The sequence below is a fragment of the Nocardia sp. NPDC051570 genome (assembly GCF_044454005.1).
Taxonomy (GTDB): Bacteria; Actinomycetota; Actinomycetes; order Mycobacteriales; family Mycobacteriaceae; genus Nocardia.
The window spans coordinates 614,809-672,479 of sequence record NZ_JBITDI010000001.1 but is presented as its reverse complement, the minus strand read 5'-3'; the positions used below and the strand labels follow the sequence as shown (position 1 = coordinate 672,479).

Sequence of the window (57,671 nt, the reverse complement as noted above, 5' to 3'; positions counted from 1 at the left end):
GATGGCGCCGGTGGCCAGAACGGTGAGCATCGCCGCGATGGTGACGGCCCTGGCCGCCCGGGTATGTCGGCGGCGGGTATGCCGCATCAACTGGTGCATGAGAGCAATGGGTCTTTCTCGATTGTGTCGATGCACAAGGCAGACACGGATCACGTGTCAGGTTTGCCTGAATGCTGAACGCCTCACATCGATACCAGCAGCCAGCGTTTTGCAGAAATCGATGTTAGCCCCAACTAACCCCGTTGAAGAGGACCCTCGCCCATCGGGACGGGGAACTCCAAGCATCCGAGATCTCGATCCCGAAACGAGATCCTTTCCACCTCAAGGGGAATGGTCAACCGCGAGCTGGACGACCGACCATCTGGAGCGCTCTAATCGACACACCAAGAATTCAATCAAAGCTAGAACGCGTTCAAAATCGGCCTGCCGCACGCTGATATCACATTTGTCATGTGTTTGGTGCACTGCGGCTATCCGAAGCGCGCGGTTCGGCCTTACCGACCGGCTTCGAGCCCGGTAGCGGCGGCGTGGCCCGCGCTGCCATCAGTCTCGTGTGCCTTGGTGGTCAGCCCGCCACGGGAGCGGCCGATACCGTGATCGACAGGTTCATCGAGCAGATTGTTGTAATTCGGCAGAGCCCTAGAGCGGCGTCACATACGCACCGGAGATCCCGCCGTCCACCAGGAATTCGGATCCGGTGATGAACGAGGAATCGTCGCTGGCGAGAAATGCCACGGCGGCGGCGATCTCCTCCGGTTCGGCGAAGCGGCCGAGTGGGATGTGCACGAGTCGGCGTGCGGCGCGCTCGGGATCCTTGGCGAACAGCTCCTGCAGCAGGGGAGTGTTCACCGGTCCGGGGCACAGCGCGTTGACGCGAATTCCCTGGCGCGCGAACTGGACTCCGAGCTCGCGGCTCATCGACAGCACGCCCCCCTTGGAGGCGGTGTAGGAGATCTGGGAGGTCGCCGCGCCCATGACGGCGACGAAGGAGGCGGTGTTGATCACCGAACCCTTGCCGCGCGTGAGCATATGTTCGATGGCGTACTTGCTGCACAGGTAGACTGAGGTCAGGTTCACCTCCTGCACCCGCCGCCAGGCGTCGATGCCGGTGGTGAGGATCGAATCGTCCTCGGGCGGTGAGATTCCCGCATTGTTGAACGCGATATCGAGCCCGCCGTAGGTGTCGACCGTGGTCTGGAACATCGCCCGGACCTGGGTCTCGTCGGTGACGTCGACCTTGACGTACAGCCCGCCGACCTCGCCCGCCGCGGCCTCTCCGGAGGCGGCATCGATATCGGCCACAACGACTTTCGCCCCCTCCTGGGCGAAGCGCCGGGCGGTGGCCAGTCCGATGCCGCTGCCGCCGCCGGTGACGACCGCGACCCGATCCTGTAAGCGCTGCAACGTATCTCCTTCTATTCGGTGGCGATGAAAACGTTCTTGACCTCGGTGAAGGCCCGGGCGGCATCCGGCCCGAGCTCACGCCCGAGCCCGGACTGCTTGTACCCACCGAACGGCGTCCAATACCGCACGGAGGAATGGGAATTCACCGACAGATTCCCCGCCTCGACCCCGCGCGCGACGCGCAGTGCCCGGCCTACATCGGAGGTCCAGATGGAGCCGGACAGGCCGTATTCGGTGTCGTTGGCGATGCGCAGGGCATCGGCCTCGTCGTCGAACGGCAGCACCGCGACCACCGGGCCGAACACCTCCTCGGTCAGCACCCGGTCCGTGGGCCGCGAGGGCAGCACAACCGTTGGCGGGAACCAGAATCCGGGACCGTCCGGCCGGGTGCCGGTGAACGCCACCTTCGTCGAGGGCTCCAGGAATCCGGCGACCCGCTCGCGGTGCGCCGCGGAGATCAACGGTCCCATCTCGGTGGCCGCATCGGCGGGATCACCGACCCGCACACCCCGTACCGCCGGTTCCAGCAGCTCCAGGAAACGATCGAAGATGCTGCGCTGCAGGAGAATTCGCGAGCGGGCGCAGCAGTCCTGCCCGGCGTTGTCGAACACCCCGTAGGGCGCGGTGGCCGCGGCCCGTTCCACATCCGCGTCGGCGAACACGATATTGGCGCTCTTGCCGCCCAATTCGAGGGTGACCCGCTTGACCTGGTCGGCGCAGCCCGTCATGATCGTCTTGCCCACCTCGGTGGAGCCGGTGAACACCACCTTGCGCACCGCGGGATGGGTGACGAATCGCGCGCCGACCACCGACCCCCGGCCCGGGATCACCTGGAAAACATGCTGGGGCAGACCGGCTTCCAGCGCCAGCTCGCCCAGCCGCACGGCGGTGAGCGGTGTCAGTTCGGCCGGTTTCAGCACGACGGTGTTCCCGGCCGCGAGTGCGGGCCCGAAGCCCCAGGCCGCGATCGGCATCGGGAAGTTCCACGGCACGATGATGCCGACGACGCCGAGCGGTTCGTGGAAGGTGATATCGACACCCCCGGCGACCGGAATCTGATTGCCCAGCAGGCGTTCCGGCAGTCCGGCGCTGTAGTGCAGCACATCGCGGACATTGCCCGCCTCCCAGCGGGCGTTGCCGAGGGTATGGCCGGCGTTGCTCACCTCGAGCGCCGCGAGATTCTCGAGGTCGGCGTCGACGGCCTCGGCGAATCGGCGCAGCAGTCGCGCCCGGTCACCGGGTGCGATCGCACGCCAGCCCGGCAGCGCCCGTTGTGCGCGTTCGATGGCCGCGTCGGTGGCCGCCTCGTCGGCCGATTCGACTGTGGCCACGACCTTTTCGGTCGCGGGGTTGACGATCTCCGTCATTGTCACCGGGCGCGCTCCCTTCCATATGCCGTCGCCTGCTCGACCAATGCCCGCATGAGCCGGAGATCGGTCGCGTTCTCCTCCGGATGCCATTGCACGCCCACCAGGAACGGCCCGGTGCGCGCCTCGGCGGCCTCGATGGTGCCGTCCGCGGCGTGCGCGGTGGCGACCAAATCGGTTGCGAGCGTATCGATCGCCTGATGGTGGTGGCAGTGCGCGCTCACCTCGGGCCCGGCGATCGCGGCCACTCGGCTGCCCGGCAGTGTCCGCACGGTGGTGACGCCGAAGACGCCGGGTGTGCGCGCGTGGCCGGTATGCCCGAGGACGTCCGGAAGATGTTGGTGCAGTGTGCCACCCAGTGCGACGTTCACCAATTGCAGTCCGCGACAGACCGCGAGCACCGGCATATCCACCGCGCGCGCCAATGTGAAGAGGGTGAACTCGGATTCGTCTCGGTCCGGGCGGGTTCCGCTGGCGGGATGCGCCGGTGCGCCGTAGCGGGACGGGTCGATATCCGCGCCGCCGGTCAGCACCAGCCCGTCGAGCCGGTGCACGAGTTCGGGGCGCGCACTTCCGTTGGGCGGCAGCAATACCGGGATGCCGCCCGCGCGTTCGGTCATCTCGACGTAGGTGCGCGGCAGTACCGCGCTGTCGAGGTCCCAGTGCCCGAAGCGGGTGCGCTCGCAATAGGTGGGCAGCCCGATCAGCGGGCGCGGCTCAGAGTCGCTCGAAGCCACGGATCCGCTCCCAATCGGTCACCGCGGCGTCGTAGGCGTCGAGCTCGACCTGTGCCGCATGGCGGTAGTGCCGCACCACATCCTCGCCGAAGGCCGTCCGGGCGATCTTGCTCTCGCCGAACAGCTGGGCGGCCTCGCGCAGCGTGCGCGGCACCCGCGGCCGCTGGGACCGGTAGGCGTTGCCGTGGAACTCCGGTTCCAGCGGCAGCCGATGTTCGATGCCGTGCACTCCCGCCGCGATCGCCGCCGCCACGGCGAGATACGGATTCACATCGCCGCCCGGCACCCGGTTCTCCAGCCGCAGCGACGGTCCGTGACCGACCACCCGCAGCGCACAGGTCCGATTGTCGCGACCCCATGCCACCGCGGTGGGCGCGAAGCTGCCGTCCTGGAATCGTTTGTAGGAGTTGATATTCGGGGCGAGGAAGTAGGTCAGTTCGCGCAGCACGTCCAACTGCCCGGCGATGAAGTGCCGCATCAGCGCCGATTCACCGCCGGGTTCGTCACCCGCCATGACCGGCTCGCCCGCATCGTTGCGCAGGCTTATGTGGATGTGGCACGAATTGCCCTCTCGCTCATTGTATTTGGCCATGAACGTGAGGCTGCGCCCCTCCTGCGCGGCGATCTCCTTGGCGCCGGTCTTGTAGATGCTGTGGTTGTCACAGGTCACCAGCGCCTCGTCGTAGCGGAAGGCGATCTCGTGCTGACCGGGATTGCATTCGCCCTTCGCGGATTCGACATACATTCCCGCACCGGTCATGTCGTTGCGGATGCGGCGCAGCAGCGGTTCGATGCGCGCGGTGCCGAGCATGGAGTAGTCGACGTTGTACTGATTGGCCGGTGTCAGGCCGCGATAGCCGCCGCGGAACGCCGCCTCGTACGTATCGTCGAAGACCAGGAATTCGAGTTCGGTGCCGACATAGGCGTGCAGGCCGTGCGCGGCCAGGCGGTCGAGCTGGGCGCGCAGCACCTGCCGCGGCGAGGCCGCGACGGGTTCGCCCTGCGGCTGGACCTGTTCCACATCGCACAGCACCAGTGCGGTGCCCGGCCACCACGGCACCAGCCGCAGCGTGGTGAGATCCGGGCGCAGCACGAAATCCCCGTATCCGGTGTCCCACGAAGACATCTCGTATCCGCCGACGGTGGCCATCTCGACATCCACGGCGAGCAGATAGTCACACGCCTCGGTCGCGTGATCGAGCACCTCGTCCACGAAGTACCGTGCCGAACACCGCTTTCCCTGCAACCGGCCCTGCATATCGGTCATCGCGACCAGGACCGTATCCACCGCCCCCGCATCGACCTGCCGCACCAGCTCCGCAACACCCAGCATCCCGGCTCGCATCACGACCCCTTCCGACATCATCGTGATCACGCTAAGCGAATCGGAGGCCCGCGCGGGCGGGAATTGGCAATGACCCGATGGGCGGGCGGGTCATGCGCGGCTACGGAACCGGGACCATTTCCGGGTGCAGCAGGGTGACCGGAGCTTGGGGGAGATCGTCGTATCGACCGAGTGTCGTATCGAAGAAGGTGCGCAGGTAGCCGCGCTGCAGATCGAGTGAGTCGCGCGGATCGATGGTGCCGACCAGCTGGGCTGCGTTCTCGGAGGATGTGATGCCCGCGGCGGCGAGTGGGGGCACGATCAGTTGGTTGTCACAGAACGACAGGTGCTGAGCCCCGTCCAGCCGGAAATCGAGCTTCGGTCCGTGATCGTTGGCCCGGAACTGCTGCCAAGTCGGGTCGTTGTCACGGCCGTGGTTTTCAGCGCCCACGAGCATGAACGGGCGATCCAATCCGTCGATGACCACTGAACCCGACAGGACACCATCGAGATTCGCGCCCGCCAAGATCCTCCGGTCGTCGTGCATCGACTGGGCCGCGGTGGTGCCGCCCAAGGAATGTCCGAACATGGCGACCTTCGATACGTCGAGTATTCGGGCGAGGTTGTCCGGTAGCGGGTGCCGGTCGGCATCCGGGTTGTCGCCTGCGGCGATGTCGGCGAGCTTGTCGAGCACAAACCGTGTGTCGGCTACCCGGATCGGTAACGCGCTAGCGACCTGGGCCTTGGTCTGGTCGCGGTCGGTTGCCGGCGGCAGGACGCTTTTCTCGATCCGCCCGTCGGGGAATTGAGTCGCGAACGTTTCGTAGGTGTAGCTGGAGGTGACCACGATGAAACCGTGGCTGGCAAGATCTTCGGCCTGCGCGGTGCTCAGCTCACGCGGCATACTCAGGCCGGGGGAGAACAACATCACCGGACGACCTCCTCCGGCCACGTCCGCAGGCGCATCGACATGGCCGTGACTGGGAGCCAGTATCCATGGCACCGCCATCGGAATACCGTAGTGAATGAGGCCCTCGGCATACATTCGAGCAAGGTCGGGAGCGAGCCATGACCGCACAGGCACTCCCGCAACGTCGATGGCGGGATACCAGATGCTGATCATCAACTCGCGAAGGCGATCCGGGATATACGGATCGTGGCGGGAGGCATCGACCAGATGCAGATCCACCACGCCGATCCCCTCGGTGCCGGTCGGCTCCGGCAGGGCTATAACCATCGAGTTCTGGTGCGCTGGAACCGGTTCGGCCTGGGCAACGACGTCGACCGTGGCGAACGCCAGCATCAGCAGAACAGATAGACAACGAAATATCCTGCCCAACAAGATAATTCCCTCCCCTGTGCCGACGGTGCACGCCTTCGACCGCCACAGCTTAGCCCAAATCTGTGGTTGGACTGCCGCATGGGCGGCGGCCACGACGAGGCGATGACGTCGCCACGGCCAGGGAGACGTTCACGAACGGCCGTCGCGCGACGGCCGTTCGGTCATGCAGGAGGCTCGGTGTCTCAGGAGCGTTTCTGCACCCGGGACAATGCCGCTTCCACAGCGTCTTCCGGGGTCTTGGCGGCCACCGCCTCTTCGACCGGATTCCCGTCCGCGTCGAGGATCTGCCATCCACCGAGGGTGACGACCGGGATGCCGCCACGCCGGTGCGCCAGCGCTTGCTCCGATAAGGTGCCCCACGACCCGCCGATGACGATTACAGCATCGGCAGACCACACGATCACGGCATTGCGAGCCTCGCCCATATTGGTGTAGATCACTGCCGACAGGCCGTCGCAGATACCGGCTGGATCATCATCCGGGCGGATACCGATGACCAGACCGCCAACCGATGATGCGCCCTCGGCGACTGCGGCCATGACCCCAGTTCCCCCGCCGCACAGCACGGTCGCGCCTGCCTCAGCGAGGAGCCTCCCGACCTGCCGAGCGTTCTCCGCAACGGCGTCGGTGATGTCGCGTGGGCCACAGACGGCGACTTGTATTGCAGGCAATGTCGTCACTCCTTGGTTCTGGTCTCGGCGGTGTCGCTGATTTCGCGTGCCGCGCGAGTGCCGGCGGCCAGAGCAGCCAGCTCGCTGGCGGCCGTGTTGACCCGTTTGACGATGGGAGTAGTTCGTAGTTCGACCGGTAGGTTGAGGATTCCTGATATCCGTGCGCTGGCGGCATCAAGGTTACCGAGCCCGAGTTGTGTTCGGGCAGCGTCAAGTTCGCCCGCGGCTATGAATTCCGGTGGGTGGACGCCCCCGCACGCTCGACCAGGGCGACGCCACGGCTGTTCTCGCGCCACTGTGTACCGCTACCTCTCCGACATCGACTGACCCCTGAATGCGCAAAACCCCGGAGGGATAGACCTCCGGGGATCGTGCTTGTGACGCCTCTGGCAATCAGTCTTCAGTCCAATAGAGGGTGGGGACTACCGTCGGGTTGCTTTGATAAAGCAGCTCCATTACTTCATCATATCCAAATGCTCCATTCTTGAAGTTCGTGACTATCGCCTGCACATCGCCTGTGTACTTTGCTTGGGTGGGTTGAAAGTCCGTTCGCCACCATGCCTCATCCAGAATGAGCGGGCTATAGTTCCCTTCGATAACGGGATCGGTAACACCCTGAAAGAACTGTGATGCGCTCTGGTAATCTTTGTCGGGCAGCAGCCAGTACGCTAACTTCTGCTGCTCTTTGTGCAGTACGAGCGACTTGTAGTCCTCATCGAATTCCAAATACTTCACCGGCTGATTTCTGGCGTCGAGCATTTCCTCTCTATTTGTCGGAAACAGCCAGCTTCTTTTTGCCCCGAAGAATAATATACTATTCTCCAGCATGTCGGAGGGAATCGCTTTATATTGCTTCGAAAGAAACGATGCCGACAAGAACACATACCTGCGAGATCCCATTGCCCTGCTCCTTGCGATCGGACAGCGTGACGCATTGCTATTCAACTGTCTCACAAGATGTTTCGCGGCAGGTGACTATGCCCTGAGTGCCTACAGCCTGCCGACTCGGGCGCCCTTCTCCCGTCTCCGGCGGCCGAAAGCGAATGCCTTGCGCCACAGCAGGGTCCGTCGCCACGTGCGCGGATGACGAGTCAACAGCGCTGCGGCAGTGGCTGAATCGTTGATGAACAGGTTCGCGACCAGCCCGGCCGCGTCGAAGACGACGAGTCCGGTCCGCTCACCGCCCGCGAACGACAGCGGTACGGCGACCACGGTGGTCCTGTTCCAGTGTCGGACGGCCGCGGCCCCGGACCCTGTGTAGTCGCCGAGTTCGCCGACCAGCTGCGCCCAGAGGCCCGCGATCCCCTCGGCCGAGACCGATCCCGACAGGGCGGTGCCGAAGTCCGCCCACGCCTCCTCATGCCGCCCCGCCGCGAGATGGGCGAACACCGCGAGCGCCCGCGGTTCGGCATCGGCGACCGGCCCCGGCGACGACTCCTTCCATGCGTCGGCGACACCCGCGTCGGTCAGCAGCGCACGCGCCTGCTGGAGTTGGTTGTCCGCGACCATGATTCGCCGGGGAAGGAACCCGAGCGAGCCTTCCGTACTGCTCATATGTTCGTCGAGAAGTACGGCCCGGATACCGGCGTCCTGCAGCAGCGCTTGCGCGAACGAGAGGAGCACGGCGTCGTTGGTACGAAGCAGCTCAGCCATAGGAGAAGGGTCCCAGCCGGGGAGGTGGAATGTAAATGGCCGGTACTCCGCTGGGGCAGCGGACAGCGACGTGGATCGATGGCAAGAATCCTGCCCGGCTCTGTGTACGAGCCGAGGCGCGAGTGGGGTCGGCATCGACACACCACCGAAATCCGCTGTGGCCGTGACCCGTAGCCAGGGCGTGCAGTTTCATGATCGTGAGCGGCGAACTGATCTATGTGAGCGGGTAACTGGTCACGCGCGGCTGCCGACGAGACCTAACGGTCCGTACGAGCGGGCCGAATGACCGCTGTCGGCAGGGTGGGCTATGACGAATCGGTGATCGAACGGCTCGATGGATCGCACTGTCGCTGCTTTGGTGTCTATGGTCCGAGGATGAGAATCGATCGTTACCGTGATGCCGATCTGGATGTGCTCGCGGGTTTGCGCGCGCAGCTGTGGCCGGACGGAACGGTTGCCGAGCAGCGCGCTGATGTCGAAGAGACCTACGGTGGTGAGCGCCCTGCGGTGGCGTTCCTGGCTCGCAGCGAGGACGGCACGGTGATCGGATTCTGCGAAGCCACCCTCCGCAACGACTACGTCAACGGCTGCGACACCTCACCGGTGGTGTTCCTCGAAGGGATCTACGTCGAACCGGGTCAGCGGCGATCCGGCGCGGCACGAGCGCTGTGCGCCGCCGTCGAGGAATGGGGCCGCGAGTCGGGCTGCACCGAGCTGGGTTCCGATGCGCTGATAGACAATTCGCTCGGCCACGAGTTGCACCAGGGACTCGGCTTCGAGGAACGCGAACGAGTCGTCTGCTACCGCAAGCTTCTCTGACAGCGGTTCAGTGGCCGTATCCTATGCGGTGATGAGCGAGGTCGGTCACCTGGATGGCGGCGAGAGCCGTTCGCCGCGAGCTGTTTTCGTGGTCAGGTTGGCGGAGTTGTGGGAGGCTGCGGGGAATCCCACCCTGCAGCGAGTCGCGGATGCGGCGGATGCGCGGATGCGGGGCACACGGGCACGGGGGGACAGCCGGGGATCCTCGATGCAGCGCATCAGTGATTGGCGGGCCGGTCGTAATGTGCCCTCCCGGTTCGAGTCGTTCGATCCGGTGTTGGTGACATTGATTTCGCTGTCCCGGCAAGTGTCCGGTCCGGTCCCGCGGGTCTTGTCGAATCGTTCGGCCTGGCAACGGTTATGGAAGGCGGCGAGCGCGGAACCGTCACGGCCGACGGTGACGACCGCATTGCGCCGCGATATCGACACGTTCATCGGACGTGATGGCGAGTTGCATCGAATTCTGGATGCGGCGGGACCGGGCCGGGTGGTGTCCATCCATACCGTCGACGGCATGCCCGGTGTCGGGAAGACCGCTCTGGTCACCCGTGCGGCACATCTGTTGGCCGATCGGTTTCCCGATGGCCGGTTCTTCGTAGAGTTGAATACTCATACCCCCGGACAGGTTCCCGTCGATCCGATCGATGCGCTGGCCACGCTGCTCACCGATCTCGGAATCGCGCCGAGCCATATGCCGGACTCGCTCGATGCGCGTCGTGACCTGTGGCGGGATCGGTTGTCGGGCAAGCGGATACTGCTGGTGCTCGACGACGCTCGTGACCATGCCCAGATCGAACCGCTGCTCCCGGCCGGACCCGAATGTCTCACCTTGATCACCAGTCGTCGCCGACTCATCGCGTTGGACAACGCCCTTCCGTTGGCGCTGAATATCCTCGATCCTGGCAGCGCCGTTGATCTGTTCTGCCGGTTGGCGCACCGTCACCTGAGCGGTGGTGACGCAGCGGCGGTCGCCGAGATCGTCCGGTTGTGCGGGTATCTGCCGTTGGCGATCGTGCTGCTGGCCGGTCGCCTGGCCCACCATCCTGCGTGGACCCTGACCGGCCTGGCCGCAGAATTCGTCATGGCCCAGGATCGGCTCGGCGAACTCGATACCGGCGACCGCGCGGTCCGTGCCGCCTTCACCACCTCCTACGACAATCTGCCTCTCGGTCGGCAACAGGTGTTCCGCAGGCTGGGACTGCACCCCGGTCCCGACTTCGATGCCTACGCTGTCGCCGCGTTGAACGACATGCCACTCGCCACGGCACGCCGCGAACTCGACGCGCTCTACACCGACCACCTCGTCGACGAGACCGCGCCCGATCGCTACCGCTTGCATGATCTGCTGCGCGTCTACGCGCGCGATCTCGGTGCGACCGACCCGGCTGCCGCCCGGGAGGACGCCCTGGACCGGCTCCACTCCTACTATTGCCACGCAGCTGCGATGGCCAACCGATATCTCGGGCGCTTCGCCCGTCCCGGCAGCACACCGTCTCCGGGACCCGATCCCGCAGCGAGGGATCTGCACAGCGTTGCGGAAGCGATCGCGTGGATACGCCTGGAACGAGCCAACTTCCTGGCTTTCATCGACTATGCGGCGTCCCACCGTCAGCCGGCACAGGCGATAGCGCTGATCGATTCGCTCGCAAGCTTGCTCGATCGGGACGGGCCATGGCCGCAGGTGGCCGAACTCCACCAACGGGCTATCGCCTTAGCGCAACAGATCGGTGATCAACTTGCCGAGGCCGATGCTCGCGTCTACCTCGGTGCCGTATGCGACCGAAGCGGCGATCACCAGGTCGCTCCCGAGACATTCCGGCAGGCCCTCGCGATCTACCGTCGGCTCGGTAACCGCCTCGGACAGGCGCATGCCCTCAGCGGTCTCGGCTTGCTGCATCTGCGGACCAGCGCCTATCAAGACGCCACGGATCTGTTGCAGCAGGCCCTGACGATCTACCGCGACCTCGGTGACCGCGTAGGTCAAGCGGACGTTCTCACCAGTTTCGGTGTGGTGCACTGGCGATGTGGAGATTTTCCTGGCGCTGTCGACCTGCTACAGCAGGCTTTGGCCGTAATCCATGACCTCGGCCACCTTCATGAACTCCACGTCCTGGTGGGCTTGGGACTGGTGCTCGAGCAGAGCGGCGACCTCCCGGCCGCTGTCGACGTGGCCCAGCGCGCCCTGACCATGGCCCGTGCTCTCGGCGACCGGCACGTCGAAGGTATCGCTCTCGGCACTCTCGGGTTGGAACGCAAACGCAGCGGCGACATTCCGGCGGCCGTCGCCATGATGCGGCAGGCCGCAATGATGTTGCGCGACAGCGGTGACCGCGCCATCGAGGCGGAAGCCCTCAATCATCTCGGTAAGCTGCTGGCCGAGACCCATGAGCACGAGAGCGCATTGACCCAATTCGCCGCTACGCTGCGGTTGGCGCGCACGATCCAGAGCCCGCTGGAGGAGGCCCGCGCGCTGGAGGGTTCGGCCCGCAGCCGGGCGAGCCTGGGCGATACCGCCACCGCCATCACCGAACTGCGGGCCGCCATCGCGCTCTACCAACGCATCGGAGCACCCGAAACCGAACCCGCCACAACCTATCTCATGACTCTGCAACGCAATCCCGACAGCGGGTAACTCGTCTATGGACTATCGGCGGTCAGCAGTTCGCCGGAGTCGGAGTCGAACAGCAGGGTATGCCCGGGTTCGGGGACTGCGGTGAGTTCGTCGCCGATGGTGGGTTCGTCGGTCTCGGGGACGGTGACGCCGAGTTGGATGCCCTCGGCGCAGTCGAGGACGACAAGTGCTGTGGTGCCAAGGTTTTCGACGACCGAGACGGTACCGCGGATGCCGTTGCCGGGTCGAAGGGTCAGGTACTCGGGGCGGATGCCGATCGTGACCGTCGGGCCTTCCCGGTGATCGAGGCCGGTGGGTACGGGCAGCACGGTGCCTACCGCCTCGATGCCGCCGGCGACGAACCGTCCGGGGAACAGGTTCATCGGTGTCGAGCCGATGAAGTTCGCGATGAATGTGTCGGCGGGACGCTGGAAGATCTCCCGCGGCGTGCCGATCTGGCGGATGCGGCCGGCGTCCAGTACCGCGATGCGGTCGGCCACCGCGAGGGCCTCGGCCTGGTCGTGGGTGACGAAGACCGTGGTGACCGCGAGGTCGCGTTGGAGGCGCTTGAGGAATGTCCTTGCCTCCAAACGCAATCGGGCATCCAGATTCGACAGTGGTTCGTCGAGTAGCAGGACATCCGCGCCCATCGCGATCGCGCGCGCCAGGGCCACGCGTTGCTGCTGCCCGCCGGACAGTTGGGCGGGGCGGCGGTCGAGCAGGCCTGACAGGCTCAGTTCGGCGCCGGTGTCCTCGGCCACCTCGAGGCGGCGGGCTCGGGGAGCGTGGCGCACGCGCAGGGGATAAGCGATGTTCTCGGCGACGGTCATATGCGGGAACAGGGCATAGTCCTGGAACACCATGGCCACATTGCGCCGGGCGGGGTCGATCCCGGTCACGTCCCGGTCGCCGATGGTGATGCTGCCGCTGCTGGCCTGCTCCAGACCGGCGAGGGTGCGCAGCAGGGTGGTCTTGCCGCAGCCGGAAGGTCCCAGCAGTGCGAAGAACTCGCCGTCGGCGATGGACAGTGTGAGTTCGTCCACCGCCCGCACGCCGTTGGGATACACCACGGACAGGCCGTGGATGTCGATGCCTGCCATCAGCCCTTGATACCTCCGTGGAAGCGGAACCCGTAGCGCTTGTTCACCAGCAGGAACAGCACCACCACGGGGATCGAGTACAGCAGCGAGAAGACCGGCAGGGCACGCAGATCCGTGGCGCCGCCCTCGTTCTGCATGGTGTGGATGATGACCGCGGCCGGTTGTCTGCCGGTGTCCTGTAACAGCAGGAACGGCAGCAGGAAGTTGCCCCAGGCGTTGACGAACGACCAGACCAGGATGGTCGCCAGGCCGGGGCGGGCGATCGGCAGCACCACCTGGGTGAGCACCTGGCGCGGTGAGGCGCCGAAGACGCGGGCGGATTCCTCATAGGACGACGGCACCGAATCGATGAAATCCTTGAGCATGAAGATGGCCGCGGGCAGCAGTCCGCCGGACAGCACGACCGCGGTGCCCAGCCGCGAATTGATCAGTCCCAGTTCGTACATCATGAGGAAGATCGGCACCATCGCCGCGGTCCCGGTGACCACGCTCGACAGCAACAGCAGCAGATACAGCACCGCGCCGCGGCCCGGAATCCGCACGCGCGAGAGCACATACGCGGCGGCCGCCGCCAGCGCCACGGTGATCGCGGTGCTCACCGCGCACAGGATCAGCGAATTGACCAGGGAACCAACGACATTCGGATTGTGCAGCGTGGCGGCGATATTGGCGGTGGTCCAGCGCGGCCAGTGCACGGTGAGCCCGGGATCGCGATCGAACGGCTCGGACGCCAGCCACAGCATGGGCAGCGCGAAGAACACCATGACCACCGCGATCAGTGTGTAGAACCCGATCCGGCGCAGCATCCACCGCGGCGTCATGTCCGCCTCCTGAGCAGTCGCAGATACAGCACGGCGATCACCAGATTCACCACCAGCAGGATCGCGGACACCGCCGCGGCGTAGCCGAGCTGATCGCCGACGAGGGCCTGGTCGTAGATGAACACCGGCAGCACCTCCGAGGCATGGTTGGGGCCGCCCGCGGTGAGCAGATAGGGCGTGAAATCGTTGGCGGTCCACAGCGTGATCAGCAGCGTATTGGTCAGCACATGGCCCCGGATATGCGGGAACACCACGTCTTTGAGCAGTCGCGGGCCCCGGGCCCCGCACAGCCGCGCCATCTCCACCTGCGCGGGCGGCACCGTGGTCAACGCGGAGCTGTAGAGCACCATCGAGAACGCCGCGCCGCGCCAGGTGTTGAAGACGATCAGCGTGAGCATGGGGTATTGGATCAGCCATGCGGTGGAATGGTTGTCCAGCAACGCGTTCAGCGTGCCGGACTGTTGATCCAGCAGCGCGAACCACAGAAAGGCCACGACGGTGCTCGGCAGGATCCACGCCAGCAGGACCAGCCCCTGGGCGCTGGCGCGCAAGGCCTTCGGCGCGCGGGGCAGTGCCCACGCCAGCAGGAATCCGAGCAGGTTCTGCCCGATCACCGCCGAGCCCGCGACGTAGATCACGGTCAGCCACAGCGCATGACGGAAATCCGAATCGCCCAGCGCCTTGGTGACATTGCCGAGGCCGACATTGTCCGGACGTACCGAATTCGGCCCGGCGAGTTCGTAATTCGTCGAGCCGATGTACAGCGTCCACAGCGCCGGGAAGATCAGGAATACGGCGATGACGAGCACCGCGGGCGCGAGGAGGGCCAGCGCCCGCGGCGCGCCCAGCCCGGCCACATCTCGTGGCTCAGTTGTCGACAACGTTATCCCTGCCCACGATATCGGCGAGTTTGTGGGAATAGGTGGCCGCCGCGGTGTCGGGGGAGCGGCCGCTGATCACATCGGCGGTCGCCTGCTGGATCAGCGCCGACACCCGTGCGTAGGCGCCCTCCGACGGCCGGAAGTAGGTGTGCGGCAGGGCATTGCGGGCGATGTAGTTCATCAGCGGATCGCGTGCCAGCAGCGCGTCGTTGACATCGGTGCGCGGCATGAGCTGCGACGCGCCGAGGTAGTCGCGCTCATAGGCCTCCATCGCCGCGGCCGAACTCATGAAGCTCAGCAGCGCCCACGCCTGCTGCGGGTAATCGGTATTCGGGTTGACCAGCCAGACCGCGCCGCCGGAGAAGGTGAGGAAGTCCTGCCCGCCCACCCCGGCGCCCGGCCGCATCGCCGGAATCAGCGCGTAGCCGATCGCGCTGTCCCGGTTGGGCATCGGATCGGTGCCGACCCCCGGCGCGAGGATCGACCGCCACAGATAGTCGCTCTCCGGGTAGATGCCGATGGTCCCGGCCGCGAAGGAGGCGAAGGACCGGTCCCGGCCCTGGGCCTCGAGGTCCAGATTCGGATCGGTCAGATGCCGGGCGACGATCTGCTGATAGAAGCCGAGCGCCGAGCGCATCGCGGCCGTATCGCCCTGCCATTTCCCGTCGGCGAAGATCAGCGCGCCCGCCCCGGCGAGCAGCGGCAGGAATCCGTTGATGGTGGTGGTCTCGGCCATGGCCGTGCCGCCGTCGAGTTGAATCGGGGTGACGCCCGGCAGTTTCGCGAGAGCCGTTGCGGCGGTAAGGATATCGTCCCAGCTGTGCGGCTGCCAGTCGGCGGGCAGACCGGCCCGGGCGAACAGCTGCTTGTTGTAGAACAGGACTCGCCCGTCGGTGCCCTTCGGAATGCCGTAGTCCTGTCCGTGGAACTGATCGAGTTGCCGCACTGACGGCTGGATCTGGCCCCAGCCGTCCCATCCGGCGACCGCATCGGCCCCGACCACCTCGGCGAGCGGTTTGATCAGCCAGCTCTGGGCGAAGTTGCCGACATCGGTGCCGTCGATATCGAGGATGTCGCCGCCGCCTCCGGTGCGCAGCTGCAGGATCTGCTTCTGCTGATAGGTGCCGTCGTCGGCGCCGCTGCCCTGGAAGCTCAGCGCGACCGTGACGCCCTTGGCCTTCTCCAGCTCCGTGAACCGCGGAATCACGTAGTCGGTGAGCCATTTCGCGATCGAGGAGTTCTTACCGCCCGCGATCGCATTGGAGGCGATCGTCAAGGTCACCGTGGTGGCGTCGGCATTGAGTCGCGGGTCGCTGACGCGGGCCGGTCGGCCGAGACATGCGCTCAGCAGCAGGCATGCCGTCAGAGCGAATGCCAGATATCCGATTCGTCGTCGCACAGCGGGTCCCCATGATCACCTGGACAGCCGGAGGGTGCGGATCTCGAAGGGGCGCAACGTCACAGCGATTCCGGAATCGGTGATGTCGTAGTGCGCCGTCTCGTCGCACGGCCGCTCGAGCAGATCGGTGGATATCGCCGCGCGCAGCCCGAAGCCCGCGGTCAGCCGGGCCGCGGCGCGACCGCCGCCCGATTCGTAGAGGCGCACGATCACATCTCCGGAGCGGTCGTCGGCCAACTTCACCGATTCGACGACCACGGCCGGATTGTCGACCTCGACCAGCGGCGCCACGGCGGCGTCCGCGCCGTGTACCTCGCGGGCGGGCAGATTGATCCGATAGCCTTCGCGCACAGCGGTATTCACCTCCGCGCCCGGGATCAGCGCATGACGGAACCGGTGGATGCCGTGATCGGTGTCCGGATCCGGGAAGCGCGGCGCGCGCAGCAGCGACGCCCGCAGCACGGTGACGATGCCGCCGCCCGCGCGCGGCGCGCGGCCGACATCGTGGCCGTAGGTCGCGTCGTTGGTCAGGGCGATGCCGTAGCCGGGTTCGGCCAGTAGCACCCAGCGATGCGCGCAGATCTCGAATCGCGCGGCCTCCCAACTGGTATTGACATGGGTCGCGCGGTGGACGTGGCCGAACTGGATCTCCGCGGTCGAGCGATCGGCCTGGACGTCCAGCGCGAAGGCGAGCTTCAGGAACTTCTCGGCCTCATGCCAATCGACCTCGGTGTCGATCTCGACCCCGCGCCCCCCGGCGCGCAGCGTGAGCCGCTGCCGCACCGTCGACGCACCGAAGGATCGCACCACACGGACCGTGGCCCGGTCCGGACCGGCCTCGTCGAGCCCGATCTCGTCGACGCCGATCAGATCGGTGACGGTGTTGCGGTAGAAGCGATCCACATCCCAGGCGTCCCACCGATTCGGCACATCCGGATGCAGCTGCAGCAGGTTCCCGCGCTGCCCCGGCGCGAGGACCTCGCGGTCCGCGGTCCGGTCGTACACCGATCGCAGTAATCCGCTGGCGTCCACCACGATTCGCAGCGCCTCGTTGCTCAGTGCGAAACCGCCGTCCATCGGCTCGACGGTGACCGGGCCCGACAACGTATGCGCCCGTGGGCCCGCGCCCATGCCCGGGACGCCGTCGTGCGCGTGCGGGGCGGCGTTGAACACCACGGTCGCCGGGCCCGTCCCGGCCAACCGGCGCTGCGCCTGCGCGATGATCTCGGTCAGCTCCGCGGCCACGGTCGCGTAGTCCCGATCGGCGTCGCGATACACCCACGCGATCGAGCTACCCGGCAGGATGTCGTGGAACTGGTTGAGCAGCACCATCTTCCAGAGCCGGTCGAAGGCGTCGTAGGGGTAGTCGGCATCGAGGCGCACCGCGGCCGTGGCCGCCCACAGCTCGGCCTCGCGCAGCAGATGTTCGCTGCGCCGATTGCCCTGTTTGGTCCGGGCCTGACTGGTGTAGGTGCCGCGATGCAATTCCAGATACAGCTCGCCCACCCAGACCGGCGCGTCCGCGTATTCGGCCTCGGCGCTGCGGAAGAACTCGCTCGGCGCCTGGACCGTCACCCGGGGCGAACCCTCCAGATCCGCCAATCGTGCCGCGCGGGAGAGCATTTCGCGGGTCGGACCGCCGCCGCCGTCGCCGTATCCGAAGGGGACCATCGATCGGGTGGCCTCGCCCTTATCGGCGAAGTTGCGTTCGGCATGGGCCAGTTCGGCGCCGGACAGTTCGGAGTTGTAGGTGTCGACGGGCGGGAAATGGGTGAAAACCCGGGTGCCGTCGATCCCTTCCCACCAGAAAGTGTGGTGCGGGAACTTGTTGGTCTGATTCCAGCAGATCTTCTGGGTGAGGAACCAGCGCGATCCGGACTGCGCGATCAGCTGCGGCAGCGCGGCGGTGTAGCCGAACGAATCCGGTAACCAGACCTCGCGGGTCTCGAGCCCGAATTCGTCGAGATAGAACCGCTTTCCGTGCACGAATTGCCGGGCCAGCGCCTCGCCGCCGGGCATATTCGTATCCGACTCGACCCACATGCCGCCGACCGGGACGAATCGGCCCGCCGCCACGAACTCCGCGACCCGGGCGAACAGTGCGGGGGAGTGCTCCTTGATCCAGGCCAGCTGCTGGGCCTGCGACATCGCGAAGACGAAATCCGGATTCTCGGCCAGCAGCGCGGTGACGTTGGCGGCGGTCCGGGTGACCTTGCGGACTGTCTCGCGCAGCGGCCACAGCCAGGCGGAGTCGATATGCGCATGCCCGATCGCCGAGATCCGATGCGCGCTGGCGTGCGCGGGCCGCGACATCGCGTCGGCGAGTTCCGCGCGGGCGGCCTTGGCGGTGGCGGGAACGTCGTGGACATCGAGCGCGTCCATCGCGCGTTCCAGCGCGCGCAGCAGTTGCCAACGGCGCGAATCGGTGACGGGCAGCTCCCGCATCAGCTGCGACGCGACCTCGACATCGGCGACGAGCTCGGCCACCTCGGCATCGAAGACGGCCAGATCGATCCGGCCGAGCCGGTAGAGGGGTTGCTCGCCCGCGGTCGCCCGATCGCCCAGCGGGGTCGGCCGGAACGGATGTGCGGAGCGACCGTCGAGGATGACCGGGTTGGCGGCCGCCTCCACATACAGCAGGACCTGTTCGCCGCCCGCGGCGGGAGAGCCGATCCGCACCCAGTCGTTGCGCGGGCTCAGCCCCTTGATCACCGTCCCATCGGGGGTGTAGACCAGGCCCTCGCATTGGAAACCCGGGATCCGGCCGTCGAATCCGAGATCGATGACGGCCTCCACGATGCGCCCGGCCCAGGCGGCGGGCACCGTACCGGTGACGCGCAGCCAGGTCGTCGACCACGGCGGGCCCCACGGCATGCCCGATTCGGCCGGACGATAGTCGCCCGACAGGCCGTGGGCGACCGGCACCGGTTCGCCGGGCGCCTGCCACCATTCGACCCGGGCGGGCACCGACACCGGGTACACCGCGGTGCGGATGCGTTCGTCCAACAGCCGGTCGATACGGTCCTCGATCAGTACCCGATCGTCATGCATCCGCGACTCCGAAGGTCAGCGCCGACAAACTCCGCAAAACCATGGAACCACAGGATGTTCCGCCGCGGTGGTCACTTGAACCAGGCGCGCACCGCCGCGTCGTCGTTCCTGCGGTAACGGTTGAACATGTCCTGGGTGGCCTTGGTCTGGGCGCGCTGATTCCATTCGTTGTTCGGATCGAGCGCACCGCCCGGGCCGTGGCATTGGGCGCAGAACGGGTTGCGTCCCTCCTGGATCGCGCGGTCGGCCAGCCGTTGGTCGTAGTAGAACTCACCGCGTGGTTGCAGCAGCGACCAGAGCAGCAGCGTGGCCGCGCCCGGCGGTGTCAGGGCTATGCCGTCCTTGACGACGGCCGCGGCGGCGCCGAGCACGGTGATATTGCCCGAGGTCAGCACGTCGGTCGTATTCGCGGCGGGATTGACCGATTGCGCGGCGGCATAGGCGTCTCCCGTCCTGAACAGGATGTACGCCCCGATCGCCGCGCCGACCAGCAGGCCCGCGCGGCCACCGCCCCGTGGACCGGCCCCGCGGGCCGCCCCGCCCAGATTCTTGGTGGCCGCCGAATAGGCCTCTCGTGTCGTGGTGGTGACGACGACTCGGCTGCGCAGCGCCTTCTCGGTCGCTGTCTCCGCCGCGTTCACCCATTCGGTGCGCGCGGCATTCGCCTCGGCACGCCAGGCGGCCACCTCGGCGGCCGAGGAGATGCCCTTATCGCTGTCATGCAGCACGCGCAGGGCCGCGCCCTTGGTATCCGATCCGATCTTCCCGGCCTTCTCCAGCTCGACGAGTTGGTTCTTGACCTGTTCGAGGTTTGCTGTGATATCGGCGACCCGTTTGGCCGGGACCTGATTGCGGGCCGAGTCGACGTGCCGGGCCTTGAGATCCACCACCTTCTTGGTGCCCTTCGGGGTCTCCTTCACCTCGTCGGGAATGGTCGTCTTGGTCTCGCCGGGGATCCGCCCCTGATAGTCGGTCTTGATCGGAGCGAGGCCCTTCTCCCCGCGGCGCGCATTGGCCGCGGCCTGATGATCCTTGCTGGCCTTCTCCATGCTCGCGCCCAATCCCTGCTCCTCTTTCCCGAAGCCGGTCGGATCGGAATAGCGCACCGGATTTCCGGCGGTATAGGCGTAGACATTGGTGCCGTCGATGAATTCGGCCGGGTCGCACTGAGTCCAGCGTCCGAGCCACGGTGCGTAGTGGCGGCCGGAGAAGTAGTAGAACCCGGTTTCGTCGTCGTGTTCCTTGCCGGTGTAGCGATACCGTTTCGGCGCCTCGGTGCCGCGACGCACGGCCTGATAGGTCGAGCCGCCGTAGGGCGCGTATTCCTCGTAGGAGATCACCTGCGCGGCATCGTCGAGTTCGAGACTCGTGGAATCCAGATGGTTTCCGAGCTGATAGCGGATCAGACGATCCGGCCCGGGGTCGCGGTCGTCGCTGTCGATCGTGCGGGTCTCCACCAGCGCGATGCGGCGCTGATCGTCCATGACGTGCAGGGTCTCGCGCTCGAGCACGGCGGTATCGTCGCCGAGGGGTCCGGGGTGGCGGCGGAAGATCTCGAATCCGTCGAGATAGATGCGCTCCTCCACCAGGCCCGGCGCCTTCCGCACCACCTTGCGCACGCGCTGTCCGGCGGCGTTGTACACGTAATGGGCTGTGCCGCTGCCCACTTCGGCGCGGTACAGGTGATCGCGGGCGTCGTAGTGCATGTTCGCACCGGAGGATCCGGCCCCGAGATGCGGCATGCGCACGATGTTGCCGTGCGCGTCGTGCCGGTAGTCCTCGACGTCCGAGCCGATCGTGGTGCGGCTCAGCCGATTACTCGTCTTGGACGGTTCGAGCTGGCTGGTCTCGTCGTAGTCGTAGGTTCGGGTCCAGCCCGGATACGCGGCGTTGGTGCCGCGATGGCGGACGCTGCGAATGTTGCCGACCGGATCGTAATCGTAGGTTTCGACATAGCGGGCCATGGCATTTCCGTCGCCCGGATGCACCAGCCCGCCGCGCTGTCCGAGATGTTCGCGGCCGGTGGCCTCGATCAGCCGGTAGAGCGCGTCGTAGCGATAGTCGTTATCCGGGTCGACCCGGCGGTTGTCGAAGAAGATCGTCTGCTGCGCGGTGTCGTGGATGTGGGTGATGTTGCCGGTCGGGTCGTAGGTGTAATGCAGATCCTGCAGGCGATGCGGTGGTTCGGGTCGTTCGGTGCGCAACCGGATCAACCGGAAGGTCAGCGGGTCGTAGTCGTAGTGGGTGCGCGCGCCGTTCTTGTAGACGATGCGCAGCCGCTTACCGTGGGCGTCGTAATCCATGGCGGCGACGCCGACCGGCGAGGGCGGTAGCGCGACTGGGTCCAGCATCGCGTCGGGTTCGCGGTCCAGTCCCAGCCAGATATCCACGCGCTCCAGCAGATTGGCGACATTGAACACCGGTTGCACGACGGTGCGGGTCGCGCGCGGCAGACTGCTGTGCGGTGCGATGGACTGCACGGCCCGATTGAGGGCGTCGAAACGCGCACTGTTGGTGAAGGTTTCCGAGTCCAGCGCGGGCTGGCGCGACCAGTCGGGCAGCGCGGTGGGATCGGTGAGCAGCTGCCGGGCGCCGCCCAGCAGATTGCCCTTGAAGTCGTAGCGCGCGTTGGTGACCACCCCGGCGAGATCGAAATGCCGATGGATGCGGGTGCGGAGATTGTCCCCGACCGCGCGATCCCGTTCGGCGGCGGGCGCGTTCGCGCCGGGCTCACCGTATTCGACCCGATCGATCAGGATGTCGCGATCCAGTGTGCGCGGATCGGAATCCGCCGTCGTGCCCCGGACCGTCTGCGTCACCTGACGGCGCAGCACGTCGTAGCCGGTGGTGAATACATGCCCGCGAGAGTCCCATGCCAGCACCGGATTTCCGTGAATATCGCCGAGCAGCCAGCGCTCGCCGGATTCCATGCTGTGCTGATGGATCCGATCGCCCAGTAGGTCGTAGGAGTACCGCATCACGATGCGGCCGAGGCGATCTCCGGCCTGTCGCACGGCGTCGCGCAGGGTGCGTTGATTGCCCTCGATATCGAGGGTCGTCAGGGTCGGCAGCGATTCGCCGCCGGTATTGCGGGCCACGTGCAGGTACGCGCGGCCGAGCGAATCGAGCCAGGTGGTTGTCGGGGTGTCCGCGTGGGCCGCGGCCCGGACGGCGGCCTCGCGCTCCTCGGGCCCGAGCGCACCGTCGATGCGCTGGGTGTACCAGGTCTGCCAATCCTGCGACAGGGCAGCGAAGTACGCGGCGACATATCCGCGGATATTGGGATCGGTGCGCGGATCGCCGGTCTGCGCGCCGCGCGGCGCGCAGGTGTCGTTGACGTCGTAGGCGATCTGCCGCCAGGGATGGACGATCACCTTGTCGTAGGTGTGATTCGGATACAGCGTGGCGATGACACGACCGGGCGGATCGTAGAACAGGATCGCGCTGACCCCGGCGCGGACATCATGTTCGAAGCGAGGGGTCGCGGTGAAGAAGGGCTCGTATCGGCGCACCGGTTTGCCCTTGTTGTTGTAGATCGTCCAGCCGCTGGCGATCCACCGTGCCGCGACCTCGGCGGCGGAGCCGTCCGCGCCGATCATCGGACCCGGTTCGGCCTGGGCCTTGTGCTGGATCTCGCGGCCGAAGCCGTCGGAGTAGGTGAACGCGTGCTGGATTCGCGTCCGCTCGCCCGGCGCGAGATCGGCCAGATGGGTTTCGCGGGCGAGCGCGTAGGCGACGAGCGGCTGCGGCCGTGGCGAATCGGCGGTGCGCTGGAAGGCGTTGCGGTCGTAGACCACCCGGGTGGTGGCGCCCGCGAGGATCGCGCCCGGATCGGCGAGCGGGTCGGCCAGATGCGCGAGGATCGTCGCGTCGTCGAGGTCGGCGTCGAATCCGTCGAGCGAATCGCCCTCGGCCCGTTCGGGTTTGCCCATGATCGCGGTGCCGACGACGAGGCCCAGGATGTCGTAGGCGACCGCGGTGCGATTGCGGTTGGGATCGGCGAGCAGCCGCGGCTGCAGCACCCGGTAGTCGTGTCCATCGGGCAGCACCGTGCCGTCGGCGGTGCGGGTCCCGGCCGTGCTCAGATTGCCCAGCGGGTCCCGGTTCGCCGTGATCAGCAGATCGTAGCGGTCGTAGTCGACGTGGCTGTCCGCGCCGAACGGGTCGGTGAAGCGGCGCGGGAGGAAGAAATGCCCTTGTGCCAGGGCCGATTCCACGGCGGGCGGATCGGTCGGGTCGGGGGAGTAGGACAGGTGCCCCGACGGGATCCACCATCGGGGCGTGTCCTCGTCGTCCGGGAACAGGCCTCGGGATATCTCCTCGGTGGTGTCGGTGTAGCCGCAGCGCGGGCCGAGTACCGCCGCCGGATCGGGCAGCAGATTCTCCACGGTGCCGTCCGGGCGCGGTCGCCGGTACACCGCATCGATCAGCCCGGCGGTCAGGGCGAGGGTGTAGTGGGCGTAGGGCAGTGCGAGAGATTCCATGGCGCCCAACGGAAGTGCCGAGGTGAGGTCGTCGGCGCGGTAGAGCGTGCGGGTGTGCTCGATGATGCGCCGATAGGGCGCCGGGGTCGTCGCGCCGAGGTGATCGGTGTCCTCGTAGGGCAGATCGTGGTGGCCGTCGCTGGCCGTATCGGCGATGGCTCGCATCTGCGCGAAGTCGAACAGGCCGGTGCCGCGGCACGGTTCGGGGAGGTTGACCATTTCGTAGGTGCGGGCCTCGGCGGACATCGGCGTGCGATGTGCCGCCGGTGTGTCGACGGGATTGGTGTAGCGGCTCTCGGCGAGTGTGGCGAGCGTATCGCGTTGCGCGGCAAGCAGAGCCGGTTCGACATCGGTCCGGTCGGTGGTCCGGCGTCCGTAGCCGAGGGATACCGACCGCAGCACATTGCCGAAATCGTCGACCCGCAGCACGATCTCGTGGCCGATCCGGGGATCGGCGGTCCGTTCGTAATGCGCGGTCACCGTCTCGCGGGCGTGGACATGCACGACCGTATGGATCCGGTCGACATCGGGTGGCAGCTGCGGCGGATCGGGTTGCAGCAGTTCGATGGTGTAGTTGAATTCGGTGATCGTGTACGGGCGGCCGGCGGCCTCGGTGTCGTCGAGCGCGTAGATCTCCTGACGCAGCGGGCAGCCGTGCAACGCCCGCACGGCCTGGCGGCGTTCGTCGTCGGAGGGCCGCCACGGGATCGGTGCGCGGCCTGTTCGGCGCACGGTGCTCGGCAGCGGGCTGTCCGGGAGCGCGAGGCCGGTCTCGCGGTGGTACTCCGCGTCGTACACCCTGCTGACCGGTCCGAGACCGTGATAAGCGCCGGTGTGAAACCAGGTGCGGGTCAACACGGGAGGCACCGAGGCGGCCGGATCGAGGTTGGATCCCGCCTCGCCGGTCAGCGCCGCGACGATCTCGGTGTCGTACTGCTCGACCATGCCGAATCCGCGGAACTCCCGCTCGACTCCGTCGAAATACCCGTGGTGATAATGGTATTCGCTGGTGAACCGGTTGCCGCTGATCCGGTCGAGGACCTCGACGCGGTCGACGACCTGCACCGGGAACGGCAGCCGGGTGCGCCACGGTCGCCCGGCCGCCCGGTCGGAGAGGTAGAACTCGGTCGAGGACCGGTAGCGGATCCGGGTCTGCGCGCCGAGATTGTTGACGACCGAGGTCAGCAGATGCGGTTTGCCGCCGCTCATCAGATCGAGGTACCGCAGCGCCCGGCCCTGGTCGGCGGGCAGCGGACTGGACCACACCAGGCAGATGGTCCCGGTGCCGAGCAGATCGATGGCCGAGACGTCGACGGTCTGATCCAGATGCGGGAACGCCGTATCGAGCCGCCGTGGTGCGCCGAATCGGTTACCCGCGTGATTGAAGTACAGCGCGACCCCGCGACGATGCAGATAGATCAGATCGGTCGTGCCGGACCCGTCGATATCGGCCAGCCGCAGCCGGCGGTGATCGAACTGATCGGGATCGTCGAACCAGGGCGAGTCGTCCATCGTGATCCGCGCGCCGAACCGGCCGTAACCGAGATTGGGCCAGTAGCAGGTCTCGCCATTGCGGACGCGGATCAGATCGACCAGGCCGTCGCCGGACATATCGGCCAGATAAAGGGATTCGGTGGCGTCGGCGAAGACCAGGCGCGGCCCGGACTCCTCATCGGTCTTGGCCGGATAGGTGCGCCGCGGCGCGCCGAAGCCGTTCTCCGCGGCCGACGGCCACCACAGATAGGTGTCGTCGCCCGCCAGCAGCAGATCCGCGTGCCCGTCCCCGGTGAGATCGATGAAGCGCAGATCGGTCGTGTCGTCGATGCCGACCGGCAGCGCAGGGAAGGGCCGGAATCGTTGCCAGCCACCGGAATCGGCGCGATCGTAGAAGCCCGGGGTCGGTCCGGCGAAGTCGACCAGGTCGAGATGGCCGTCCCCGGCCAGATCCATCAGCTGCTGCCGCCCGCCGCTCAGCTGGGCCAGCGAGGGATACGGCGAGATCCGTTGCAGCGGACCGAATTCGGCATTGCCGAGATTCGGGGTGTAATACCACGCGTCGCCCTGTTCGGTGAGGACACCGGCGATGCCCTCGCCGTCGAGGTCGACGAATCGGTAGGCGCCGCCGATCCCGGCCGGAAGGTTCTCGAGATGTGCCGGATCGACGAGCCGGATGTGGTCGTCGATCTCCGGTCGCGAGTACTCGAACAGCAACGGTGGCAATGATTTCCGTGCCGGCGTGCCCTCCGGATCGCGCCGGTGACCGGATGCGGTGACCGAGATCAGCAGTGACGCGTCCGGATTCTCGCGGTAACCGAATTCGGTCGAATGGACCAGGCAGTCGGCGCCGGCGGTCGGCTCATCGGGGAAGTGGTGGAACATCAGCACCCGTCGGCACAGCCGATAGGTGCGGACCTCGAAACCCGCGCGATAGCTGGAGAACGGGTCGGGACGGACCGCCCACGGCCGATCGGCCCGCGGTGTGGGCGCGTCGGGGTCGTGGTCGCCGTAGTCGAAGACGACCTCGAACATCCAGTCGTCCGGATCGGGGTCGAGACAGCGGGGGGTGCGGTTGCCGTAGCGGATGCGCGCGAGGTAGCGCCCGGCGCCGCGGTCACCGGTCGTGCGATTACGTTCGTGCACAGCGGGTTCGACGCCGGTATCGTCCTCGGCCACGTAGTCGTAGCGGATCATGTTGCCGCGGTCGTCGTAGCTCGAGCTGAGCAGCCACTGGAAGATGCGGGTCGGATCGTGCGGATCGGCCACGCGGCTGTTCGCCTCGGCGCCGTAGACGGCGGTGATGTTGTCGGCGGTGATCGTGCGCCAGTGGATGTCACCGGTGCGCGCGGTGGTCCAGCGTTCGATGCGGGCGAACGCGCCCTCCACGCGCGGGCGGTAGCGGTGGATCCGATACTCGACGTCGTCGACGATCCGATCCACGCGCATCCGCCGCCATATCCCGTCGTCGTCGACGAGTTCGGGCACCAGATCCTCGGCGCCGGACAGGAGGAAGACATCGGACTCCGGATCGTCGCAATAGGTCGGAAGACCCTTATCGGTCTTGCGGGTCACCGCCGGTAGCGACAGACCCCAGCTGAATCCGAACGGGCCGTTGCCCGCCCCGGAGTCGTAGGACAGCGACAGCTGCGGGCCGAATCCGCCGCGGCCGGAACTGGTCGCCAGCGGCACGGTCATCGAGGCCGTGCCGGTCACGGGATCGGCGGTGAACTTCTCGCCGATCCCGCGGATCGCGCCGCCGCCCTTGGGCAGGGTGATGGCGGGCGGCACCGTGAACGCGTCGGCATGCTTGCCGGACGTATTCGGTGTCGCGGACTCGCGTCCGGTGGTGTGCTTATTCGAACGGTCCTGTGCCGGAGCCGAATCGGGCTCGGTCGGTCTCATCCGCTCGGTCTCGGGCTTACCGATCGGGTGCTGGGTGTCGTCGGGCATCCGCCGACGGGTGTCGTCGGTCATCGGTCGTGCCCCCGCCCCGATTGGTGCCCGCAGCCGCACGTTCCGCAGCCGCATACGCCACGGTCACCGCATCGGCACGCCCGCCGGTCGCCGCAGTGGTCCGCGGGTTCGGCGCAGTAGTCCAGGAGAAGGTATGCGTCGCAGACGGTTCCGGCATCCTCGGGAATGACGAAGGTGCCCAGGCTGGTCGGCCGGTCCGCGGAGATCGGTCCGAGCGGGCGATGGCCGGTCAGGTCGACCTCACCCCAGAACAGACCCGGATATTCGCTGGCCGCGATGCAGCGCACCAGGATTCGATCGCAGTCGCACGCACCGTCGCAGCAGTGATGGCCGTGCGGCAGGAACCAGACGGTGAGATTCGCGCTCGGCTCGGCGCAGGGGGCCTCGAGGAGGATCTCGACGCGGTCGACGGAGCGGACCCGTTTGCCGGGCACGAACGGGAACATCGCGCCGAACAGCCGCAACTCCAGTTCGCGCCGCCCGCCGCGCAGGCCGTTCCACACATCGGGCTGATCGTGGCGCACATCGATCAACCGCTGACCGTCGCCGGGCAATCGGCTACGCGCGGCCGCGGCGGCGGCGGTGCGCAGCGGATCGCCGCCCTCGCGCGCGGTGTAGTTCACATGCAGCACGACATCGGCGAGGGTGTCGAAGTCGAAGTAGTTCGTCTCCGTGGGCAATTCGATCCGCCAGCGGCTCACCGCCCCGGCGAATTCGAACGGCAGATACCGCTCGTCGCGGAAACTGAGTTCGAACAGGCCGCTGTCGTTCTGTCCGCTGGAGGTGGCGATCGCCTCGGTGGCGGTGTAGGCGCGCACGATGCGCGGATCATCGATCCGGGCGGTGTAGCCGTCCGCACCGGGAGCACTGCAGTGGCAGGGGTCGGGTTCGGGTGCGCAGCAGCAGCTTTCGGCCGTGTCGCAGGTGCATTCCTCGGTGCAGCAGCCGTGCGCGGCCGGGGTGAGGCGCGGATCGATCCGGGTGCTGTGCGACAGCTGCGTGAGTCGGCAGTGCACACCGGAGTACGGTCCGGTCACGCACGGGATGGTGACGGTGATGTCCTTGATCCGCCGCAGGTAATGACCCGGATAGTCGAGATCGAACATCCATTCCGGAATCTCGATCTCGATGGCGTGGCCCCGCTGCAGCCGCAGGAACTCCCGCGGGAAGTGCAGGCGCAGCGAAATATGTTTGGTCAGTTCGTATTCGCGGCAGTTCTCGTCGATATACGCCTTGTCCATACTGCGCACGGCGAGTACGAGCCGATCCGCGGCGAGCAGTCCGTCGTGCAGCGTGTCCCAGGCGTCGCCGGGCACGAACGTGCGTGTGGTGTAGCCACGTTCGTAGTTGAACGCGCGTTCGGCCTGACGGGCGGCGCGGTGGGCGAGCCGATAGGCCTGTCGGTACAGCGCCGCGGTCTCCCGTTGCAGATACAGATACAACTGGTCGGCGGTGAACTTGTCGCGCAGGAAGTCCTGTACGGCACGGGAGTTGTCGATCTGGCGCCGATAGTTGTCCAGCTCGCGCAGCGCCTGATCGCGGCGGCGTTCGGCGCCGAGGATCTGACGTTCGATCTGCTCGATCTCGATCGAGGTCACCTCGCTCTGCACCTGCCAGTCGACCTGGCGGCGATCCCAGTTCCCCTCGGTCAGCTCCAATCCGCCCGAGGTCGAGGCGATCTCGCCGAGCGAATTGGCCAGGCGCGCACCGCTGGCGAAGACGCCGGCGAGTTTCGTGCCGATCGGCAGCTGCATGTAGAACAGGGGTGTGCCGCCGAATCCGGCCACGCCGTTGAAGATGTCCGGCGTGGAACCGACGGCCTGGGCCACCGCCTCCACCGCGGTACCACCGGTCCGCAATCCGATCGCGGTGCCGGTCAGCGACTGGTAGCCCTGTTCCCCGGAGTTCAGGCCGCCCGAGAGCAGCGTCAGGTAGTTCCGAAGTCGGCGCTGCGCACCCTGTTTCGTCTTGTCGAGGGCCTGCACCTGCCAGTCGGCGTCGCGGACCGCGTTCTGTCGTTCGGACAGGGTCAGTTCGAGCAGTTGCAGTTCCTGCGCGGCGCGCACGCCCGCGAGATACTCCGCATCGCCCTTCTCGTACGCCGACAGCAGTGCGTTCGCGAGAGTCCTTGCCTCGGCGGCCAATTCGGCGGCCTTGCCGACCAGTACGGTGAACCGGTACGGCTCACAATCACAGCAGCAGCCCGCTTGCGCGCCGCAGGCGCAGCCCGGGGCCCGGGGTGAATCCGCTCCGAAGTACGGCATATCGGTGTCGGGGCGGCCGTTGCGGTAGCGCCGTTCGGTGAGCCCGGCGGAGACCATGGCCGCGCGATCGGCGGTGCGATCGTAGAGCGCGATCAGCCGGGGGTTGAGGCGTGCCTGCCGGGGCGTGAAGGTGTCGACGGTCTGCACCGCATCGTCGTCCTGGCCGACCACGGTCACCGGGCGTGCGCCCAGGATCCGGGCGATGGTGTCGAGCAGGACGTCGGCCTGCCGGAAGCCCTCGGGTGTGTTCCGGCACAGATACGCGTCGGCCCAGTCGAGCATGGTCTCCAGATAGGCGAGCAGGATCGCCCGCTGCCGGGCGCGATCGTCGCTGGGGGCGATCGTTGCACAGCACGTGTCGCCGTCGCCCGAAGACAGTGCGGCCGTGACGTTGTCGGTGGGTGGGCGGCGTCGATCGCAGTCGGTCCAGCCGTTGTCCGCGGCCAGCGGCGGGCGGACGAGTGCGTACCAGTCCAGGGCGGAGTCGAAGCGGCAGTCGGCGCGGAGTGCGCCCGCGACCGTGGTGGCGACCGCGAACGGGGTGAGCGGTTCGACCGGAGCTCCGGGGCAGGTGAAGGCGAAGCGGGGATAGGCATCCAGCCCGCCCGGCCCGGGCGCGGGATCGCCCGGTGGTACCAGCAGCGGCAGCGCCCGCGCGGAATCGGTCGCCAGGTCGTAGCGGAATCCGGGATTCACCGGATCGGTGTAGCCGGTCGGCCGAACCCCGACCGCCGCCTGGGCGGAGTCGACGATATCGAAGCGCAGGGAATCGGCGGTGCGACCCAGGAACCGCAGCCGCGGATCCTCGGTGAACGACGGGTCGACGATGATCGGGTCGGCACAGCGACGCGGCGGCTGGAATTCGCCGCGGTGCAGCCGCGACCAATGCAGATATACGACTCGGACCGGCGGCCAATCCAGCAGCGCCGGAAGGGTTTCGGGCCGATGCCAATCGCTGGTCTCATCGGCGTCGGTGACACCGATATCGGCGTTCTGCGGGATCGGCGGATCGTCGGAGGCGCTGCGCGTCCAGAACGCGGGATACTCGGCGCCGGTCTGCAGCCAGAAGTAGTACTCGTCGATACCGGCGGTGTGCGGATGCGCACAGCCACAACAGGAGTCGACATCCGGCGGGCACGGGCCCTCGAGGGCGTCGACCGGTTCCCCGGCGGCGGCGAGGCGGACGAAGCTTCCGCCCAAGCGAATCGCCGCGCGAATCCACAGCGGCAGCCGGGCCTCGTCATCGGGAATCGGAGCGAGGGCATCGAATTGCGCTGCGGCGTCCGGTGTCGCGAGCAGATCCAGATTCTCCGGAATCGGCCCCGGCGTGAGCAGCGCGACGGTCGTCGACGCGCGCCGACCCCGCGTGGCCCGTGCGAGCGGTCCGACGGCCGGATCCGCGGGCCACCAGGCCCGGGTGGTCGGCGTCGCGACCGTGAGATCGCCGCGGCGCAGCTCGGTCTCGAGGATGTGGAAGGCATCCACGCGCCGGGCCCGGGCGAGCTCATCCCATTCGATCCAGTTCTCCCGGTAGAGATCTCGTTCGGTGCAGCGCTGCCACTGCCGGAAGGTGGCGAATCGGTCCTCCCACAGCTGCCGCAGCTCCGGCGACAGCACGAAATCGGGTTCCAGACCGAGCCGGGTGCGCTGCACGAATCCGTGGACCGCGCTGATCGCCTCCTCGATCCGCGAGGCGCGCACGCCGGTGCCGGTATCGATGTCCTGCAGCAGCACATCGCCCAGATCCTCGGAGCGCCGGGCGAATTCGCCGGGCGCATAGGGCAGCGGGACACGATCCATGCCGCACAGATACGCGATCAGGGCGGTGCGGGCGCGCAGCCGCAGCTCGTCGTCGAGGCCCCGCAGATCCTCGTAGCGACGCGGCGCGCCGTTGTCCACGCAGCCGCTGCGGACGAAGTCGGTGAGACTCTCGCCCTGATCTCCCATCGCGGCCGGATCGTCGGCGGCCCACGTCGCCGGGAGCGCGTCGGTGATCCGCACCGGCGTGAAGCAGTGCTGTACCGCGTCGAGCCACAGCGCCGCGCGCTGCACGCGGATCGCCCACGCCTCCGAGGTCAGATCCGCCGAGGTGACGGTGTAGAACTCGGGGGTGTCGAAGTAGGTGAGCGCCAGCGGCGGTTCGGTCTCGGCGTAGGCGGCATCGATGCCGAGGTGGCGCACGAGTTCGGCGGCGAGATCGGGTTGATTCTCCGCGGCCTCGTAGAACAGCCGCCACGCGGGCCGCTGCCGTGCGGCATAGGTGTCCGCGCGCAGCTGCACGTAATCGTGCAGGCGTTCCCAGAGATCGCCGAAGGCCGCGATGCGCGCGGCCGAGGGCGCGGACCGCTGATCGGCTCCCGGATCGGGCGGCAGATACGGATCGTCCACCGGGAGCAGATTGGGATCGAACCAGACTCGGTGCGTACCGAATTCGTCCGATCCGGTGCGCGGATGGGAGGTACCGGCGAAGGTTTCGGCGTGCTCGAGCAGATAGCTCAGCTCGGATTCCGGATCGGTCGGCAGCGGATGGGCCGATAAGCCGAACCGGTGCACGAGCAGCGCCGCCTTGTACGCGCGCTGATAGGTGCCGCGGATATCGCGCAGGCTGCTGGTGTAGCGGGCCCGCAGGTAGCCCACCGCGGGGTCGCACGAATCCAGATCGACGCCGAGCGGTGCGTCGACGCGATCGCGGTACAGGCGTCGGGCGGGAATCGTGACCAGGGTGCGGTCGGTGTCCGGCCCGCGGTACTTGAGGTCGAATCCGGTGTGCCGCGGGCGGATATCACCCGGACCGGCGAAGGTCGGTTCGGTATGGGCGAAGTCGATGGTGATCGCGTAGACGCCACGGCGCAGGTTGATCCGTCCGGACCGGTAGTCGGCGGCATCGTCGGTGTCGGGCCAGTCGCGATCGAGCAGCAGCCATGTCTTCTGCCCGCGCCCGAGCCGCACCCGCCACCGATGCCCCGGACAGGCCTCCGGATCGGGCGTCTGCCCGTCCGGAACCGGTGCGCCGGCGGCGAATTCGTACCAGCCGGGCGTCTCCACCAACAGCGATCCCGACCACGTGACGGTGAACGGCTGCGCCCCGAACAGCGGCTCACCATCGGAATCGCGGAACGCGAAACCGTTGCGAACCTCGGCGAAACGCCGCTGCGCGGTGTCCAAAGACAGGTCCAGAGACGGGATTACGGTCGGAACGGGCGCGTTGGCGCGATCGCGGTCGACGCCGAATGCGACCATCGGCCGCCGGATCTCCCGCCAGGTGAGTTCCTCGTCGATGCGGTACTCGCCGAGCAGTCCGGTGCCGACGAGACCGAGCAGCGCCGCGAACGCGCCGCCGGTCGGCCGGACCGGCCAGGTCACCGCCGGGGGCGGGTCGGCCTCCCAGGACGAGCCCGCGGCGGCGTTCTCATCGCCCCACAGCGAGCGCAACAGCCGCCAGGTCTCCGCGGCGCACAGATGTCCGCGCTGCTCATCGGACGCGGCGTTCACATGGTCGGTGAGATGGTCGACGATGCGATGGCAGCGATGGTGGAAACGCGCGAATTGCCGCTGGAACCAGGCGAATCGCTCCTGCTCGTCCGCCGCGCTCACCAGCCGATCGACCGCGGCCTCGAAATCGTCGAACAGCAGCGCGAACGGCGCCAGCACGGCGCGGGGCGCGAAGTAGAGGGTCTGCACGGCGGTCTGCTCGACCCCGCTCAGCTGGCGGATGCCCGCGAGCTTGTCCAGCACCGCGGCGTCGCGCAGCGGCAGTTCGGTCCACAGCGTGTCGGATCCGTTGTGCCGGAACGGGCCACCGGGCGGGGTGTTCCACATCGCCGGATCGGTATCGGCCGCGGCGAGCGGCGTGGTGAAGCGCCGGGCGCCGGGAACCGTCGCGATACCCTCGGCGGCCAGCACCGAGGGGAAGGAATGCGTGCCCACCGCGGTGAGCGGATCGCCGGATGTCGCGGGGTCGTAGCCGAAGGTGTCGGCGAGGGTCGTGGCGATCCGCGTCCACGTCCACGCGGCCGCCTCGCCAGGACCGACCTCGATCTCGAGCAGTTCCCGTCGCAGCTCCCACAGCGCGAGATCGTCGGCGTCATCGGGTAATTCGAGCGGATCGTCGGCGGCGTCGTTGGCCGACTGCAGCTCGAACGGATCGTCGCCGTCGAGATGCTGATCGGCGAACAGGTACAGCACCTCGCCGACGGTGAACTGCGACACCTCGAGTTTCACCAGCCATTCGACGAACCGCAGCGTCGCGGCCGGCCGGGACCACCAGGTGTCACCGGGCACGGCCGGATCGAATCCGGCGAGCACCGACAGCGGATCCAGGTTGGCGGGAAGCAGTTTCGTGAGTTCGGGCTGATGTTCCAGATCGGGCCGCAGGCAGTGCGCCACGCGTTCGATGTTGTCCAACAGCGTGCGCACCGCCCAGGTCCAGTGCACCGAATCCGGTCCCTGCCACAGGGCGAGCAGATGGACGCGGTTCGGGACCTCGGAATCGGTGGGCGGGTGATAGTCCGGATCGCGCAGCGGCAGGCAGAGCAGCTCGCGCAGCAGGGTGAACGAGGCGAGCTGCCGGATGAAGTCGGGATTCACCGAACCGTCACGGAACAGCTCACCGTCGGTCGCCACATCCGCGAGATCAGCGAATGTCAGTGTCGCGCAGGCATTATCGCGCAGTCTCCGCCACAGTCGGATGAACACCGCCAGTGGGCGTAGCGCCGCGGCGGGGGAGCGGCCGAAGTCGATCCGGATATCGTCGAGGCAGCAAGGCTCGCAGTCGGGGAAGGAGGACGAGGGCTGGCCCTCGGAGGTCCGCCTGCGGAACGGGACATAACCCGAGCGCCACAGGTCCAGGAACTCGCAGTACGTCAGGCCGGTGCGGGTGAGGAACTCCGGCAACTGCGACACCACATCGGTCCACCGCCGGGTGCCGGGGAAGCCGTACACCTCCGGCAGCGAGAGCTGTCCCTGGGTCGGCTTATCCGCCAGATCCTGGGTAAACAGCAGCTGGTATTCGTCGGGGGTGATCCGCAGATACTCCAGCGCGATCGGCAGCCGCAGCGGATACCGCCACTGGTGCGCGGCGAAATCGGCGGGTTCGTGTTCGGCGTCGAGGGCGAATTCGGTGATCTGGTGGCGGAATACGCGCATCACGGAAAACCGTGAGGTGCGCAGGTATTCGAGATAGGAGCGGTTCACATCCAGCGGCTGCGAATACGGCAGCCCGGGCGCGGTGAAATCACTCCGCAGCGCCTTATACGCGCCCGGCGCCGCGACCGGTGTTGCCGGAGAGGAGTATTCGGGAATCGCGGCGAACAGGGTCTGCGGATCGTGCCGCCACGGATCGCCGCCGATATCGTCGGGGCCCGTGGCGAGTGCGTGCCCGTCGAGGAAATCCCCCGCGGTGTCGTGGACCGCGCCCGCGGGTGCGGTCTGCGCCGCGACCGCGGCGGTGGCCGCCTCGAGGCTTTCGTTCACCAGATCCAGGGCGGGCACCGGGGTGTGCAGATTCGCGGCCGTCGCCGCGAGCTGACCGAGCGGGCCGCGGCGCGACGCCAGCAGCGCGCCGAGCCGGTTCACATCGCCCGGTTGCAACGGCTGCTCGCAGGTCGAGGCGGCCGAGATCTGCAGCAGCTCGGCGAGGTATTGCACCGGACCCAGCGGTGAGAGATATTCGGGCGGAATGCAATCGGTGAGCGCGCCCTCGGGATTGACCGGATTGAACTCGCCCGGATCCTCGACCGGTGTCCCGCCCGAACCCTGTGCGTTGCGGTAGATATCGGCGGCATAGGGATAGGCGACGCTGCCGGTGAGCGCGTAGGTGAAATCGGCGAGGCTGAGCGCGGCGATCGAGCCGATTCGTGAGAATCCGCGCGCGTACAGCGCCTCGGTGAGCGAGAAGTGCAGTTCCTTGTCCCCGACCTCGGCGGTGCACTGCCACAGTTCGGTGATCGTGACGATCGCCTGATGCAGCCATGCGGCCGCGGCCGGATCCCCGGGGAACACATCGGCCGCCGCGGCGGTGATCGACTCGTCGACTCCCGGCGCGGTCAACGACACCGTCGTGAACGAGAACTCCGCGCCGCCCGACCGTGCCGGATAGGCCGACAGGAATTCCGCGATCGCATCGAATCCGGATCCGGGCAGCGTCGGCGGCGCATCGATCGCCGGTGTGGGGCCGGTCGGATTGACCGTATGCACGGTGAAGAAGGTGCGCAGATGCCGGATGAACGCCTCGGCGCGCTCGGCCGGGGTGCCCGGTTTGGTGAAGTCGGGCAGCAATTGCGGTCGCGTGGCGAAGAAGTCGCGCCACTGTTGATCGGTGAGCGCGATCAGTCCCGCCACATCATGCACGCCCAGATCGGTGCCGATCGCCGCGATCAGCGGATCGAAGGTATTGGTGATGGCATCGAGGACCAACCGCAGATACGCCGCCTTCTGCCCGGTCACCACGCCGTCCCAGAAGGCGTCGTCGATATCGGTGCTCGCGCCCTGATATCCGAGCCAGCCGTTGATGATGACATCGATCGGCGGCTCGACCGTGACGATCGGCAGACCCGACTGCGGCCCGCCCAACGCGGCGAGCCGGCGAGCGGCTTGATCCCCGGTGAACGTCGGGGGCGGCGGCGTGGTGGGGACGGTGTACGCCGCGACGGGCAGCCCGATCACGCCCGCGTCGACGGCTGTCGCGAGCGCGGCGAGCGTGCGTGCCTCACCTGCCAAACGTGCTGTGTCGTACCGCTGCCCGGCATCGACCTGATTCGGTACCGCCGCGGACAGGGCATAGAACACCGCCGCCGGAACCACGAATCCCAGGGGCGTGGGCGTCCCCCCGGCCGGGGGCGGGGCGGGCTGCAGGGCGAGCTGGGCGGTGGGCACCGTGGTGGCGGCCGGATCGATGATCAGCGGCAGATCCAGTACCGCGCGGGCGGCGCGGATACTCATGAGCTCCTGCAGCACCGCCGCGCTCGCGGAGAATACGAATCCCGCCAGCGCGACCACCTCGCCGTCGTTGGTGGCGTAGTAGCTGCTGCGGTCGGCCTCGAATTGCGCACGCGCCTGGTCGATCTGATCGCTCGATACACCGGGGATATCCGGCGTCGGCGTCGTGTAGAGCAATGCGGCGGCGGGAATGACGAGTTTGGGCTCCGGCGGCGGGAATACCGTTCGGTTCCAGACGATCTCGGACGCCACATACTTGCTCTGCGCGGCCGTGAGCGGTGTATTCGCCGCACACAGGGCGGCCAGCGTCGTCGCGCCCGGATCCTTGGCGAGCACCAGATCGATCGCGGCCACCACCTGATCGAACGGCGGCGGGCTGCCGTCCTCGGGCAGATCGACCCGACCGAGCGTGGGATCGAAGCCCGCGCCGTTGGGTGGCAGTGTGACATAGGCGCTTTCGACGGCCCCGGCGTAGAACTTCTTGCTCTTGCTCAGATTCGCCCGGTCGGTGACCTCGGAATCGGTGACGTGGATATTGAATTCGATGCGCCGATCGAGGATCGCCTGGGACGCGTGGGTGATCTCGAGCCGGATGTCGAAGGCCGTCGGATCCGGATACTCCGGATGGTTCGGCAGGGGATCCACCACGATCACCGCGGTCGCCCCCGACAGCGCGGTGCGCGAGGTGCTGCCGCCCTCGGTCTTGTCCTCCCAGTGCTGGAAGATCTGCTTCTGCGTCACATCGATGAGGTCGTCGCCGAACCCGCCGAGATCCACCAGACCGGTGGCCGTGCCCAGCGCCGTCTCGACACCCGAGAAGGTCTGGTCGAACGCCTTGATCGTCAATCCGTCGAGCACATCGCGGAACTTGTCGGCCGCGGTCGGCTTCGACGGGATCAGCGTCAGGATGATCAGACTGATATTCGCCATGGTGACCCCCGCCCTTCCAGGGCGCTCGGTGGCCGGCGGCATACCGGGCCTCGGATCGCCCATATTTCTCCGAGCGATCGGCCGGGGAACGAGTAGCGGGCTACTCGAATTCGCGCGGCGCTGCCTGCGGTTTTCCGGTCACCGCCGAGCACAGCGCGGCCACGCCGCCGTCATCGGTGTCGAAGTGGTCGAACCCGTCGGGTACACCGATACCCAGGAACGACACCGCACCCGCCGCTGCCCCGCGCACTGGGGTCCGCACCGCGGCGTGGATATCGCGGACACCGGTGGCGGCGATGACCTCGCGCGCGTTCGACGCCCGGATGCCGCCGCAGGCCATGATCGCGATCCGATCGTCGGCCTGCGACACCAGCGCGGCGATGGCTGCCGCCCCGTCGATCGCCGAATGCCGCGCGCCGGAGGTGAGCACCCGGGCGAATCCGAGCCGGATCGCCTGATCCAGAACGCGGCGCGGCGATGCGCTCGCGTCGATGGCGCGATGCAGGGTGACCGGCCTGCCCTCGGCGGCCTCGATCAGCGCCGCACACGCCTCGGTGTCGAGCAGACCGTCCGCATCCAGCGCGCCGAGGACCACCCCGTGCGCACCGGCACCGACGGCGGCACGGATATCGCGCGTCATGACCGCGATCTCGACCGGCGTATACCGAAAGTCGCCCGGCCGCGGGCGAATCAGCGGATGCACCTCGACACCCTCGGCCCGCCGCACCGCGAGTTCGAGCAGCCCTCGACTCGGCGTGAGCCCGCCTTCGGCCAGCGCGCCGCACAACTCCACCCGATCCACCCGGTACCGCGCCGCGATATCGACCCCGGTGATCGTCTCCACGCTGATCTCGATCCGCACCTACTACAGATAGCACCCGGATGTCTCGCTGACCGGATCGATCTTCTGTAACAGGTTACAGAAATGCCCGGAATCAGTACCGTGGTCGGCATGGACTACGGGAAACTGTTCATCGGCGGCGCCTGGGTGGAACCCGCCGGTTCCGAACGCCTGCAGGTGATTTCGCCCGCCACCGAGGAGCCGGTGGGCAGCGTTCCGGTGGTGACCCGCGCCGATGTGGATGCCGCGGTGGCGGCCGCCCGGCGCGCGTTCGACTCCGGGCCGTGGCCGACCCTGCCGCCCGAGCAGCGGGCCGAGGTGCTCACCCGGATCGCCCGGCTGATCGAGGAGCGTTCCGCCGACCTGATCGCCGCGTTGTCCGCCGAGACCGGCGCGCCCGCCGCCACCGCGATCACGCTCAACCAGTTGCCCGCCGTCGCGGCACTGGATTCCTATGCGGCCCTGGCGAAGTCGTTCCCGTGGACGGAGACGCGAATCGGCCCGTTCGGCACGACGCGGGTGTCGCGGGAGCCGATGGGTGTCGTCGCCGCGGTCACCGCCTGGAATGTGCCGATCTTCCTGGCGGCGAACAAGCTGGCCCCCGCACTGCTGGCGGGTTGCGCACTCGTGCTCAAACCGGCGCCGCTGACCCCGTTGTCCACCAACCTGTTCGCCGAGATCTGCGCGCAGGCGGGCCTGCCCGAGGGCGTGCTGTCGGTGCTGCCCGCCGAGGCCGACGTCGCCGAATACCTGGTCGGGCATCCGGGCGTGGACAAGGTCACCTTCACCGGCAGCACCGCGGTCGGCCGCAGGGTCGGCGCCCGGGCCACCGAAGGGCTCAAGCGGGTCTCGCTGGAACTGGGCGGCAAGTCCGCGGCAATCCTGTTGCCGGATATGGATCTTGCCGCATCCATTCCGGGCCTGGCCTTCGCGGGCCTGCTCAACAGCGGGCAGGCCTGCGTCGCCCAGACCCGCATCCTCGCCCCGCGCGGCCGGTACGACGAGATCGTCGACGCCCTGGCCGACCAGGTGGCGACGATGCGCGTCGGATATCCGGATGATCCGCAAACTCAACTGGGACCGCTGATCTCGCGGCGTCAGCGCGAGCGCGTGGAGGCCTACATCGCCACCGGCCGAAGCGAGGGCGGACGCGTCGTGGTGGGCGGCGGGCGCCCCGCCGGACTGGACCGCGGCTGGTTCGTCGAACCGACCGTCTTCGCCGATGTCGACAACTCCGCGACCATCGCGCGCGAGGAGATCTTCGGCCCGGTGCTCGCGGTGATCCCGTACGCGACCGAGGACGAGGCGGTGGCCCTGGCCAACGACTCCGAATACGGTCTGGCGGGCTCGGTCTGGACCACCGATATCGAACACGGCGCGGCGATCGCGGCCCGCATCCGCACGGGGACCTACGCGATCAACTGGTACGCCTTCGATCCCGGCTCACCGTTCGGCGGATACAAGAACTCCGGCATCGGACGGGAGAACGGTCCGGAGGGTCTGGACTCGTTCTGCGAACAGAAGTCGTTGCTCATGCCGATGGGGTGGACGCCTTAATCCGCTGAGCCGATCCCACCGCCGTCGAGCACCCGGACGCCGCGAGCGCGGCTACGCCGGAACCGTTGTGTCGGCGACCGATTCCAGGATCGGCGCCAGGCGGCGCAGCTCGGCCAGGTGCAGGCGGCTCAGGGCCCGCAGGCTCCGCGACCCCGCCTCGGTCAGGGCCAGGCGGACCGCCCGGGAATCAGTGGCATCCGGAACCCGCAGCACCAGGCCGGATTCCACCGCGCGATCGACCAGGCCCACCGCGCTATGATGACGTAGCACCAGATACTCCGCGACATCCCGGATGGTCGGTCCGTGCTCATCCGGATGCCCCTTGATCGCGAGCAGCAGCTGGTGCTGAGCGGGCGTCAATCCGACCTCACGCGCCTGTTGCTCACTCCACCGCTCGAAGCGGCGCAGCGCCGTGCGGAACATCAACAGGCTGGCGTAATCATGTAGGCCCAGCTCGGACATCGGATCTCTCCTCGCATCGATGCGACCCACCTCCGTTCGTGCCCCAAACGTGAGGTGCCTCAACAGATTCTATCGTGCTACGATAAAAGAATATCGCGGCACGATACATTAGCGGGAGGTGGACGGCATGCCTCTGGAGATCCTCGCCGGCACGCTGTGCGTGATCTATCTAGCGGTAGTGGTAGCGATGCTGCTGATCGGCCTCGCCGGTCTCGCGGGTGCACCCAGGCCGCCACGCCGCGACAACAGACCGGCACCACCGCCTCGCCGCGGGAGTACCCGGAATCGGTGAGGCCCACGCCGAAATTCAATTGCGCGTAGCGATGCGCTGCCGGCGACGGCCACCCGTACCGGGTTCTGGGGGTCGGGTGGCGGCCCGTCGGCGGTAGACGATGAAGGGCCACTTCAGTCGCGTTCCCCGGCTGTCCGAACTCGCCCACGCTCGAGGCGTCGGACGAGTCCGGCCAATCCGGCCAACCGGCCCAGCGAAAGCCAGCCTCCGCCAACTTCTTTCGCGGTAAGACTCTTGCGTGGTCCCGATCACACCGGGTACTGTGCAATGTCACACCTCACATAGCACTCACTGTGGCACTTCGCTCTTCGATGGAGGCTTGTATGTCCCAAACGATCTCCTCGGCCGAGACCAGGCCGTGGCACGGTGTTCTGGTCGCGACGGCACTGCCGTTCGCCGACGATTACTCGGTGGATTACGACGCCTACGCGGAACATGTGCGCTGGTTGGCGGATAACGGATGTCACGGCGTGAGCCCCAACGGATCACTGGGGGAGTATCAGACCCTCGACGACGACGAGCGGGCCCGAGTGGTGCGCACCGCCGTCGCGGCGGCGCCCGCGGGATTCACGGTGATGCCGGGGATCGCCGCCTACGGCGCGCTGCAGGCACGTCAATGGGCCGAACAGGCCGCCGAGGCCGGCGCGCAGGCGGTGATGCTGTTGCCGCCCAACGCCTATCGAGGCGGGCGCGAGGTGATTCTGGATCACTACCGGACCGTCGCGGCGGTCGGCCTGCCGATCGTCGCCTACAACAATCCGATCGACACGCGGATCGATCTGACACCCGCGATTCTCGCGGAGCTGCATGCGGAGGGCCTGATCGTCGCGGTGAAGGAGTTCACCGGCGATGTCCGTCGGCTCTACGAGATCAAGGAGCTCGCACCGGGATTGGATGTGCTCGTCGGCTCCGACGATGTGGTGCTGGAGCTGGGCATCGCGGGCGCGGTCGGCTGGATCGCGGGCTATACCAACGCGATTCCGCGCGCCACGGTCGAGCTGTACAACGCCTCGGTGAACCGGGATCTGGACAAGGCACTGCCGCTGTACCGGGATCTGCACCGGCTGTTGCGATGGGATTCCAAGACCGAATTCGTGCACGCCATCAAGCTGTCGATGGAGGTGGCCGGACGGCGCGGCGGCCGATGCCGCCCGCCGCGCGTCCCGCTGCCCGCCCAGATCGCCGCATCGATCACCGCGGCCACCGAGGCCGTACTGGCCAAGGGATATCGGTAGACAACGAAAACTCCGACGGCGCACACGTATTCGAGGGAGCATCCGATGACCGACAGTGTGGTCCAACCACTACCCGATTCGACGATCGAGGAGGTCGAGGCGGTTGTCACCGCCGCGGCCGCCGCGGCCGCGCCGTGGGCGGATCTGGATCCGGCCGCCCGGGCCGGGGTCCTGCGCGGCATCGCCGACCGGCTCGACGCGCACGGCGCCGAGCTCGTGGCGCTGGCGATCGCGGAGACCCGGCTGGCCGAAGGGCGGCTGACCGGTGAACTGCGCCGGACGAGTTTCCAGCTGCGCCTGTTCGCTCAGATCGCGCTCGAGTGCGACTTCCTCGACATTCGCATCGACCCGCCGGATCCGCAGTGGCCGATGGGTGCGCCCCGTCCGGACCTGCGCCGGATGAATGTGCCGCTGGGCTCGGTGCTCAACTTCGCGGCGAGCAACTTCCCCTTCGCCTTCTCCGTCGCCGGCGGCGATACGGCCTCGGCCCTGGCGGCGGGTTGTCCGGTGATCGTCAAGGCCAGCCCCGGACATCCGGCGCTGTCCCGCAGGGTCGGCGAGCTGATAGCCGAGGCACTCGGCGAATTCTCCGCTCCCGCAGGCGCATTCGGTCTCCTCTTCGGGCGCGAGGCCGGGGTGCGGGCGCTGACCCACCCGGCGGTGACCGCGGCGGCGTTCACCGGATCCACCGCGGGCGGGCGCGCACTCTACGACCTGGCCTGCCGCCGGCCGGTGCCGATCCCGTTCTACGGCGAATTGGGCTCGATCAACCCGGTATTCGTGACACCGGACGCCGCGCGCGCCCGAGCGGCGGAGATCGCGGCGGGCCTGATGACCGCGGTGAGTTCGAGTGCGGGGCAACTGTGCACCAAGCCCGGACTGGTCGCGATCCCCACGGACGCACCGATATTCGAGGCGATCACCGATCTGATGCGCACGCATCCGATGCCGACCGGGCCGATGCTCAACGACGAGATCGCCGCCACCTTCAGCGCTGCCGTCGACCGGATCCGCTCGCATCCGGAGGTGCGGGTACTGGCCGGTGGCGGTCCCGGACAGGCATTGATGCTGGCCACGTCGGCACGGGCGGTGCTGGCCACGCCCACCGCACTGCTGCACGAGATGTTCGGTCCGGCAACGCTGTTGGTCGGCTACCGCGACACCGGCGAACTACTGGACCTGGCGCGGGCGGTGGGCGGCCAGCTGACGGTGTCGATCTTCGCCGACCGTGCCGACGACACCGCCCGCGCGCTGATCGCGGCCGCGACGGCCGCGGCGGGGCGGGTGCTGTGGAACGGCTGGCCCGTCGGGGTGTCGGTCACCCACGCCCAACAGCACGGCGGCCCGTATCCGGCCACCACGGCGCCCGCGGCGACATCGGTGGGCAGCGCGGCGATTTCGCGGTTCCTGCGGCCCGTGGTGTACCAGGATATGCCCGACGAACTGTTACCGCCGGAACTGCGGTCGGACAACCCACGGGCGGTGCCGCGGTCGATCGACGGGGCACGACCGCGATGACCGATGTCCTGATCGTCGGCGCGGGGGTGATCGGATGCGCGCTGGCGGAACGGCTTTCGCGATCCGGGGCATCGGTCCTGGTCTGCGAGCAGGGAGCCGTGGCGTCGGCGACGACGGCGCACGGCGAGGGCAACATCTTGATCTCGGACAAGGGCCCCGGACCCGAACTGGCGTTGGCGCAGTGGTCTCGCCGACTGTGGCCCGAGGTCCTCGGCCGCATCGGCGAGCGGCTGCCCGGCGATGCGGCCGCGGTGGAATGGGAGGCCAAGGGCGGCATCGTGGTCGCCACGACCGGCGCGGGCGCCGACGCGCTACGCACGTTCGCGGCCGACCAGCGTAGAGCCGGAGTGCGCTGTGAGGAACTCGATGCCGACCGGCTGGCCGTGGCCGAGCCCGCGCTGACCCGCGACGTCCACGCGGCGATGTACTACCCGGACGACGCCCAGGTCCAACCGGCCGGTGCCGCAACCGCTCTGCTCGCGGCGGCGGTCTCGGCCGGAGCGGTGGTCGAGACCGGATGTGGTGTCCTCGGCCCGATCCTGCGGGACGACCGGCTCCTCGGCGTACGCACGACCCGAGGACCGCGATACGGCGATGTCGTGATCAATGCCGCGGGGCCATGGTCGGGTGCGGTGGCGCGAATGCTCGGGGTGCCGATCGCGATCCGGCCGCGGCGCGGCGATGTGCTGATCACCGCACCCCTGCCGCCGACGGTATTCCATAAGGTGTACGACGCGGATTATGTGGGCGCGGTGGGCAGTTCGGACGGCGGCCTGCAGTCCTCGGCGGTGGTCGAATCCACCCGCGGTGGTCCTCTGCTGCTCGGATCGTCGCGCCGCCAGTGCGGATTCGACGATCGCCTGCGCCCCGACAGCCTGGCCGCCATCGCCCGCAAGGCCCTGCGCCTGTTCCCGATACTGGCCGAGGTGGCAATCATGCGGGCCTACGGCGGGTTTCGCCCCTACGTCGACGACCACCTCCCGGTCATCGGACCGGATCCACGCCTGCCCGGCCTCTGGCATGCGACCGGTCACGAGGGTGCGGGCATCGGATTATCGCTGGGCACCGCCGAACTCGTCGCCGACGCCCTGGCCGATCGCCCCGCCGAGATCGACCCGGCGGCATTCCGGGTCGACCGCCCGGCGGTCCTCGGCGCGATGGAGAGGATCACCCGATGAGCTCTCGGCTCATACCCGCGGGGAGCGACCCGGTCGGCCGCCGCGACCAGCCATTGGCTGTCACCATCGACGGTATCCCGATATCCGGTGTGCGGGGGCAGACCCTGGCCGCGGTGCTGCTGGCCGCCGATCGCACGGCCTGGCGCACCGCGCCCGGCGGGGGTGGGCGCGGTGTGTTCTGCGGTATCGGCGTCTGCTTCGACTGCGTCGCCACGGTCAACGGCGTGCCCGATATCCGGCTGTGCCGACGTCCCGCCCGGGACGGGGATGTCGTGGTCACTCAGTCTCGTGAAATGTGTTCTCCCGCAACGGATGGAGGTGTGTGATGACTTGTCATATCGTCGTGATCGGCGGTGGCCCCGCCGGTATCGCCGCCGCCGAGGCCGCGTTGCGCTGCGGCGCGACCGTCACCCTGATCGACTCGAACGAAAGCCTCGGCGGGCAATACCACCGCCGCATCCCGGCCGCGTTCGGCGTTCGCCACCCGCTGCGCATCGGGCACGGATACGCGGCCGCCGAACGGCGAGCCCGCGGACTCGCCGGCCATCCGCGCTGCACATATCTGTCCTGGGCGGCGGTCTACCAGATCGAGCCGCGGCCCGAGGGCGGTTGTCCGGTGGTCCGGCTGCTGCGGGGCATCGAGGGCGAACAGCGCACGCATCACGAAATCCGGGGCGACGCACTGATTCTCGCCACCGGGGCCTACGACCGGGTGTGCCCGTTCCCGGGCTGGGATCTGCCCGGCGTCTACACCGGCGGGGCCGCGCAGACGCTGGCGAAGACGCAGCGGCTCCTCGTGGGGCGATCGGTGCTGGTCTCCGGAACCGGACCGTTTCTGCTGCCGGTCGCGCAGTCGCTGGCCGACGGCGGCGCCCGGGTCGGGGCGGTCCTCGAGGCGAATCCGGGCCTCGACATTCTGCGGCGGTGGAGCGCCCGGCCCTGGCAGCTGCGGCACAGCGCCGCGAAGGCCGCCGAACTCGCCGAATACCTCGCCTGCGGTGTGCGCCACCGCATTCCGCTGCGCACCTCCTCTGCGGTGATCGCGGTCGCCGGAGACGGCCGCGTCGAGGAGGCCACCGTCGCGCGGCTCGATCACGACTGGACACCCGTTCCCGGCACCCGGGTGACCGTGCCGGTGGACGCGGTCGCGGTCTCCCATGGATTCACCCCGCAGACCGAACTGGCCGTCGCCGCCGGAGCCCGACTGACCGCCGACGGATTCGTCCGCGTCGATGACGCCCAGCGCACCACTAGCGAATCCGTCTGGGCCGCAGGCGAACTCACCGGAATGGGCGGCGCCCAGGTGGCGGCCGTGGAGGGCATGGTCGCCGGTATCGCCGCCGCCGGAGCCGACCCCACCGCGGACCGCGCCCTGCGTGCTCGCCATCGCGCCGCACGGCAATTCGTCACCCGCCTGGCCACCGCACACCCGATCCGGCCGGGCGTCCTGGGCTGGTCCGCCGACGATACGGTCGTATGCCGGTGCGAGGGAACGACTCGCGCCGATCTCGTGGCCGCCTGGTCTCGAACGACGGGCGGCTCCTACCGCGCCACCAAGCTCATCACCCGCGCCGGTCTGGGCCCCTGTCAGGGGCGAATGTGCGCGGCAACCATCGATGTCCTGCGCAACCACCATCACCCCGGCGATGAATCGCCGCCGCTGTCAACGCTTCCGGGCCTGACCTCGCCCACCTCTGCCCGACGTCCGTTGGCAGCCCCGATCCGCCTGCGCGAATTGGCCGATCTCGACAACGAAGGATCTCGTAATGACCAGCGGTCGAACCGTTTCCACGAGTAGCGGGGAGGCCGCCGCCCTCGATGAATGGACGCTCGCCGATCTCGACCGTGAGGGGACTCTGTAATGCGAAGCAGCCGAATCATTTCCGCGATCGATACCCATACCGAGGGGATGCCCACCCGGGTGATCACCGGCGGTATCGGGACCGTGCCCGGGGAGACGATGGCGGCGCGGCGGATGTACTTCGCCGAACATCTGGATGGGCTGCGCAGGCTGCTGGTGAACGAGCCGCGCGGGCATGCGGCGATGAGCGGGGCGATCCTGCAGCCGCCCACGACCGGCGACGGTCATTACGGCGTGTTGTTCATCGAGGTCAGTGGACTCTTGCCGATGTGCGGGCATGGGACGATGGGTGTGGCGACCGCGCTCGTCGAGGCGGGGATGGTGCCGGTCACGGAGCCGGTGACCGAGATTCGGCTCGACACTCCCGCCGGTCGGGTGGTGGCCGCGGTGAGTGTCGTCGGCGGGCATGCGGATTCGGTCACGCTGCGCAATGTGCCCGCCTACTGTGCGAGCCTCGACAACGATATCGACGTCCCGGGGCTCGGCATGGTGCCCTACGACATGGCCTACGGCGGCAACTTCTATGCGATCGTGGATCTCGGCAAACTCGGCCTGCCCTTCGACCGCTCGCATCAGGATCGCATTCTCGATGCGGGCCTGCGAATCATGGCGGCGATCAACGAGTTCCGCGCCCCGGCGCATCCGATGGACCGGCGCATCACCGGCTGCAAACACGTGCTGTTCCTCGATCCCGCCGCACAGCCCGCGCACACCCGCAACGCGATGGTCATCCATCCCGGCTGGTTCGACCGATCACCGTGCGGCACAGGCACATCCGCGCTGCTGGCGCGCCAGCACGCGCGCGGCTTGTTATCCGGCGACGAGGTGCTGCGCAACGACTCGTTCATAGGCACCACCTTTCATGCCCGCGCCGTCGAAACGACCACCGTGGGCGGACATCCCGCGATCGTGCCCGAGATCACCGGCCGCGCCTGGCTGACCGCGACCGCGAACTACCTGCTCGACCCCACCGATCCCTTCCCCGAGGGTTTCGTCTTCTGACACCGAGGAACGCACGCCATGAAACCCGTCGACATCCGGGCATCCCGGCCCCGACCGACCAGAGACACCCTGCTGCGCCGCATGCCCGTCACGGTCGTCGACACCGGTGACTTCACCAAGAGCATGGGGCTGTGGCAGCTGGTCGCGCTCAGCCTCGGCGGTCTCGTCGGCGCGGGAGTCTTCTCCCTCGCCGGCGTCGTCGCCCACGATATCGCCGGTCCGGCGGTGCTCGTCTCCTTCGCCATCGCGATCGTCGCCTCGGGTGCGGCGGGCCTGTGCTACGCCGAATTCGCCGGAATGGTGCCGCGCGCGGGCTCGGCCTACACCTATGCCTATGTATCGCTCGGTGAGATCATCGGCTTCCTGATCGGCTGGGATCTGCTGCTCGAATACACCGCCATCGTGTCGGTCGTCGCGATCGCGGTCTCGGGCTATCTCAACTACATCACCCACTACTTCGGATTCGACCTGCCCACCTGGGCACTCGGCGCGCCGGGCACCGGATCCGGACATCGGGTCGATCTGTTCGCGATGCTGCTGTGCCTGCTGCTGGCCTTCCTGCTCTCGCGCGGGACCCGCGAATCCGCCCGGGTCCAAACCGGACTCGTCGCGGTCAAGATGGCGATCGTCGCGATCGTGGTCGTGGCCGGAGCGTTCCACATCAGGGCGGGCAACTACGATCCGTTCTTCCCCTTCGGTCTCGGCGGCGCGGTCTCCGGTGCGGCACTGGCATTCTTCGCCGTCTACGGTTACGACGCCATGAGCGCCGCCGCCGAGGAATCCACCGACGGCAAGCGACTGCTGCCGAAGGCCATCATGATCAGCCTCGGCATCGCCTCGGTGGTCTACCTGCTGGTGTGTCTCGTGATCGTCGGCATGGTCAACTACACCGATATCACCGTCGCCTCACCCTTCTCCAGCGCCTTCGACAGCATCGGCATGGGCGTGCTCGGTCTGGTGATCGCGGTCGGCGCGGTCGTCGGCGTGACCACCTCGGCCTTCGCGAATATGCTCGCCGTCACCCGGGTCGGCTTCGCGATGAGCCGAGATGGGTTGCTGCCCGGCTACTTCGGCGTCCCGGATCCGCGCCGCCACGTCCCGGCCCGCGTCATCTGGCCGGTCGGCGTCGTCTCGGCCCTGATCGCCGGATTCCTGCCGATCCGCGAGGCCGCCGAACTCACCAACGTCGGCATCCTCATGGCCTTCATCGTCGTCGCCCTCGGCGTGATGCGGTTGCGCCGCACACGTCCGGAGGCCGAACGCGCCTTCCGCACCCCGTGGGTTCCGGTGGTGCCGGTGATCGGGATCGTGTTCTCGGTCTGGCTCATCAGCCACCTCACCTGGGTCACCTGGGTGCGGTTCGCGGTCTGGCTGGTGCTGGGCCTGGCGCTGTATTTCACCTTCGGTCATCGGCACTCGAAACTGAACGACCAAGCGAGCTAACTACTCTGGTAGGGACACCGCGCCCACCAGGACGAATACGGAGAACGGATGATCGAACGGCTGGATATCAGCAGACGGCCGACGCTACGCGACCATGTTTCGGACGCGCTGCGCGCCGCGATCGTCTCCGGTGAACTCGAACCGGGCGTCCTGTACTCCGCGCCCACACTGTCGGAGCGGTTCGGGATCTCCGCGACTCCCGTCCGGGAGGCGATGCTCGACCTGGTCCGGCAGGGATTGGTGATCTCGGTGCCCAACAAGGGTTTCCGAGTCACCGAGACCTCCGAGGAGGATCTGGACTCGATCGCGAAGATCCGGATGCTGCTCGAGCCGCCGAGCGTGCGCTCGATCGTCGGCGCCATCCCCGCCGCCGACCTGCCGGCCCTGCGCGACCAGGCCGATAAGATCGTCCACGCCGCCCTGCGCGGCGACCTGGTCGAATACGTCGACGCAGACCGGCGATTCCATCTGATGCTGCTCGACTACTGCCACAACCCGCGCCTATCCCAGATCGTCAGCGACCTCCGCGCCCAAACCCGCCTCTTCGGCCTGGCCGCCCTGGTCGAACGCGGCGAACTCGAGAAGTCGGCCCGCGAACACCACACCATCCTCGACCTCATCGAGACCCACCAAGCCGAGGAGCTCGAACAGTTCCTCCGCCACCACATCGGCCACGTACGCGGCATCTGGGCGGCGAGCAACGCCTCCGACCGGGCCTGATTCAGATCAAGTGCTTGGCAAAGCAATTGGATAATGGGAGGTGCTCGTACGGGGGAAACAGCGGGATGCGGTGATAGCCGCTGCGTTCGTAGAACCGGACGGCCTCGGGCTGTAGGTGGCCGGTCTGGAGCACCACCCGAGGTGCGGACAGGTCGCGGGCGGCCGTCTCCGCGGCGGCGAGCAGCAGATCGGCCATACCGGTGCCGCGATGGCGTGGGCGCACGAACATCCGCTTCACCTCGATATCGCCGCGGTTCCAGCGGATCGCGACGTGTCCGGCCGCATCGGGCGCATAGCCGACGAAGGTACCCGCGACCGCCTCGGCGGCAACGGCATTCGGATTCTCCGGCAACGACCGCAGCAACGCGGCATAACGCGGCCCGACCTCGGCGGCCATCTCCGCACGCAGCGCCACCGCATCCGCGTCATCCCACGCGACGGCCACCACAACCGCCGACTCGGTCCGTGCATCGGTCATACCGCCGACGCTACCGACCCCGCCGACGCCCCGATACCGATTGCGCTCAGCGGGATTGTTTCCCGCACAGTGACTTTCGTCATCGGAAATCGCCCCCGCTCGCCTGCGGCCTCGCTCAGTCGTGCGCCGAGACATACGGCAACATGGGCGGAAATCCCCGCTCAGCCATGCGATAGGACGTGTCACGGCGTTCAACGGCGATCGTGCTCAGCTGTGCGCCGAGGCGTGCGGTGCCGACTGGCGGCAATACCGCACTGGTCAGCCGTACCGTTCCCACGCATTGTCATGCTGAGTCGAGGATGTTTCGCGGACTCGCTGTTCGTGGCGAGCGCTGCGACGCCGTTATACATGTCGGTGTCGTTGATCGGCGGGCTGCCGGCTGATCCGCACCAGCCGGTCGAAGTCGGTGGCGACCCCGCGCAGTAGCAGATCGACCAGCGGGCCTGCCGATTCCTGGTCGATCGGTGCGTCTCCGAACAGTGCCTTTTGGTAGACCACGGAGGCGAGCAGGTCGACCAGCAGTTCGGGGTCGTATTCGGGGCGCAGATCACCCCGGTCGACCGCGCGCCGGACCGAGATCATCGCAGCCGCCCTCGTCGGCTGCATGAGCGTGTCGACGAGGCGTCGGTGTAGGTCCGGTTCCCGTGTGCAGTCCGCGATCAGCGGAGCCAGTACCCCGGGCGGCAGCCGGTCGTGCAGGGCCTCGGCGAGTAGCTGCACGCTCTGCGTCAGATCGCATCGGGTGCAGTTGTCGTCCGGTACCGGCGGCGTGACCAGAACGGAAGCGAGCGCGTCGATCACCAATTCCTGTCGGACCGGCCAGCGCCTCCTGATCGCCGCCTTCGTCGTGCCGGCCCGTGCCGCCACTGTCTCGAGGGCGAACCCCGCGTAGCCTTTCTCGCGCAACACTTCGAGCGTGGCGGTGAGCACGGCGGCGTCGATCGCGGGGTCACGTGGCCGACCGGCCGGGGTGCGAGTCACGACGTGGTGTCCTGTGGGTACCAGCGCAGTTCGACGGTGTTGCCGTCCGGGTCCCGCACGTAGATCGACTGTGCCCGACCGCGAGCACCCCACCTCGGCGCCGGTCCGTCCAGCACGGTGAGGGTGCCCTCGTCGATAATCTGTTGCCAGTCGAGTGGTTCGACGACAAGGCAGATATGGTCCACATTGGACTCGCCACGAGGCCGATCCATCAGGTCGATCACGGTGGTCGGGCTGACCCGCACGGACGGGAACGGCACCGTACCGGCGCGCCACTCGGCCACTCGTTCCGGTTCGAGGCCGAGCGGCCCGCAGTAGAACTCCAGCGCGCGCTCGATATCGCGCACGTTGAGCACCAGGTGATCGAATGCCTTGACCTTCATCGTCACTCGCCCCTTCCAGGAATTCAGATCCGGTCCGGTTCGTATTGTAATAGCAGAGTGGGAGTGATGGAAGGGCCCGAAGATCGGTGCGGTACCGCGGAATTCGCCGTCGCGCTGCGAATCATGCAGCAGCAGGGCCGGTTTCCCGCCATCGACGCCCAGGCGGCAGCGATCCGCTTCCAGTCGATGAAACTGCGTGTACCGCAGTAGCCTTCACCGCGCAGCCCTGTCAACCCCGTTATTCCGAGATGGTGCGTGGCCCGCTGCCGGGGCATGCTGGAAGTGGCAATGTAGGACGCAGCCGAGCACTGCTTGCGCAGCATGATCGAGGGTCGGCCGGTGCGTAGCGACTTTCCGCCGCGCCGTGTCGGTAGGGTGAGCGTGCATGCTCGGCTCCCGTGAATGGAGGACAGTATGCGAATTCCCCTGCTGATAGTTGCGCTCGGTCTCGCTTTCGCCGCATGCGGTGTCGGCTCGTCCGGGCATGCGGACCCGCCGTCGGCCAGCGCGCCCGGCATTCAGGCCGCGGCGGCCGTGGCCATTGGTGCGGAGGCCGACGGCAAGGATGTGTCGCTAACGGTCGGACAGCAGCTGGTGCTGTCACTGCAGGCCAATCACACCACCGGATATCAGTGGAAGATGCAGGCCCTGGATCAGAGCATCGTCGAGCAGGTCGGCGACCCCGAGTATCACCCGGCCTCGACGTCGAACAGTCCCATGGGCGCCGGAGGAACATCGGTGTGGCACTTCACCGCCGTAGCCCCCGGGACCACCACCCTGGCACTCGATTATGCCCGCTCTTGGGAGCAGGACACCGCTGCGGCACAGCACTTCACGGTCACCGTACAGGTCCGGGGGTAGGCGGCCTGGCCTCGGCGGACTCCGATTCTGCTTCCGAGAACAGTGATTCTCGGAGGCGGAATGGCGCGTCGTTTTCCGGGTCACACCGCACGCTCGGACCGCATGCGACGAGGCGGTTGATCGCTTCGGCGATCGGCGCGAATTCCCTGTCGGAAAACATATTTCACCGGCTCGACGGTCTCGGTCGGTTCGACCGACCGGCCGCCCACCCCAGGCCGCCTCAGCGTGTCGGGGAGCGGCGCGCGTGGATGCTGGCAGGATGCTCTCGTGATCAACTCGATCATCGTGGTCGCCCTGGTGGTGGTGCTGTGGGCGCTGTTCGCGGCGCGGCTGCACGAATGGCGTATTGCCGCGCCGGTGCTGGTGGTGTTCGCGGGGATCGCGATGGGGTTCGGGGCGCGGAACAGTATTGCCGAGACGCTCAATACGCAGGTCGCGTTGCGGATTGTCGAGATCATCCTGGCGGTGTTGCTGTTCGTGGATGCCACCGAGGTGCGCGGTGGGCTGCTCGGGCGTGATCCGAAGTCGGCGTTGCGGATGCTGTTCGTCGCGCTGCCGCTGAGCCTGGGGATGGCGGTCGCGCTCGGGGCGTGGTTGCTGCCGGGGGCGTCGTGGGCGGTGTTGCTGGTGATCGCCTGCGTGGTGGTGCCGACGGATTTCGCGCCGGCGGCGACGATCGTGCGGGACGAGCGGATTCCGGCGCGGGTGCGGGATCTGCTCACCGTGGAGAGCGGTTACAACGACGGGATCGTCTCTCCGGTATTCCTCGCCGCGCTCGTGTTGGCGGGCGATCACACCCATGCCACGTCGGTCACCGCCGCACTGCAGACCGCGGTGCCGTCGGCGGTGAAGGCCGTGCTGGCCGGTCTGGCCATAGGATTCGCGCTGGCGCTGGCGATGAATGCCGCGGAGCGGCGGCAGTTCTCGACCGAACAGTCGCAGCGCATCGCGCTGGTCGCGGCCCCGCTGCTGTCCTATGCGGTATCGGTGGCCGTGCACGGCAATGGATTCGTCGCGGCATTCGTCTGCGGGCTCGTGGTCAACGCGGTCCGCCGGTCGCCGGTGTTCCACCGGGAGCTGGAGCTGCTGGACGATATCGGCTTCCTGCTCACGGTCGGCATGTGGTTCGTCTTCGGCAGCGTCACCGTCTACGCGATCGCCGAGGGACCGGATTGGCGAATGCTGTTGTTCTGCCTGGCCGCGTTGACGGTCGTGCGCATCGTCCCGGTGCTGGCGGCGACGATCGGCTCGCGCTTCAGCCGAGGAGAACGCCTGCTGCTCGGCGTGCTCGGGCCGCGCGGCACCACCTCGATCGTGTTCGGGCTGTTGGCATTCAACGTGCTCGGCATCGATGACGGCGTCATGGTCGTCTCCGCGATGGCTATCACCGTGCTCGGCAGCATCGTCCTGCACGGTATCGGAGGACCGGCGGCCTCCTTCACTCAGGCGGTTCGCGCCGAGCGCTGATCAGTGCAGCGTGCCCGCGGACACCGCTAGATCGGTGTCGGTGTCCAGGCAGATCCGGACGAGTTCGGCCAGACCGTCGGTGAGGCGTTCGACGGGCAGATTCGGCGGCACATGCACGAATCCGCCGCGCAGATCGGGTCTTTCGGTCGCGATGAGATGCCGCAGGCCGTAGAACACGTGATTGCAGACGAAGGTGCCCGCGGTATACGAGATCGAGGCGGGGACCCCGGCCGCGGTCATCGCGGCAACCGCGGCCTTCAACGGCAGATCGGCCAGATAGGCGGCCGGGCCGCCCGGGATCACCGGGCGATCGAACGGCTGCGCGCCCGCATTGTCGGGGATACGGGCGTCGTCGAGATTGATCGCGACGCGCTCGGGCGTGATCTCGGTGCGCCCGTTCGCCAGCCCGAGGCAGATCACCAGCGCCGGATCGTATTCGGTGACGGCCGCGCGCAGCACGGTCAGCGAGGTGTCGAAGACGCACGGCAGCCGCACGGCCGAGATGCGCGTGCCGTCCGGGGCGGGTCGCCGCGCCAGCGCCGCGGCGGCATCCCACGACAGATTGTCCGAGGCCCCGCCGAACGGCTCGAATCCGGTGATCAGCACATGTCGCATCAGAAACCCCATACATACATGATCGCGATATTGCAGACGAGGATCCCGACCGCGGTCGGGATCTGTGCCTTGATCGGGCCGTAGCGGTCCTTCATCTCCAGCAGGATCGCGGGCACGATATTGAAGTTCGCGGCCATCGGCGTGCACAGCGTGCCGGCGAAGCCGCAGAGCATTCCGATCGCCAGGATCAGCGTCGGATTGCCGTGGAACTGGGTGACCAGGACCGGCCAGCCGATGGCCGCCGTCATCACCGGGAACGCCGCGAACCCATTGCCCATCACGATCGTGAACACCGCCATGCCGATGCAGTACAGCAGGACCGCGGCGAACAGCGAGTCGTGCGGCAGGATCGCGGAGAAGATCCGCCCGACCTGTTTGCCCACTCCGGCCTTGTCGAACAGCAGGCCGAGCACGGCGATCAACTGGGGCAGCAACAGCGCCCAGCCCATGGACTGCGCCAGCCGGGAGCCCTCCCGCAGTGCGAGTCCCGGCCCGGTGGGGCCGGCCGGTCGCAGCAGCACGATCGCCACGACGAGTGCGATCAACACGCCCGCGCCGAGTCCGGTCAGGGCGGGAGTTCCGGTGGCGAGCAACGGTTTACCGCCCACCTTCACCGAGGCGACCATGGTCGCGCAGACGAGAGCGACCACGGGGATGAGCACCGCCGGAACGAACAGCCGATTGCCGAGTTTCGTTGCGGCGGACTCACGTTCGGCGTCGGTGGTGGTCGACAGGTTCGAGGTACCCAGCGCACCCAGGCCGCCGAGCGCGCCGACGATCAACACCGCGAGCCCCAGCGGCCAGGCCGGAGCGATCTTGTCGACGACGAATGTCGAATAGCAGAAACCGATTCCGAGCAATCCCCAGAACGCCGTGGCCCCGGCGCGCCGCGGATTATCCCGCTGCCGCGCCGCGAAGTACGCGTTCGCGCCGAAGAACAATCCCATACCCCAGTACAGCCATTCCGCGCTGATCATCGTGCCACCACCGCCGCGGCGTGCCGGGTCAGCCACCGGTCCAGCCACAACAGCCGTCCGGCATGAATCACGTAGGCGCACACCGCGGTCGGTATCGCCCACCGCGCCAGCTGCAACGGATCGAGTTGGAGGCCGTAAGCCGTATTGACGTATCCGGTGATCAGCAGGACGCTGCCTACCGCGATGAAGATGTCCTCGCCGAAGAACAGACCCACATTGTCCGCACTGGCCGAAAACGCCTTGATCCGTTCGATTGTCGGATCGGTGAGCTCACCGAAGCGTTGTCGCGCCGCGCCCAGGGCCATCGGCGCGATGAGCGGCCGCACCGTATGCGGCTGTCCGAACATGCCGGTCAGCCCGAGTGCGGCGGTGCCTTGGCGCAGCAGCATATAGCCCGCGAGCAGTCGCCCGGTCGTCAGCATCCGGAGCTTCCCGATGAGCCTGCCCGCCTGCTGCTGCAACCCGTATCGATCGAGCAGGCCGATGATCGGCAGCGTCACTACCAGGATCGTTACCGACCGGCTACCCGCGAATCCGCTGCCGATGCTGTCGAGGATCTCCTTCGGTGTCAGGCCGCCGAGCAGGGCCGTGACCACGCCCGAAACCAGCACCACGAGCATGGGATTGAGTCGAAGCGCGAACCCCGCGACAACCAGGGCAACACCCAACAGAACGAACATGAACTCTCCACGGCGCCGGGGACTGATTGGCGATGACCGTATGTTCGTTGAACGATTACCGCAAACCGGACCGTTGAACGATCTCGAGGAGTGGACACGCCGGGCCGACGATTGGTCGGATTATCTGCCGGTCGCTATGGCTAGGATTGCCGCCACTGGTAGCGGTGGGTTTGCCAATTGTGAAGGCGGTTCCATGACCAAAGCTGTACCGCAGCCCATGGCGCTCGGGGATGATGCTGCCCGGACGCTTGCGAATGCGACGAAATCCGTTCCACAGATGCAATCGATCACCCCGCGGTGGCTGGTTCATCTGCTGGACTGGGTGCCCGTGGAAGCCGGTATCTACCGGCGTAACCAGGTAACTCACGAGCAGACGGTCGACATCAAATGCGATAACGCGGACGAGTCGCCGCTGCCGGAGACCTTCATCGATTACGAGAAGGATCCGCGGGAGTACCGCCTCAAGGCGGTCAACACGATTCTCGATGTGCACACCCGGGTTTCGGATCTGTACTCCAGCCCGCACGATCAGATAGCTCAACAGTTGCGACTGACGATCGAGGCGATCAAGGAGCATCAGGAGGGCGAGCTGATCAACAGCCCGACGTACGGGCTGATCGCGAATACTCCCGCCTCGCAGAAGATCTCGACGGTCGCCGGTCCGCCGACGCCCGACGATCTGGACAACCTGATCGCGAAGGTGTGGAAGGAGCCCGCCTTCTTCCTGACTCATCCGCAGGGCATCGCGGCTTTCGGCCGGGAATGCACCCGGCGCGGGGTGCCGCCGCCGACGGTCAGCATGTTCGGCTCGCAGTTCGTCACCTGGCGGGGTATCCCGATCATCCCGTCGGACAAGGTTCCCGTCGAACGCGGTAAGACGAAGTTCCTGCTGGTCCGCACGGGTGAGTCCCGGCAGGGTGTGATCGGCCTCTACCAGCCCGGCCTGGCCGGTGAACAGGGGATGGGGCTGTCGGTGAAGTTCATGGGTATCGATCGCAGCGCGATCGCGTCGTATCTGGTGTCGCTGTACTGCTCGCTGGCGATTTTGACCGACGATGCCGTGGCAGTGCTCGAGGGAGCCGAGGTGAACAAGTTCCATGACTACGCCCCGACCTATCGAAAGTGACTCCGACGCCGCGCGGCTGCCGGATGAGGCGTATCTGAACAGCCTTGCCGCGCAGTACTTTTCGGCGTTGCCGTCGGCGGGATCCCCGATCGCCTCGGGGACCTCGCCGGCGGTGCCGCCGGGCGGGCCCACGCCCGAGCCCATGGTTCCGGACTGGGGGCCGGAGGTGCCGATGGCCGTTCCCGCATCCACCGCGCCCCCGCATATCGATCCGCTACTGCCCGCACTGCCGTCGCTGGACGTGCCGCTGGCGCCGTCGCGGTTCGGCGGACCCGGCCGGGCGGCGCCTGCCTACTACTTTCTGGATCGGCCCACCTCCGCCGCAGGGGGTTCGCCGTTCTACTTCCTCGACGCCGCCGATCACGGAGTGCCCGCCGGGGCGCATCCGCCGTTCGATGTGAATGCCGTGCGGGGCGATTTCCCGATCCTGCGCGAGCAGGTGAACGGTCATCCGCTGGTGTGGTTCGACAATGCCGCCACGACACAGAAACCGCGGTCGGTCATCGAGCGGCTGCGCCATTTCTATGAGCATGAGAACTCCAATATCCACCGTGCCGCACACGAATTGGCGGCGCGCTCCACCGATGCCTATGAGCGGGCCCGCGATAGCGTGGCGCGATTCCTCGGGGCGTCGTCGGCGGAGGAGATCATCTTCGTGCGCGGTGCCACCGAGGGCATCAACCTTCTCGCACAGACGTGGGGGCGCAAGCACATTCGCGAAGGTGACGA

Annotated in this window: 39 protein-coding genes and 1 pseudogene (1 of these 40 running past the window's edge); 16 read left to right on the top strand and 24 right to left on the bottom strand. The window is 67.5% G+C overall.

Annotated features, from left to right (window positions below):
* Window positions 1–639: 639 nt before the first annotated feature.
* The 8 genes from ACIA76_RS03035 to ACIA76_RS03000 form a co-directional block, all read right to left on the bottom strand.
* Complete coding sequence (locus ACIA76_RS03035) at window positions 640–1,419, bottom strand: 3-oxoacyl-ACP reductase (protein WP_397147988.1); 780 nt, start codon at window positions 1,417–1,419, stop codon at window positions 640–642.
* Window positions 1,416–2,771, bottom strand: a complete 1,356-nt coding sequence (locus tag ACIA76_RS03030; protein ID WP_397147985.1) for an aldehyde dehydrogenase family protein — start codon at window positions 2,769–2,771, stop codon at window positions 1,416–1,418. The genes ACIA76_RS03035 and ACIA76_RS03030 overlap by 4 nt, the downstream gene beginning before the upstream one ends.
* 2 nt (window positions 2,772–2,773) lie before the next feature.
* Window positions 2,774–3,508, bottom strand: coding sequence for a gamma-glutamyl-gamma-aminobutyrate hydrolase family protein (locus tag ACIA76_RS03025; protein WP_397147731.1), 735 nt, complete (start codon window positions 3,506–3,508; stop codon window positions 2,774–2,776).
* Window positions 3,489–4,874, bottom strand: coding sequence for a glutamine synthetase family protein (locus tag ACIA76_RS03020; RefSeq protein ID WP_397147728.1), 1,386 nt, complete (start codon window positions 4,872–4,874; stop codon window positions 3,489–3,491). Before ACIA76_RS03020 ends, ACIA76_RS03025 begins: the two co-directional genes overlap by 20 nt.
* A gap of 79 nt (window positions 4,875–4,953) precedes the next feature.
* Window positions 4,954–6,267 (bottom strand): alpha/beta hydrolase family protein, encoded by a 1,314-nt coding sequence (locus ACIA76_RS03015; RefSeq protein WP_397147726.1) that lies wholly within the window; start codon window positions 6,265–6,267, stop codon window positions 4,954–4,956.
* A gap of 89 nt (window positions 6,268–6,356) precedes the next feature.
* The gene (locus ACIA76_RS03010; protein WP_397147723.1) at window positions 6,357–6,854 is read right to left on the bottom strand and encodes a dethiobiotin synthetase; all 498 of its coding nucleotides are present in this window, start codon (window positions 6,852–6,854) and stop codon (window positions 6,357–6,359) included.
* 384 nt (window positions 6,855–7,238) lie between these two features.
* Window positions 7,239–7,745 carry a hypothetical protein gene (locus ACIA76_RS03005; RefSeq protein ID WP_397147721.1) on the bottom strand — a complete coding sequence of 169 codons (507 nt, stop codon included), beginning with the start codon at window positions 7,743–7,745 and terminating at the stop codon, window positions 7,239–7,241.
* Between the two features lie 90 nt (window positions 7,746–7,835).
* Window positions 7,836–8,498 (bottom strand): putative signal transducing protein, encoded by a 663-nt coding sequence (locus ACIA76_RS03000; RefSeq protein ID WP_397147718.1) that lies wholly within the window; start codon window positions 8,496–8,498, stop codon window positions 7,836–7,838.
* A gap of 375 nt (window positions 8,499–8,873) precedes the next feature.
* Here ACIA76_RS03000 and aac(6') point away from each other — a divergent pair, with 375 nt between their 5' ends.
* Together aac(6') and ACIA76_RS02990 are read left to right on the top strand one after the other, a co-directional pair.
* The gene (gene aac(6'), locus ACIA76_RS02995) at window positions 8,874–9,317 is read left to right on the top strand and encodes an aminoglycoside 6'-N-acetyltransferase (protein WP_397147716.1); all 444 of its coding nucleotides are present in this window, start codon (window positions 8,874–8,876) and stop codon (window positions 9,315–9,317) included.
* 208 nt (window positions 9,318–9,525) lie between these two features.
* Entirely contained in the window at window positions 9,526–11,949 is a 2,424-nt protein-coding gene (locus ACIA76_RS02990; RefSeq protein ID WP_397147714.1) for an ATP-binding protein, read from the top strand.
* A 5-nt stretch (window positions 11,950–11,954) separates the two neighbouring features.
* Here the strand turns inward: ACIA76_RS02990 and ACIA76_RS02985 are convergent, their stop codons facing one another.
* The 8 genes from ACIA76_RS02985 to ACIA76_RS02950 all read right to left on the bottom strand — a co-directional run bounded on the left by ACIA76_RS02985 (window position 11,955) and on the right by ACIA76_RS02950 (window position 38,127).
* Window positions 11,955–13,028, bottom strand: coding sequence for an ABC transporter ATP-binding protein (locus tag ACIA76_RS02985; RefSeq protein ID WP_397147712.1), 1,074 nt, complete (start codon window positions 13,026–13,028; stop codon window positions 11,955–11,957).
* Window positions 13,028–13,849, bottom strand: coding sequence for a carbohydrate ABC transporter permease (locus ACIA76_RS02980; protein ID WP_397147710.1), 822 nt, complete (start codon window positions 13,847–13,849; stop codon window positions 13,028–13,030). Before ACIA76_RS02980 ends, ACIA76_RS02985 begins: the two co-directional genes overlap by 1 nt.
* The gene (locus tag ACIA76_RS02975; protein ID WP_397147709.1) at window positions 13,846–14,730 is read right to left on the bottom strand and encodes a carbohydrate ABC transporter permease; all 885 of its coding nucleotides are present in this window, start codon (window positions 14,728–14,730) and stop codon (window positions 13,846–13,848) included. The genes ACIA76_RS02980 and ACIA76_RS02975 overlap by 4 nt, the downstream gene beginning before the upstream one ends.
* Window positions 14,717–16,129: an ABC transporter substrate-binding protein gene (locus tag ACIA76_RS02970; RefSeq protein ID WP_397147706.1), complete on the bottom strand. Its 1,413-nt coding sequence runs from the start codon at window positions 16,127–16,129 to the stop codon at window positions 14,717–14,719. Before ACIA76_RS02970 ends, ACIA76_RS02975 begins: the two co-directional genes overlap by 14 nt.
* Before the next feature lie 15 nt (window positions 16,130–16,144).
* The gene (locus ACIA76_RS02965) at window positions 16,145–19,180 is read right to left on the bottom strand and encodes an alpha-mannosidase (protein WP_397147704.1); all 3,036 of its coding nucleotides are present in this window, start codon (window positions 19,178–19,180) and stop codon (window positions 16,145–16,147) included.
* 71 nt (window positions 19,181–19,251) lie between these two features.
* Window positions 19,252–27,135: a SpvB/TcaC N-terminal domain-containing protein gene (locus ACIA76_RS02960; RefSeq protein WP_397147702.1), complete on the bottom strand. Its 7,884-nt coding sequence runs from the start codon at window positions 27,133–27,135 to the stop codon at window positions 19,252–19,254.
* Window positions 27,132–37,265: a neuraminidase-like domain-containing protein gene (locus tag ACIA76_RS02955; protein WP_397147700.1), complete on the bottom strand. Its 10,134-nt coding sequence runs from the start codon at window positions 37,263–37,265 to the stop codon at window positions 27,132–27,134. The genes ACIA76_RS02960 and ACIA76_RS02955 overlap by 4 nt, the downstream gene beginning before the upstream one ends.
* 100 nt (window positions 37,266–37,365) lie before the next feature.
* A complete protein-coding gene (locus tag ACIA76_RS02950; RefSeq protein ID WP_397147698.1) occupies window positions 37,366–38,127 on the bottom strand; it encodes a copper homeostasis protein CutC in 762 nt (253 codons plus the stop codon).
* A 90-nt stretch (window positions 38,128–38,217) separates the two neighbouring features.
* Here ACIA76_RS02950 and ACIA76_RS02945 point away from each other — a divergent pair, with 90 nt between their 5' ends.
* A complete protein-coding gene (locus ACIA76_RS02945; protein WP_397147982.1) occupies window positions 38,218–39,663 on the top strand; it encodes an aldehyde dehydrogenase in 1,446 nt (481 codons plus the stop codon).
* Between the two features lie 51 nt (window positions 39,664–39,714).
* Here ACIA76_RS02945 and ACIA76_RS02940 read toward each other — a convergent pair whose 3' ends face one another.
* A complete protein-coding gene (locus ACIA76_RS02940; RefSeq protein ID WP_397147696.1) occupies window positions 39,715–40,125 on the bottom strand; it encodes a MarR family winged helix-turn-helix transcriptional regulator in 411 nt (136 codons plus the stop codon).
* A gap of 615 nt (window positions 40,126–40,740) precedes the next feature.
* Here ACIA76_RS02940 and ACIA76_RS02935 point away from each other — a divergent pair.
* The 8 genes and pseudogenes from ACIA76_RS02935 (at window position 40,741) to ACIA76_RS02900 (ending at window position 49,374) form a co-directional block, all read left to right on the top strand.
* Window positions 40,741–41,652 (top strand): dihydrodipicolinate synthase family protein, encoded by a 912-nt coding sequence (locus tag ACIA76_RS02935; RefSeq protein ID WP_397147694.1) that lies wholly within the window; start codon window positions 40,741–40,743, stop codon window positions 41,650–41,652.
* Window positions 41,653–41,685: 33 nt separating this feature from the next.
* Window positions 41,686–43,170, top strand: a pseudogene (locus tag ACIA76_RS02930) (aldehyde dehydrogenase (NADP(+))); the annotation flags it as partial.
* On the top strand, window positions 43,167–44,348 hold the full coding sequence (locus ACIA76_RS02925) for an NAD(P)/FAD-dependent oxidoreductase (RefSeq protein ID WP_397147692.1): 1,182 nt from the start codon (window positions 43,167–43,169) through the stop codon (window positions 44,346–44,348). The pseudogene ACIA76_RS02930 and the gene ACIA76_RS02925, both read left to right, overlap by 4 nt.
* Window positions 44,345–44,674, top strand: coding sequence for a (2Fe-2S)-binding protein (locus tag ACIA76_RS02920; RefSeq protein WP_397147690.1), 330 nt, complete (start codon window positions 44,345–44,347; stop codon window positions 44,672–44,674). Before ACIA76_RS02925 ends, ACIA76_RS02920 begins: the two co-directional genes overlap by 4 nt.
* Entirely contained in the window at window positions 44,674–46,146 is a 1,473-nt protein-coding gene (locus ACIA76_RS02915) for an NAD(P)/FAD-dependent oxidoreductase (RefSeq protein WP_397147688.1), read from the top strand. Before ACIA76_RS02920 ends, ACIA76_RS02915 begins: the two co-directional genes overlap by 1 nt.
* 63 nt (window positions 46,147–46,209) lie before the next feature.
* Entirely contained in the window at window positions 46,210–47,211 is a 1,002-nt protein-coding gene (locus ACIA76_RS02910) for a proline racemase family protein (protein WP_397147686.1), read from the top strand.
* An 18-nt stretch (window positions 47,212–47,229) separates the two neighbouring features.
* Complete coding sequence (locus tag ACIA76_RS02905) at window positions 47,230–48,654, top strand: amino acid permease (RefSeq protein ID WP_397147684.1); 1,425 nt, start codon at window positions 47,230–47,232, stop codon at window positions 48,652–48,654.
* 48 nt (window positions 48,655–48,702) lie between these two features.
* Window positions 48,703–49,374, top strand: a complete 672-nt coding sequence (locus ACIA76_RS02900; RefSeq protein WP_397147682.1) for a GntR family transcriptional regulator — start codon at window positions 48,703–48,705, stop codon at window positions 49,372–49,374.
* 1 nt (window position 49,375) lies between these two features.
* Here ACIA76_RS02900 and ACIA76_RS02895 read toward each other — a convergent pair whose 3' ends face one another.
* From ACIA76_RS02895 to ACIA76_RS02880, 4 genes are all read right to left on the bottom strand, one after another.
* Complete coding sequence (locus tag ACIA76_RS02895) at window positions 49,376–49,852, bottom strand: GNAT family N-acetyltransferase (protein WP_397147680.1); 477 nt, start codon at window positions 49,850–49,852, stop codon at window positions 49,376–49,378.
* Between the two features lie 115 nt (window positions 49,853–49,967).
* Window positions 49,968–50,129 carry a hypothetical protein gene (locus ACIA76_RS02890; RefSeq protein WP_397147678.1) on the bottom strand — a complete coding sequence of 54 codons (162 nt, stop codon included), beginning with the start codon at window positions 50,127–50,129 and terminating at the stop codon, window positions 49,968–49,970.
* A 65-nt stretch (window positions 50,130–50,194) separates the two neighbouring features.
* Window positions 50,195–50,833 (bottom strand): TetR/AcrR family transcriptional regulator, encoded by a 639-nt coding sequence (locus tag ACIA76_RS02885; RefSeq protein ID WP_397147676.1) that lies wholly within the window; start codon window positions 50,831–50,833, stop codon window positions 50,195–50,197.
* Window positions 50,830–51,216 (bottom strand): VOC family protein, encoded by a 387-nt coding sequence (locus ACIA76_RS02880; protein ID WP_397147674.1) that lies wholly within the window; start codon window positions 51,214–51,216, stop codon window positions 50,830–50,832. The genes ACIA76_RS02885 and ACIA76_RS02880 overlap by 4 nt, the downstream gene beginning before the upstream one ends.
* A 66-nt stretch (window positions 51,217–51,282) precedes the next feature.
* Between ACIA76_RS02880 and ACIA76_RS02875 the strand changes: the two genes are divergently transcribed.
* The 3 genes from ACIA76_RS02875 (at window position 51,283) to ACIA76_RS02865 (ending at window position 53,544) form a co-directional block, all read left to right on the top strand.
* Complete coding sequence (locus ACIA76_RS02875) at window positions 51,283–51,426, top strand: hypothetical protein (RefSeq protein WP_397147673.1); 144 nt, start codon at window positions 51,283–51,285, stop codon at window positions 51,424–51,426.
* A 204-nt stretch (window positions 51,427–51,630) separates the two neighbouring features.
* Complete coding sequence (locus ACIA76_RS02870) at window positions 51,631–52,077, top strand: protease inhibitor I42 family protein (protein ID WP_397147671.1); 447 nt, start codon at window positions 51,631–51,633, stop codon at window positions 52,075–52,077.
* A 267-nt stretch (window positions 52,078–52,344) separates the two neighbouring features.
* Window positions 52,345–53,544 (top strand): cation:proton antiporter, encoded by a 1,200-nt coding sequence (locus tag ACIA76_RS02865; RefSeq protein WP_397147669.1) that lies wholly within the window; start codon window positions 52,345–52,347, stop codon window positions 53,542–53,544.
* On the opposite strand, the gene pcp is transcribed toward ACIA76_RS02865, so the two are convergent.
* The 3 genes from pcp to ACIA76_RS02850 are packed head-to-tail and all read right to left on the bottom strand — an operon-like array spanning window position 53,545 to window position 55,816.
* Window positions 53,545–54,171 carry a pyroglutamyl-peptidase I gene (pcp, locus tag ACIA76_RS02860; RefSeq protein ID WP_397147667.1) on the bottom strand — a complete coding sequence of 209 codons (627 nt, stop codon included), beginning with the start codon at window positions 54,169–54,171 and terminating at the stop codon, window positions 53,545–53,547.
* Window positions 54,159–55,136, bottom strand: coding sequence for a DUF979 domain-containing protein (locus tag ACIA76_RS02855; RefSeq protein ID WP_397147665.1), 978 nt, complete (start codon window positions 55,134–55,136; stop codon window positions 54,159–54,161). Before ACIA76_RS02855 ends, pcp begins: the two co-directional genes overlap by 13 nt.
* A complete protein-coding gene (locus ACIA76_RS02850; protein WP_397147663.1) occupies window positions 55,133–55,816 on the bottom strand; it encodes a DUF969 domain-containing protein in 684 nt (227 codons plus the stop codon). The genes ACIA76_RS02855 and ACIA76_RS02850 overlap by 4 nt, the downstream gene beginning before the upstream one ends.
* Window positions 55,817–56,009: 193 nt before the next feature.
* Here ACIA76_RS02850 and ACIA76_RS02845 point away from each other — a divergent pair, with 193 nt between their 5' ends.
* Window positions 56,010–56,942 (top strand): family 2A encapsulin nanocompartment shell protein, encoded by a 933-nt coding sequence (locus ACIA76_RS02845; RefSeq protein WP_397147661.1) that lies wholly within the window; start codon window positions 56,010–56,012, stop codon window positions 56,940–56,942.
* Window positions 56,914–57,671: the 5' end (the start) of a family 2A encapsulin nanocompartment cargo protein cysteine desulfurase gene (locus tag ACIA76_RS02840; RefSeq protein WP_397147659.1), read on the top strand. The gene runs 877 nt beyond the window's last position; only the first 758 of its 1,635 coding nucleotides appear in the window; its start codon is at window positions 56,914–56,916; its stop codon lies off the right edge, out of view. Before ACIA76_RS02845 ends, ACIA76_RS02840 begins: the two co-directional genes overlap by 29 nt.

Bases quoted from the DNA above. Each gene is read 5' to 3' on its own strand.
- ACIA76_RS03000 (WP_397147718.1), bottom strand. From the start codon at position 8,498: ATGGCTGAGCTGCTTCGTACCAACGACGCCGTGCTCCTCTCGTTCGCG.
- ACIA76_RS02880 (WP_397147674.1), bottom strand. From the start codon at position 51,216: ATGAAGGTCAAGGCATTCGATCACCTGGTGCTCAACGTGCGCGATATC.
- ACIA76_RS02875 (WP_397147673.1), top strand. From the start codon at position 51,283: ATGGAAGGGCCCGAAGATCGGTGCGGTACCGCGGAATTCGCCGTCGCG.
- ACIA76_RS02945 (WP_397147982.1), top strand. From the start codon at position 38,218: ATGGACTACGGGAAACTGTTCATCGGCGGCGCCTGGGTGGAACCCGCC.
- pcp (WP_397147667.1), bottom strand. From the start codon at position 54,171: ATGGGGTTTCTGATGCGACATGTGCTGATCACCGGATTCGAGCCGTTC.
- ACIA76_RS02960 (WP_397147702.1), bottom strand. From the start codon at position 27,135: ATGACCGACGACACCCGTCGGCGGATGCCCGACGACACCCAGCACCCG.
- ACIA76_RS02980 (WP_397147710.1), bottom strand. From the start codon at position 13,849: ATGACGCCGCGGTGGATGCTGCGCCGGATCGGGTTCTACACACTGATC.
- ACIA76_RS03020 (WP_397147728.1), bottom strand. From the start codon at position 4,874: ATGATGTCGGAAGGGGTCGTGATGCGAGCCGGGATGCTGGGTGTTGCG.
- ACIA76_RS02925 (WP_397147692.1), top strand. From the start codon at position 43,167: ATGACCGATGTCCTGATCGTCGGCGCGGGGGTGATCGGATGCGCGCTG.
- ACIA76_RS02940 (WP_397147696.1), bottom strand. From the start codon at position 40,125: ATGTCCGAGCTGGGCCTACATGATTACGCCAGCCTGTTGATGTTCCGC.
- ACIA76_RS02895 (WP_397147680.1), bottom strand. From the start codon at position 49,852: ATGACCGATGCACGGACCGAGTCGGCGGTTGTGGTGGCCGTCGCGTGG.
- ACIA76_RS02855 (WP_397147665.1), bottom strand. From the start codon at position 55,136: ATGATCAGCGCGGAATGGCTGTACTGGGGTATGGGATTGTTCTTCGGC.
- ACIA76_RS02870 (WP_397147671.1), top strand. From the start codon at position 51,631: ATGCGAATTCCCCTGCTGATAGTTGCGCTCGGTCTCGCTTTCGCCGCA.
- ACIA76_RS02850 (WP_397147663.1), bottom strand. From the start codon at position 55,816: ATGTTCGTTCTGTTGGGTGTTGCCCTGGTTGTCGCGGGGTTCGCGCTT.
- ACIA76_RS03005 (WP_397147721.1), bottom strand. From the start codon at position 7,745: ATGGGATCTCGCAGGTATGTGTTCTTGTCGGCATCGTTTCTTTCGAAG.
- ACIA76_RS02990 (WP_397147714.1), top strand. From the start codon at position 9,526: ATGCAGCGCATCAGTGATTGGCGGGCCGGTCGTAATGTGCCCTCCCGG.
- ACIA76_RS02985 (WP_397147712.1), bottom strand. From the start codon at position 13,028: ATGGCAGGCATCGACATCCACGGCCTGTCCGTGGTGTATCCCAACGGC.
- ACIA76_RS02905 (WP_397147684.1), top strand. From the start codon at position 47,230: ATGAAACCCGTCGACATCCGGGCATCCCGGCCCCGACCGACCAGAGAC.
- ACIA76_RS02935 (WP_397147694.1), top strand. From the start codon at position 40,741: ATGTCCCAAACGATCTCCTCGGCCGAGACCAGGCCGTGGCACGGTGTT.
- ACIA76_RS02910 (WP_397147686.1), top strand. From the start codon at position 46,210: ATGCGAAGCAGCCGAATCATTTCCGCGATCGATACCCATACCGAGGGG.
- ACIA76_RS02900 (WP_397147682.1), top strand. From the start codon at position 48,703: ATGATCGAACGGCTGGATATCAGCAGACGGCCGACGCTACGCGACCAT.
- ACIA76_RS02915 (WP_397147688.1), top strand. From the start codon at position 44,674: ATGACTTGTCATATCGTCGTGATCGGCGGTGGCCCCGCCGGTATCGCC.
- ACIA76_RS02965 (WP_397147704.1), bottom strand. From the start codon at position 19,180: ATGCATGACGATCGGGTACTGATCGAGGACCGTATCGACCGGCTGTTG.
- ACIA76_RS03030 (WP_397147985.1), bottom strand. From the start codon at position 2,771: ATGACGGAGATCGTCAACCCCGCGACCGAAAAGGTCGTGGCCACAGTC.
- ACIA76_RS02920 (WP_397147690.1), top strand. From the start codon at position 44,345: ATGAGCTCTCGGCTCATACCCGCGGGGAGCGACCCGGTCGGCCGCCGC.
- ACIA76_RS02845 (WP_397147661.1), top strand. From the start codon at position 56,010: ATGACCAAAGCTGTACCGCAGCCCATGGCGCTCGGGGATGATGCTGCC.
- ACIA76_RS02955 (WP_397147700.1), bottom strand. From the start codon at position 37,265: ATGGCGAATATCAGTCTGATCATCCTGACGCTGATCCCGTCGAAGCCG.